The organism is Wolbachia endosymbiont (group A) of Myopa testacea (assembly GCF_964027115.1).
In the GTDB taxonomy this organism is placed as follows: Bacteria; Pseudomonadota; Alphaproteobacteria; order Rickettsiales; family Anaplasmataceae; genus Wolbachia.
Genome location: NZ_OZ034729.1, coordinates 345,532 through 403,202 on the forward strand (window position 1 = coordinate 345,532; position 57,671 = coordinate 403,202).

Annotated in this window: 57 protein-coding genes, 3 tRNA genes and 3 pseudogenes (2 of these 63 only partly in view); 28 read left to right on the plus strand and 35 right to left on the minus strand. The window is 35.3% G+C overall.

Going from position 1 to position 57,671, the window contains the following annotated elements; genetic code table 11:
- Positions 1–509, minus strand: a pseudogene (locus tag AAGD91_RS01675) (ComEC/Rec2 family competence protein) (it extends 1,422 nt beyond the left edge of the window).
- Here AAGD91_RS01675 and AAGD91_RS06340 point away from each other — a divergent pair.
- Both AAGD91_RS06340 and AAGD91_RS01680 read left to right on the plus strand, forming a co-directional pair.
- Positions 502–639 (plus strand): hypothetical protein, encoded by a 138-nt coding sequence (locus tag AAGD91_RS06340; RefSeq protein ID WP_179945548.1) that lies wholly within the window; start codon positions 502–504, stop codon positions 637–639. The pseudogene AAGD91_RS01675 and the gene AAGD91_RS06340 sit on opposite strands and share 8 nt — an antisense overlap.
- A gap of 190 nt (positions 640–829) precedes the next feature.
- A tRNA-Met gene (locus AAGD91_RS01680) sits at positions 830–906 on the plus strand.
- A 647-nt stretch (positions 907–1,553) separates the two neighbouring features.
- Here the strand turns inward: AAGD91_RS01680 and AAGD91_RS01685 are convergent.
- Positions 1,554–2,564 carry a site-specific DNA-methyltransferase gene (locus tag AAGD91_RS01685; protein WP_341821268.1) on the minus strand — a complete coding sequence of 337 codons (1,011 nt, stop codon included), beginning with the start codon at positions 2,562–2,564 and terminating at the stop codon, positions 1,554–1,556.
- A 67-nt stretch (positions 2,565–2,631) separates the two neighbouring features.
- Here AAGD91_RS01685 and AAGD91_RS01690 point away from each other — a divergent pair, with 67 nt between their 5' ends.
- Positions 2,632–3,351: a helix-turn-helix domain-containing protein gene (locus AAGD91_RS01690; protein ID WP_264328888.1), complete on the plus strand. Its 720-nt coding sequence runs from the start codon at positions 2,632–2,634 to the stop codon at positions 3,349–3,351.
- A 408-nt stretch (positions 3,352–3,759) separates the two neighbouring features.
- Here the strand turns inward: AAGD91_RS01690 and pdxH are convergent, their stop codons facing one another.
- Genes pdxH through AAGD91_RS01705 form a run of 3 tightly spaced genes read right to left on the minus strand, consistent with a single transcriptional unit; the run spans position 3,760 to position 5,294 of the window.
- Entirely contained in the window at positions 3,760–4,353 is a 594-nt protein-coding gene (gene pdxH / locus AAGD91_RS01695) for a pyridoxamine 5'-phosphate oxidase (protein ID WP_341821271.1), read from the minus strand.
- A gap of 16 nt (positions 4,354–4,369) precedes the next feature.
- Positions 4,370–5,185: a bifunctional DNA-formamidopyrimidine glycosylase/DNA-(apurinic or apyrimidinic site) lyase gene (mutM, locus tag AAGD91_RS01700; protein WP_341821272.1), complete on the minus strand. Its 816-nt coding sequence runs from the start codon at positions 5,183–5,185 to the stop codon at positions 4,370–4,372.
- On the minus strand, positions 5,151–5,294 hold the full coding sequence (locus AAGD91_RS01705) for a hypothetical protein (RefSeq protein WP_265033862.1): 144 nt from the start codon (positions 5,292–5,294) through the stop codon (positions 5,151–5,153). The genes mutM and AAGD91_RS01705 overlap by 35 nt, the downstream gene beginning before the upstream one ends.
- A 19-nt stretch (positions 5,295–5,313) precedes the next feature.
- On the opposite strand from AAGD91_RS01705, the gene AAGD91_RS01710 reads away from it, so the two are divergent.
- A tRNA-Thr gene (locus AAGD91_RS01710) sits at positions 5,314–5,386 on the plus strand.
- Positions 5,387–5,439: 53 nt separating this feature from the next.
- Here the strand turns inward: AAGD91_RS01710 and AAGD91_RS01715 are convergent.
- On the minus strand, positions 5,440–6,966 hold the full coding sequence (locus tag AAGD91_RS01715) for an acyl-CoA carboxylase subunit beta (RefSeq protein WP_341821273.1): 1,527 nt from the start codon (positions 6,964–6,966) through the stop codon (positions 5,440–5,442).
- A 122-nt stretch (positions 6,967–7,088) separates the two neighbouring features.
- Positions 7,089–7,889, minus strand: a complete 801-nt coding sequence (locus AAGD91_RS01720; protein ID WP_341821274.1) for a hypothetical protein — start codon at positions 7,887–7,889, stop codon at positions 7,089–7,091.
- A gap of 433 nt (positions 7,890–8,322) precedes the next feature.
- On the opposite strand from AAGD91_RS01720, the gene der reads away from it, so the two are divergent.
- The 8 genes from der to AAGD91_RS01760 all read left to right on the plus strand — a co-directional run bounded on the left by der (position 8,323) and on the right by AAGD91_RS01760 (position 16,817).
- Positions 8,323–9,648: a ribosome biogenesis GTPase Der gene (gene der, locus AAGD91_RS01725; RefSeq protein WP_341821275.1), complete on the plus strand. Its 1,326-nt coding sequence runs from the start codon at positions 8,323–8,325 to the stop codon at positions 9,646–9,648.
- Positions 9,645–10,175, plus strand: coding sequence for a disulfide bond formation protein B (locus AAGD91_RS01730; RefSeq protein ID WP_341821276.1), 531 nt, complete (start codon positions 9,645–9,647; stop codon positions 10,173–10,175). The genes der and AAGD91_RS01730 overlap by 4 nt, the downstream gene beginning before the upstream one ends.
- On the plus strand, positions 10,150–10,692 hold the full coding sequence (locus AAGD91_RS01735; RefSeq protein ID WP_164224959.1) for a demethoxyubiquinone hydroxylase family protein: 543 nt from the start codon (positions 10,150–10,152) through the stop codon (positions 10,690–10,692). The genes AAGD91_RS01730 and AAGD91_RS01735 overlap by 26 nt, the downstream gene beginning before the upstream one ends.
- A 195-nt stretch (positions 10,693–10,887) precedes the next feature.
- Positions 10,888–12,546, plus strand: coding sequence for a hypothetical protein (locus AAGD91_RS01740; protein WP_341821277.1), 1,659 nt, complete (start codon positions 10,888–10,890; stop codon positions 12,544–12,546).
- Complete coding sequence (locus tag AAGD91_RS01745; protein ID WP_341821279.1) at positions 12,501–13,784, plus strand: hypothetical protein; 1,284 nt, start codon at positions 12,501–12,503, stop codon at positions 13,782–13,784. Before AAGD91_RS01740 ends, AAGD91_RS01745 begins: the two co-directional genes overlap by 46 nt.
- Before the next feature lie 4 nt (positions 13,785–13,788).
- Positions 13,789–15,111 (plus strand): hypothetical protein, encoded by a 1,323-nt coding sequence (locus AAGD91_RS01750; RefSeq protein ID WP_341821280.1) that lies wholly within the window; start codon positions 13,789–13,791, stop codon positions 15,109–15,111.
- A gap of 122 nt (positions 15,112–15,233) precedes the next feature.
- Positions 15,234–16,214: a phospho-N-acetylmuramoyl-pentapeptide-transferase gene (mraY, locus tag AAGD91_RS01755; RefSeq protein WP_341821281.1), complete on the plus strand. Its 981-nt coding sequence runs from the start codon at positions 15,234–15,236 to the stop codon at positions 16,212–16,214.
- Between the two features lie 6 nt (positions 16,215–16,220).
- Positions 16,221–16,817 (plus strand): ribonuclease HII, encoded by a 597-nt coding sequence (locus AAGD91_RS01760; protein ID WP_341821282.1) that lies wholly within the window; start codon positions 16,221–16,223, stop codon positions 16,815–16,817.
- Between the two features lie 14 nt (positions 16,818–16,831).
- On the opposite strand, the gene virB9 is transcribed toward AAGD91_RS01760, so the two are convergent.
- The 3 genes from virB9 to AAGD91_RS01775 form a co-directional block, all read right to left on the minus strand.
- A complete protein-coding gene (gene virB9, locus AAGD91_RS01765; protein ID WP_265033733.1) occupies positions 16,832–17,617 on the minus strand; it encodes a P-type conjugative transfer protein VirB9 in 786 nt (261 codons plus the stop codon).
- Positions 17,618–17,804: 187 nt separating this feature from the next.
- Positions 17,805–18,260 carry an outer membrane lipid asymmetry maintenance protein MlaD gene (locus AAGD91_RS01770; protein ID WP_341821283.1) on the minus strand — a complete coding sequence of 152 codons (456 nt, stop codon included), beginning with the start codon at positions 18,258–18,260 and terminating at the stop codon, positions 17,805–17,807.
- A gap of 2 nt (positions 18,261–18,262) precedes the next feature.
- Positions 18,263–18,577, minus strand: a complete 315-nt coding sequence (locus AAGD91_RS01775) for an NADH-ubiquinone oxidoreductase subunit NDUFA12 family protein (protein WP_064125427.1) — start codon at positions 18,575–18,577, stop codon at positions 18,263–18,265.
- Positions 18,578–18,641: 64 nt separating this feature from the next.
- On the opposite strand from AAGD91_RS01775, the gene AAGD91_RS01780 reads away from it, so the two are divergent.
- The 3 genes from AAGD91_RS01780 to purF are packed head-to-tail and all read left to right on the plus strand — an operon-like array spanning position 18,642 to position 22,668.
- Positions 18,642–20,108 (plus strand): proton-conducting transporter membrane subunit, encoded by a 1,467-nt coding sequence (locus AAGD91_RS01780; RefSeq protein ID WP_341821284.1) that lies wholly within the window; start codon positions 18,642–18,644, stop codon positions 20,106–20,108.
- A 45-nt stretch (positions 20,109–20,153) separates the two neighbouring features.
- Complete coding sequence (gene rodA, locus AAGD91_RS01785; RefSeq protein ID WP_341821286.1) at positions 20,154–21,257, plus strand: rod shape-determining protein RodA; 1,104 nt, start codon at positions 20,154–20,156, stop codon at positions 21,255–21,257.
- 25 nt (positions 21,258–21,282) lie between these two features.
- Complete coding sequence (gene purF / locus AAGD91_RS01790) at positions 21,283–22,668, plus strand: amidophosphoribosyltransferase (protein ID WP_341821287.1); 1,386 nt, start codon at positions 21,283–21,285, stop codon at positions 22,666–22,668.
- A 19-nt stretch (positions 22,669–22,687) separates the two neighbouring features.
- On the opposite strand, the gene AAGD91_RS01795 is transcribed toward purF, so the two are convergent.
- The 7 genes from AAGD91_RS01795 to smpB all read right to left on the minus strand — a co-directional run bounded on the left by AAGD91_RS01795 (position 22,688) and on the right by smpB (position 28,238).
- A complete protein-coding gene (locus AAGD91_RS01795) occupies positions 22,688–23,197 on the minus strand; it encodes a DNA-3-methyladenine glycosylase (protein ID WP_341821289.1) in 510 nt (169 codons plus the stop codon).
- 56 nt (positions 23,198–23,253) lie between these two features.
- A complete protein-coding gene (locus tag AAGD91_RS01800; protein ID WP_341821290.1) occupies positions 23,254–23,826 on the minus strand; it encodes a hypothetical protein in 573 nt (190 codons plus the stop codon).
- A 24-nt stretch (positions 23,827–23,850) separates the two neighbouring features.
- Entirely contained in the window at positions 23,851–24,282 is a 432-nt protein-coding gene (locus tag AAGD91_RS01805; RefSeq protein WP_341821291.1) for a hypothetical protein, read from the minus strand.
- A gap of 90 nt (positions 24,283–24,372) precedes the next feature.
- On the minus strand, positions 24,373–25,347 hold the full coding sequence (gene ruvB / locus AAGD91_RS01810) for a Holliday junction branch migration DNA helicase RuvB (RefSeq protein ID WP_341821292.1): 975 nt from the start codon (positions 25,345–25,347) through the stop codon (positions 24,373–24,375).
- The gene (ruvA, locus tag AAGD91_RS01815) at positions 25,344–25,925 is read right to left on the minus strand and encodes a Holliday junction branch migration protein RuvA (protein WP_341821293.1); all 582 of its coding nucleotides are present in this window, start codon (positions 25,923–25,925) and stop codon (positions 25,344–25,346) included. The genes ruvB and ruvA overlap by 4 nt, the downstream gene beginning before the upstream one ends.
- 1,065 nt (positions 25,926–26,990) lie before the next feature.
- On the minus strand, positions 26,991–27,782 hold the full coding sequence (gene lgt, locus AAGD91_RS01820) for a prolipoprotein diacylglyceryl transferase (RefSeq protein ID WP_341821294.1): 792 nt from the start codon (positions 27,780–27,782) through the stop codon (positions 26,991–26,993).
- A gap of 6 nt (positions 27,783–27,788) precedes the next feature.
- Positions 27,789–28,238 (minus strand): SsrA-binding protein SmpB, encoded by a 450-nt coding sequence (gene smpB, locus AAGD91_RS01825; RefSeq protein WP_341821295.1) that lies wholly within the window; start codon positions 28,236–28,238, stop codon positions 27,789–27,791.
- Between the two features lie 98 nt (positions 28,239–28,336).
- Here smpB and AAGD91_RS01830 point away from each other — a divergent pair, with 98 nt between their 5' ends.
- The gene (locus tag AAGD91_RS01830) at positions 28,337–28,858 is read left to right on the plus strand and encodes a Na+/H+ antiporter subunit E (RefSeq protein WP_341821297.1); all 522 of its coding nucleotides are present in this window, start codon (positions 28,337–28,339) and stop codon (positions 28,856–28,858) included.
- On the opposite strand, the gene AAGD91_RS01835 is transcribed toward AAGD91_RS01830, so the two are convergent.
- Complete coding sequence (locus AAGD91_RS01835) at positions 28,851–29,267, minus strand: hypothetical protein (protein ID WP_253309572.1); 417 nt, start codon at positions 29,265–29,267, stop codon at positions 28,851–28,853. The genes AAGD91_RS01830 and AAGD91_RS01835 overlap by 8 nt on opposite strands.
- 385 nt (positions 29,268–29,652) lie before the next feature.
- On the opposite strand from AAGD91_RS01835, the pseudogene AAGD91_RS01840 reads away from it, so the two are divergent.
- Positions 29,653–31,095 (plus strand): annotated as a pseudogene (locus AAGD91_RS01840) (IS4 family transposase).
- Between the two features lie 49 nt (positions 31,096–31,144).
- Here AAGD91_RS01840 and AAGD91_RS01845 read toward each other — a convergent pair.
- Entirely contained in the window at positions 31,145–31,324 is a 180-nt protein-coding gene (locus AAGD91_RS01845) for a hypothetical protein (RefSeq protein WP_341821488.1), read from the minus strand.
- A gap of 84 nt (positions 31,325–31,408) precedes the next feature.
- Entirely contained in the window at positions 31,409–32,395 is a 987-nt protein-coding gene (gene ltrA / locus AAGD91_RS01850) for a group II intron reverse transcriptase/maturase (protein WP_341821298.1), read from the minus strand.
- 725 nt (positions 32,396–33,120) lie between these two features.
- On the opposite strand from ltrA, the gene purN reads away from it, so the two are divergent.
- A complete protein-coding gene (gene purN / locus AAGD91_RS01855; protein WP_187297655.1) occupies positions 33,121–33,687 on the plus strand; it encodes a phosphoribosylglycinamide formyltransferase in 567 nt (188 codons plus the stop codon).
- A gap of 2 nt (positions 33,688–33,689) precedes the next feature.
- Here purN and AAGD91_RS01860 read toward each other — a convergent pair whose 3' ends face one another.
- From AAGD91_RS01860 to ribF, 4 genes are read right to left on the minus strand one after another with little or no spacing between them, the layout of a single operon-like run.
- Complete coding sequence (locus AAGD91_RS01860) at positions 33,690–35,000, minus strand: pitrilysin family protein (protein WP_341821299.1); 1,311 nt, start codon at positions 34,998–35,000, stop codon at positions 33,690–33,692.
- Positions 34,987–36,327: a pitrilysin family protein gene (locus AAGD91_RS01865; RefSeq protein WP_341821300.1), complete on the minus strand. Its 1,341-nt coding sequence runs from the start codon at positions 36,325–36,327 to the stop codon at positions 34,987–34,989. Before AAGD91_RS01865 ends, AAGD91_RS01860 begins: the two co-directional genes overlap by 14 nt.
- A gap of 29 nt (positions 36,328–36,356) precedes the next feature.
- Positions 36,357–36,833 (minus strand): signal peptidase II, encoded by a 477-nt coding sequence (gene lspA / locus AAGD91_RS01870; protein WP_341821301.1) that lies wholly within the window; start codon positions 36,831–36,833, stop codon positions 36,357–36,359.
- On the minus strand, positions 36,830–37,762 hold the full coding sequence (ribF, locus tag AAGD91_RS01875) for a riboflavin biosynthesis protein RibF (protein ID WP_341821302.1): 933 nt from the start codon (positions 37,760–37,762) through the stop codon (positions 36,830–36,832). The genes lspA and ribF overlap by 4 nt, the downstream gene beginning before the upstream one ends.
- Before the next feature lie 68 nt (positions 37,763–37,830).
- On the opposite strand from ribF, the gene grxC reads away from it, so the two are divergent.
- Together grxC and AAGD91_RS01885 are read left to right on the plus strand one after the other, a co-directional pair.
- Positions 37,831–38,181, plus strand: a complete 351-nt coding sequence (gene grxC, locus AAGD91_RS01880; RefSeq protein WP_341821303.1) for a glutaredoxin 3 — start codon at positions 37,831–37,833, stop codon at positions 38,179–38,181.
- 115 nt (positions 38,182–38,296) lie between these two features.
- The gene (locus AAGD91_RS01885) at positions 38,297–39,169 is read left to right on the plus strand and encodes a hypothetical protein (RefSeq protein WP_341821304.1); all 873 of its coding nucleotides are present in this window, start codon (positions 38,297–38,299) and stop codon (positions 39,167–39,169) included.
- 811 nt (positions 39,170–39,980) lie between these two features.
- Here AAGD91_RS01885 and AAGD91_RS01890 read toward each other — a convergent pair.
- From AAGD91_RS01890 to rsfS, 4 genes are all read right to left on the minus strand, one after another.
- A complete protein-coding gene (locus AAGD91_RS01890; protein WP_341821305.1) occupies positions 39,981–40,448 on the minus strand; it encodes an SWIM zinc finger domain-containing protein in 468 nt (155 codons plus the stop codon).
- A 68-nt stretch (positions 40,449–40,516) separates the two neighbouring features.
- Entirely contained in the window at positions 40,517–41,767 is a 1,251-nt protein-coding gene (gene tyrS, locus AAGD91_RS01895) for a tyrosine--tRNA ligase (RefSeq protein ID WP_341821306.1), read from the minus strand.
- 1 nt (position 41,768) lies between these two features.
- Positions 41,769–42,023, minus strand: a complete 255-nt coding sequence (locus tag AAGD91_RS06345; protein ID WP_410540651.1) for a hypothetical protein — start codon at positions 42,021–42,023, stop codon at positions 41,769–41,771.
- Positions 42,014–42,340 carry a ribosome silencing factor gene (gene rsfS, locus AAGD91_RS01905; protein ID WP_253309997.1) on the minus strand — a complete coding sequence of 109 codons (327 nt, stop codon included), beginning with the start codon at positions 42,338–42,340 and terminating at the stop codon, positions 42,014–42,016. The genes AAGD91_RS06345 and rsfS overlap by 10 nt, the downstream gene beginning before the upstream one ends.
- A gap of 181 nt (positions 42,341–42,521) precedes the next feature.
- On the opposite strand from rsfS, the gene AAGD91_RS01910 reads away from it, so the two are divergent.
- The 3 genes from AAGD91_RS01910 to AAGD91_RS01920 are packed head-to-tail and all read left to right on the plus strand — an operon-like array spanning position 42,522 to position 44,426.
- Positions 42,522–43,139 (plus strand): AAA family ATPase, encoded by a 618-nt coding sequence (locus tag AAGD91_RS01910; protein WP_341821307.1) that lies wholly within the window; start codon positions 42,522–42,524, stop codon positions 43,137–43,139.
- Positions 43,132–43,620, plus strand: coding sequence for an RNA pyrophosphohydrolase (locus AAGD91_RS01915; protein ID WP_341821309.1), 489 nt, complete (start codon positions 43,132–43,134; stop codon positions 43,618–43,620). The genes AAGD91_RS01910 and AAGD91_RS01915 overlap by 8 nt, the downstream gene beginning before the upstream one ends.
- On the plus strand, positions 43,617–44,426 hold the full coding sequence (locus AAGD91_RS01920) for a TatD family hydrolase (RefSeq protein ID WP_341821310.1): 810 nt from the start codon (positions 43,617–43,619) through the stop codon (positions 44,424–44,426). The genes AAGD91_RS01915 and AAGD91_RS01920 overlap by 4 nt, the downstream gene beginning before the upstream one ends.
- Here AAGD91_RS01920 and mdh read toward each other — a convergent pair.
- The 6 genes from mdh to AAGD91_RS01950 are packed head-to-tail and all read right to left on the minus strand — an operon-like array spanning position 44,401 to position 48,151.
- On the minus strand, positions 44,401–45,363 hold the full coding sequence (mdh, locus tag AAGD91_RS01925; protein WP_341821312.1) for a malate dehydrogenase: 963 nt from the start codon (positions 45,361–45,363) through the stop codon (positions 44,401–44,403). The two genes, AAGD91_RS01920 and mdh, sit on opposite strands and share 26 nt — an antisense overlap.
- Positions 45,364–45,366: 3 nt before the next feature.
- Positions 45,367–45,939: an NADH-quinone oxidoreductase subunit C gene (locus AAGD91_RS01930; protein WP_341821313.1), complete on the minus strand. Its 573-nt coding sequence runs from the start codon at positions 45,937–45,939 to the stop codon at positions 45,367–45,369.
- The gene (locus tag AAGD91_RS01935) at positions 45,932–46,447 is read right to left on the minus strand and encodes a NuoB/complex I 20 kDa subunit family protein (RefSeq protein ID WP_164224545.1); all 516 of its coding nucleotides are present in this window, start codon (positions 46,445–46,447) and stop codon (positions 45,932–45,934) included. Before AAGD91_RS01935 ends, AAGD91_RS01930 begins: the two co-directional genes overlap by 8 nt.
- A 3-nt stretch (positions 46,448–46,450) precedes the next feature.
- Positions 46,451–46,804 (minus strand): NADH-quinone oxidoreductase subunit A, encoded by a 354-nt coding sequence (locus AAGD91_RS01940; protein WP_006279576.1) that lies wholly within the window; start codon positions 46,802–46,804, stop codon positions 46,451–46,453.
- An 18-nt stretch (positions 46,805–46,822) separates the two neighbouring features.
- Positions 46,823–47,191, minus strand: a complete 369-nt coding sequence (locus tag AAGD91_RS01945; RefSeq protein WP_164224547.1) for an HIT domain-containing protein — start codon at positions 47,189–47,191, stop codon at positions 46,823–46,825.
- A gap of 3 nt (positions 47,192–47,194) precedes the next feature.
- Complete coding sequence (locus tag AAGD91_RS01950) at positions 47,195–48,151, minus strand: hypothetical protein (RefSeq protein WP_341821314.1); 957 nt, start codon at positions 48,149–48,151, stop codon at positions 47,195–47,197.
- A 179-nt stretch (positions 48,152–48,330) separates the two neighbouring features.
- Here AAGD91_RS01950 and AAGD91_RS01955 point away from each other — a divergent pair, with 179 nt between their 5' ends.
- Positions 48,331–49,707, plus strand: a complete 1,377-nt coding sequence (locus AAGD91_RS01955; RefSeq protein WP_341821315.1) for a UDP-N-acetylmuramoyl-tripeptide--D-alanyl-D-alanine ligase — start codon at positions 48,331–48,333, stop codon at positions 49,705–49,707.
- A 50-nt stretch (positions 49,708–49,757) separates the two neighbouring features.
- Positions 49,758–50,708 (plus strand): complex I NDUFA9 subunit family protein, encoded by a 951-nt coding sequence (locus AAGD91_RS01960; RefSeq protein WP_341821316.1) that lies wholly within the window; start codon positions 49,758–49,760, stop codon positions 50,706–50,708.
- Between the two features lie 8 nt (positions 50,709–50,716).
- On the opposite strand, the gene AAGD91_RS01965 is transcribed toward AAGD91_RS01960, so the two are convergent.
- Positions 50,717–50,790, minus strand: a tRNA-Arg gene (locus AAGD91_RS01965).
- A gap of 836 nt (positions 50,791–51,626) precedes the next feature.
- On the opposite strand from AAGD91_RS01965, the pseudogene AAGD91_RS01970 reads away from it, so the two are divergent.
- The 3 genes and pseudogenes from AAGD91_RS01970 to AAGD91_RS01980 form a co-directional block, all read left to right on the plus strand.
- Positions 51,627–51,782: pseudogene (locus AAGD91_RS01970) on the plus strand (transposase); the annotation flags it as partial.
- 119 nt (positions 51,783–51,901) lie between these two features.
- On the plus strand, positions 51,902–54,565 hold the full coding sequence (locus AAGD91_RS01975) for an ATP-dependent Clp protease ATP-binding subunit (protein ID WP_341821489.1): 2,664 nt from the start codon (positions 51,902–51,904) through the stop codon (positions 54,563–54,565).
- Positions 54,566–54,592: 27 nt separating this feature from the next.
- Positions 54,593–57,671: the 5' portion of an NAD-glutamate dehydrogenase gene (locus AAGD91_RS01980; RefSeq protein ID WP_341821317.1), read on the plus strand. 1,628 nt of this gene lie beyond the right edge of the window; only the first 3,079 of its 4,707 coding nucleotides appear in the window; its start codon is at positions 54,593–54,595; the stop codon falls past the right edge of the window.

Consider the following 57,671-nt stretch of genomic DNA (forward strand, 5'->3'; position numbering starts at 1 on the left):
TATTCTTGAAATTTCCTTGCTTCAGCCTTTTTGTGCAAAGCTATTTTGCTTGTTGCAAAACCTGTTGCACTTATTTTCTGATAATATGCTATTCTTGCAAAATCATATGCATGCTCCGAGGGCGCAATCTTTAGAGGGAAGAGTTTTGCTGATAATTTTACTTGATCGCCTATTTTAATGCCTTTTTCCACTTTGGTTCTAACTGATATTCTGATGTTATCTAGAGCTCTATCCGGTGTCATTCCAGCGCGTAACGCTGGAATCCATATCTTTTTTTTCTGGATCCCAGTATCAAGTACTGGGATGACAAAAGGGGGTGCTGGGATGACAGGAGAGGATTTTGAGATAGTAGAGGGTTTTGTAACAGAAAGTAGAAATTGTTTGTATGAGCCCCTGTCATTAATGTCCTTCACTGTGGCAATTATATCTTTTACGTATCTCTCTTTATCAAGAATGTGAGTATCAACTAAAGCTGTTCTTAATTTACTAGCTGTAAATCCTATGAGCACTGCAATTAAAGCAATGCATAGTATTGTGTACCTTTTGTGCAGTATCGCAATCAGAGTTAGTGTAGGTGGAAGCAAAAGAAAAATAGATATAGTGAAAATGCAGCTTGGTTCGAAACTTAGGGAAAAATAGGTTAAAATCCCTACACACTGACACACAGGAAACCACAGTATCAAGTTATATTTTTCATTACGTAGGTTATGACGTATATAGCTAACTATTATGTCAAAAAAAGTTAATAAATATACTAATATACGACCCATAGCGGATTTTATCCTTGTATATCCTATAATTGCAAGTATAATAGCTAAATAAACAACGACGCGGGATGGAGCAGCTCGGTAGCTCGTCAGGCTCATAACCTGAAGGCCGTAGGTTCAAATCCTACTCCCGCAACCATTTTCCAACTGTGCGAATATTGTGGTTTCAGGCAGCTCATACAAACCAAAACTTACTTGACAAATTCCGCCAACCCCATTACTATGACAATAAGGTTATTTTTCGACTCAAAACTTGTTTTTGATCCGCGCGGGTTCAATAACAAAAATTCAGTAAAAAACTTAAAGTATTTATTGGCGGATTATATAAAATTATAGCGGCTGCATGTCTTTTAAATTTTTTCTACATTCAGCCAAATTGCGCTTATTTTAAGCGTTAGCACATTATTACAGCGCCACTTACAGTAATAGAGAGTCAAAACCAGCTACTCGGAGGTTTCTTTGCCTTTTTTTTTACTTAGTAAATTTCTTAACGTTTATAATTTAGATTAGTTGCAGCTTAAAAGCAGCTGAATCGCGTTTATTAAGCGTTTAGGATAAAAAAACGCCATATTTGAAAGTATAATGTAAGTAACTAGCCAACCCCAGGGCTTCTTTTGCCTTTTTTTCGCTTGGTAAATTTCTTAACGTTTGTAGCTAACATGAACAAACATTTAAGAGTAACTTCTGCTAGTAACACTAATGTGGAAAGTGTTGAGGATAGGCAACAAAAATGCTTATATAAAAAATTATTGCTAAAAACGGGAAAACCATGAACAAAGAGCATAACTAAACTACTAATGACTGCTGAGTGAACTTAAGATCCAATATAGACTGCTTAGCCTTTAACACTTGCTCTTCACCATGAACAATGCGTTGATAAATAGTTTCTTTTGAGCATTCTTTTTTTAAGAACCTAAAAGCAGATGCAGCAAGATATTCTCTATTTTCTTCAAATGCTAACCAGTAACGGTCTTCTTGCTCACATACAAAACCTGTTGTGTTAGAGCCAGCAAAAATATCTAAAACAATATCTCCTGGTTGTGTTAAAAACCGAATAAAAAATTGAGGTAATTTAGCAGGGAATCGAGCTGGATGCTCTTTTACACCTAGTTCTTTACATGCAGCAAGATACTGGCTGTTAGATTCTGAATTGGGAATCTGCAAAAGATTTGATGGAATAGCTCCTCCATTATCTTTACCAAAGCTACTACCAATATTATGTCCTGATGGTCGTTCTTTTGGAGTATAATAAGCCTTTGGGTTCTCGATAAGTTTTTTCATGCGGCCACTGTATTCCACTAGCACCTTTGTGACATCTGCTTTAGGCCACTCAGTTTTGCTGAACCACCATACTGTATTAACAGAATCTTTTGCTCTGATTTTTCTCTTATTTACCCATTCAATTGGACTTGGCAATTTAGAAGGATTATACCAATAGAAATCTTCTGCAAGGAAGAAGCCTATGTCATCACAGAAATTTATAAGCACTCTAAAATTATATAAACTTCTGGATGGCACGCCTTTTTCATAAGCCCCACCTAGATCAAGTACAAAACTGCCTGTATCTTTGAGTTTGCTATGTACTAATTTTGCAAATTGACTAAGCCATGCAACATATTCGGCTTGGGATTCATTTCCGTATTCTTTTTTTCTTTGCAAAGCAAACGGTGGACTGGTGATTACGAGATCTAAGCTATTATCTGGTAATTGCGGCAATAGGTTAAGAGAGTCTCCACAATATGCAGCTCCCCTATCTGTAGTATATGTGGGTTTATTATTAAATTTAAATTTTTCCAATATATGTGCCATATGAAAGATACTTATAGTCTGTAGACTTATAATTGTCAACTATTATCTTACAAAGATGACAAAAATAAAAAAACAATCTTTGCGGTTACTTCTTTCCCAGAATATACGAAAGATAAGAAATATAAAAGGGCTTTCCCAAGAAACTCTTGCTGATTTATGTGAATTACACAGAACATATATAGGCTCCGTTGAACGTGGTGAGAGAAATATCTCTATAGATAATGTTGAGCGCATAGCAGATGCCCTTGGGGTTGAACCTACTGCACTTCTAAATCAGGATCAAGATAGAAAATGTCTGAAAGATATATTTCCTCATATACGGAAGTATCAGGAGTTTGCTGTTAAGTACGGTATAAATGATATCTTTCAGGATAACGGCGGGAAAATCCTACAAGTCTTATTACTAACTGGACTCACTATTCTTCCAGCACGCGAGGGAAATGATGCCATTGATGAGTATGGTAATGAATATGAGCTTAAATCAGTAAATGCTCTTCTTACAAAAAGCTTTTCTACTCATCATCATATGAATCCTACAATAATTGCAAAATACCGAAAGGTGGATTGGGTATTTGCTATTTATGAAGGAATAGAGCTAAAAGAAATATATAAATTGACGCCGCAAGACCTTGAACCATATTATATTACATGGGAAAAGAAATGGCATGATACTGGTGGTAAAGACATCAATAATCCCAAAATTCCTTTAAAATACGTCAGAGATAAAGGTAAGCTTCTTTATCATTGTGATGAAAGAGTATGTGACCGCCACTAACTTCCTCCATCCCAGGTTGATTTTAAATTGTCCGGAATGCTGTATTATTTAAAATCCTAACATTTAACTCTTTTTTTGATAAACTTGTTTATTTGCTGTTTATTAAAATTTTCACTTCAAAATTTAACCTCACCAAAAGTATAAGAAGCCTGTCCAATGAAAAATTTGCAGTCCTTAACCTTCTATAGCTAACCCAAGAAAGGTTTCCCTACGTCATACCGCCGCGGCGCTAACAAGTAGCGGAATGACGAATTTATTGTTTTTCAAATTGTAGGTAAACCTAAGCCACTTTAGCTATAAAATTATAAGTTATTTGCTCTTTTTTAACCTTAATCCAGAATTCGGATTAGTAGGGTGTCATCCAATTCTCAGTGGTAAATTAAGAAGGGTCTGCAATAACGAATGTAGCTAGGGAGATAATTGCTCTATTTTCCAATCGCTTCCCTCAACAAGAGTATATCTAAACCTAGTGTGTCTCCTATATTCACCTTCTTGCCAAAATTCAATTACTTTTGGGATTACGCAAAATCCCACCCAAAAGTCAGGACGAGAAACTTGTGTATTGTAAAATTCTTTCTCCTTCAATTTTATAGCTTGCTCAAAATCTTGCCAATCTTTCAGAATGCTCGATTGTTTTGAGCACCATGCGCTAATTTGACTATCGCGCGCTCGAGAAGAGAAGTATTTGTCAGTTCTTTCATCGTTTAGAAGTTTAACATCTCCTTCAATTCGAACTTGCCTAGCAAATTCTATCCAGTGAAACACTAATGCAGCTTTAGGGTTCTCGGTCAATTCTTTTCCTTTTCTACTATTTATGTTAGTGAAGAACACAAAATCTTCTTTGCTGTATTCCTTTAGTAATACTACTCTTGCAGATGGAATGCAGTCTTTGCTACAAGTTGCTAGCGTCATTGCAGTTGGTTGTTTACACGGAGAATTAAGTACTTCTTCATACCACTTTGAAAACAAGTTAATCGGATCTTTTTCAGGTAAAAATGTCATATTCAAAAATAAAATCTTAATTCTGACATACGTTGCAGAAATAAGTGCTACGGCCATTTTGTCGTATAAGTGTTATGATATTGTTGCAGATTTTGCAAGGTTTTTGAACTTTACCATATACGTAAAAGTTATTTTGAAAGTATCCAGCAGATCCAGATGGCTGTGCATAATCTTTCAGTGTTGAACCGCCTGCAGCAATTGCATCACTCAGAGTATTTTTTATTTCAGCAGCAAGTTTTTCGCACTCTCTATAGGTCAAGCCTTTTGCTGACCTGAGTGGTGATATGCGAGCTCTAAACAAGCTCTCAGAAGCATATATATTGCCTACGCCAACTATTAATTTATTGTCCATTAATGCTGATTTGATATTCACTTTTTTGTTTTTCAGCAACTCCTGTAAATAGTCTCCACTGAATTCATCCGTGAGGGGCTCTATTCCAAAACCATTAAAAAAATTTATTTCTTGTTCTTTGCTTAAAATAATAACTAATCCAAATCTTCTTGGATCATTAAAGATTATTGAAGTATTATCGGAAAATAAAAATACCACGTGATCGTGCTTATTCCGCACTTGATCATGGTCAGCATATATAAGCTTTCCGCTCATGCCAAGATGTATGATTACAGCCATACTACCATCTGTATTCCAGATCGTATACTTACCTCTACGCTTGATGTTGCGTATGACTTTGCCCTTTAGCATATCATCAATATTTTTTGTTATTGGGGCACGTAAATTCCAATTATTAACTATAACATTACTAATTTGCTTGTTTTTAATTTTATCAAGCAAAAAGTTAGAGATTATTTCTACTTCTGGTAGTTCTGGCATCTTGTCTACTCTGTTGCTGCTTTTTTCTTTTCAAAATATTTTGCTTTAAAGCTTTCGCTAATCTTTTTTTCTCCTCTTCTTTTTCCTTATTCCTTTTTGTATTATTCATTATCATAATATATAAACTTGCCGTTGTAGCTCAGGTGGTAGAGTACGTCATTGGTAATGACGAGGTCCCAAGTTCGAGTCTTGGTAACGGCACACTGATTACACTTATAATATTGCATAACTTGCAAGCAAGGCCTAAAAGAAAGTTACAGAGGTAAGTTGTCATGCTTTTTCCATATCCTTTCTACTTTCTTGTTTTTGAGTAGCTCTAATGCTTTGTGAAAGTGATGCCTTGTTTTACTTGGCACTATAATGTCATCAATGTATCCATGTGATGCAGCAAAAAATGGATTAGCAAATTTCTCTTTATATTCTTTGATTAACGTTTGCTGGTCTTTTTCATGCCTAAATATAATTTCAACTGCACTTTCAGGGCCCATTACAGCTATTTCAGCAGTTGGCCAAGCATAATTTATGTCACCTTTTAAATGTTTCGAGTTCATAACGATATATGCACCACCATACGCTTTTCTAGTGATAAGGCTAATTTTCGGCACGGTCGCTTCAGCGTAAGCGTAAAGCAACTTTGCTCCGTGTTGTATTATATTATTGTATTCTTGATTTGTACCAGGTAAAAACCCCGGAACATCAATAAGTGTGATGATAGGAATGTTAAATGCGTCACAGAATCTTACAAACCTTGCAGCTTTTCTTGAAGAATCAATATCCAAACATCCTGCAAGGTGCATAGGTTGATTTGCAACAATACCGACAGTATTTCCTCCAATTCTACTAAAGCCAATTATGATATTACGAGCAAAATCAGGTTTTAGTTCAAAGAATTTCCTTTCATCACAAACTTTTTCAATAAGTTCATACATATCATAAGGAGTGTTAGGATTGGTAGGAACTAGAGTGTTTAAGGATTCATCAATCTCATTAACATCATTACAGGTTGGTACAGATTTCGGTGGTTCTTGATTATTTGCTGGTAAAAAGGTAATGAATTCACGCATTTTGAGTAGCATCTCAACATCATTATTGAATGCAAAATCTGCCACTCCTGTTTTGCTTGTATGAATTTTTGCTCCACCGAGGTCTTCGAATCTTACATCTTCATAGGTAACCTTTTTTACTACATCTGGTCCGGTTATAAACATGTATGAACTATTCTTTACCATGAAAGTAAAGTCAGTTAATGCTGGAGAATAAACAGCCCCTCCTGCACATGGACCCATAATTAAAGAGATTTGTGGTATAACGCCCGATGCATTTACGTTTCTTTGGAAAATTTCTCCATAACCAGCAAGGGAATTTACTCCTTCTTGAATTCTAGCTCCACCAGAGTCATTTAGTCCGATAATTGGAACCCTGGCATTAATTGCCATATCCATAATTTTGCATATTTTTTTTGCATGTGACGCACCAAGTGACCCACCAAAGACAGTAAAATCTTGCGAGTAAACGAAAACTTTTCTGCCATAAATAGTACCATGACCAATCACTACTCCATCACCTAAAAAATTAGCATTTTGCATGCCAAAATCAGTTGCGTGATGCTTCACAAATTTATCGTATTCTTCGAACGAATTTTCATCAAGCAATATACTGAGCCTTTCTCTAGCAGTTAATTTCCCTTTTTCGTGTTGTTTATTGATTCTGTTAGAACCGCCTCCTTTTTCAGCTTCTAGTGCTTTGGTTTTTAGATTTTCTAGTATTTCAAAGTCTTGCATACAATAAAGTAGTTTTCAAATTAGTTGTAGACTTTATTAAGTTTACAAACCCTATTAACTATACACATACACTATTGCTATATGCAACAGTGTATGTACATGTTAACCATTAAAACTTTAACCTAAAGATGATGATTACAGTGAGCGCACTTGAATGCACTAACTTCTTCCAGAACACTAAATGGCTCACTTTGTTTTCCGTTTTTCTCTTCGACAAAACTTTTGGCTCTACCAATGATCTTTTCTATACGTGGTTGCTTTTTTAGAGTTTCATAATGTTTTAAGAAAACTTCACAACTTTTATCATCCATATGCACCATTATTGTGCCAAAATTTAATGCGTTGTTTTCAGGTTCATGAGCTTTTTTAGAGAACAAAGACATCTCGAGCTTCTCATTACCAAGTTTAAAAGTCATTTTTATTCTACCTTTCATATCATGATATTGCCCATTTCGTGTCCGAATTATATTATCTCCTTCTCCCATTCGCAATGCACCATATTCTAAATCCTTAAATTCCGGAGAATTCATAAACTTTGCAGGAGTGATCACACTTTCTTCTGGACATTTTACACAATAAAATTTATTATCTCTTTCTACTACAATTCCTTCTTTTTTGTCATTTTCAATACTGTCACACACAGCTTTCTCTAGGCTCAATAAGTAGCTGTTACGCTTTTCTTCTAGAGCCGAATCTATTGGTATATTGTTGCAACACAAGTCCAAGATTTCTTTACTCACATACGTGCCTGTTGAAATTAAATCAGTTATCTTTGAGCAAAGAGAATCCAACTTTTCTTTTTTACTATTTTCAAGGCTTAAATTTTGTCTTTTGATTAGGTCTATATTTTTTATCAAGTGCCCTATCAGTGATATTTCTTTTGCTGCTCGTTCTTTTTCTTCATTAGATAGTATACCATGCACCAAACCATACCAAACATAATTTGGTCCTGATATGCAAGCTTTACAGTTTCTAGTAATTCGTCAACCATTTTCCCGTAGTCTGACTATCAGAAAGCACTTTATATTTTTCTTCTATATCTTCTACTTGCTTTAGGATCTTTTTCCGCTTCTCTCTCTCAATTTGTTTATATAATGTCCTACTTAATAGGAATTCATCCGTCTTTTCTGGACGCTTTTATATCTTTATATGAACGCTTTTGTGACCCTTGTTGTTCTAATTTTCCATTACCTACACTTTCTATTTGCTCTAGCCCTAACATAACTCCTCCATTTTACATAATAAAGTTAAGATAAAATATCTTGACTTGAGAATATTGATATAACCTACAAAGTCAATAGTTAAATTGCAAGATTTCGGTTATAATTTACTGTGTATAGAAGGTGCTCTTAAATTATGCTAAAAATCGCTATAGTAGGCCTACCAAATGCTGGTAAATCAACTCTTTTTAATAGATTGGTGGGAAGAAAAGCAGCGGTGGTCAGCAATATTCCAGGGGTTACACGAGATAGAAGAGAAGGAATAGGCAGAATTAGCGATTTAGAGTTTAAAGTTATAGATACAGGAGGATGGAACGACCAAACTAGTTTTTCACTACAAGTTATTGAGCAAATAGAGTTTTCTTTATTGAGTGCAGATATAATTTTCTTTCTTGTTGACGCAAAAGTGCAAAATGAGCAAAACAAAGAATTTGCAAAGTGGCTGAAGAGAAAAATAAATAAACCTGTGATACTGATAGCAAATAAATGCGAGAGTCATAAGTCTGAAAATGTTGATTATTTGCAGTTTTTTGATTTTCTTGGCCCAGTGTATATCTCTGCCGAACATAATCTTGGCATGGTTGATCTTTATGATGCATTAGCTGATGTTATTGAAAATTTGAACGAAAACACTGATCTATTGGGCAGTGAGTCCAGTAAACTTAGAATTGCAATCATCGGTCGCCCAAATGTCGGAAAATCAACTTTTTTAAACAGCCTACTTACAGAAAACAGAGTAATAGTGAATTCAGAGCCAGGCACCACACGTGATTCTGTAGATATTGTATATGATCATAATGGGGAGCTAATTACTCTCATTGATACTGCAGGAATCCGCAGAAAGGCGAATGTTATAGATGACTTAGAATCAAGATTTGTTGAAAAAAGCTTAGAATCAATCAAGCGCTCTCATGTGGTAGTTTTAATGCTAGACTCCCTAGTTGGTATTGAGCAGCAGGATTTATCAATTGGTGAAGCTGCAATTAAGGGAGGGAAAGGGATTATTGTTGTTTTAAATAAGTGGGATTTAATAGGTAAGGATGACAGAAGTAAGTTAATAAAATTTGTCAAACAACAGGAAGTGACTCGGTTATTCTTGGAAGTGCCAACTGTAACAATTTCTGCATTGAAAGGCATGCGCTGCGGCGATGTGATAGATAAGTGTCTTGAAGTGAGTGAATCTTTGAACAAGAAAGTCAGCACTGCAAAACTGAATAAGTGGCTAATTGATGCTTTAGATAGGCACTCTCACCCGCTTGTAAAAGGTAAAGCAGTTAAAATGAAGTATATCGCTCAAATTGGTACTAAACCTCCAGCTTTTTCTTTAATATGTAACATACCTGAAAGTGTTGATGAAAGTTACAAGCGCTATTTAATTAATGACCTTAGAAAAAATTTCTTTGCTGAAGGTGTACCAGTCAGATTACTTTTGAAAAAAAGTAAAAATCCCTATGCAAAATGAATACTCTGCTTTATACTTTCAGGGGTCTTTATAATAATTTACTTAAAGTCGTGTGTAATAACTCCAGAATTCCTACAATCTTTCTGCTATCAAGTGCTTTTGCTCTAATTTTTGCATATGTGCTAGAATGTTTTTTCAACATGCTGCCATGCAAGTTATGTACATACGAGCGGGTAGTTTACTATGTTGCAGGGTTACTTGCAGTAGTATGCATGCTTAAAGACAACAAAATTCTAATCTATGCAATGTTTTGCAGCTACCTCATAGGTGCAGTAATATCTTTTTATCATGTAGGTCTTGAACTCCACTTATTTCATGATGTTTTAGGTTGTACAGAGCAAGCAAGTGGTAACGTTAGTATAGAAGAGCTCAGAAATAATCTACTAAATCCTAATTACTCTCCATCTTGTGACAGACCTCATTACGTTCTAGGTGTTTCCTTAGCAACATGGAATTTAATTTATCTCATAGCAGCTCTGTTCGTATCAGGTAAGGTGTATTGTGGAGAAAGAAAGAAATCTAAATAATTTAAGGTGCAGCAACAATCAGTTCTTGCAACAGGCAATTAGAGTAAATCATGCTGGGGAATATGGAGCTATTTGCATTTATTCTGGTCAAAAATTTATTCTTAAAAAATCTTCTATAATCAATGAAATAATTGAAATGGAAGAGCAGGAAAAAAAGCATTTTCACTATTTTAATGAGAAAATCAAAGAGCAAAAAGTTCGTCCTACTGTTTTGTTGCCAGTTTGGCGTGTTTTAGGAGTGTCACTTGGCGTTGCAACTGCCATTATGGGCAAAAAAGCTGCTATGGCTTGCACTGCTGCAGTTGAAGAAGTTATAGGGGAGCACTACAAAGAGCAAGTTTCACATTTAGAAGATGGGGAATTAAGAGAAACTATAAGTAAATTCCGCGATGAGGAGCTAGAACACAGAGATATTGCAATTCAGCACAATGCTGAAAGCGCATTTGGCTACAACATTTTATCTTCATTCATAAAAACAGGCTGCAAAACTGCTATTTACTTGTCCAAGTTAATTTAACTAAGCAGCTTTCTTAAAGTGTTTTTAATGTTATGATGACAACAGAAACCAGGAAGAAATTCAAGTGTAACAATTATTTTATAACTATATTTACATATCACCATTATTAATCAATAATTAGTGTTTGTAAATTAACTGTGTCTAAAACATAGACCACAAAGGAAGGGAAAATGCGTTTTAAACTAGAAAAGGAAGATGCCCCAGGGTAAAGACTGTAGTAACGCACCTCGTTATGTGATAACTACTAAAGTAAGAGTAAATAGCGAAACAACAGTTAGTCTACCTACTACATCTTACGTTATTATTGATGAGCCTATAGATCAGCGCCTTATTGTGATTGACCATAGCTGTAGAACACAAAAGGTGCTGAATGGTTTATCTCAAGGACTACAACTAAAGCTAGAAAAAGTAGGAGATGACAACAAGTTAGCTTTGGTTACTGACTCAGGTGAATATTACTATTATTACCATGATGGCAATATTATTAGTATAGCTACTATTGATTTTACACCTCAATCCCGCAAGAATGGTGAATATGTTCATGTATATGATTATGATACACGTTCTATAAAATTTAAACCACTTGAAAGTAGTAAGGTTTTAATAGATCCAAAAGATGTAATAAGTAGTAAAAATATGAGTCTTATTGGCAGTAGACTTGATATACGAATTGGAGACAATGTTTTTAAAGAATCACAATCTGAATACAAATTTTATAAGAGCGTTGAAATACATAACTCCACTGGTAGTAAGGTTGGTATGTTGAATAATGTTGTTCCAATATTCGATTGGAGAAGTGATGATTTCAAATTATTTCCTTTTCATGAAATAAAGAGATTGAATGTGAAAAATAGCTATTTCGCAACAGAAAAGTTAGGCAGCAATTATGTTGGTTGCATATCGGATGAAAATGGCGAATGCAAAAACTTCTATTCGTTAAACCCTAATTCTTTTGGGTATAAATACGATCATAACTTAGCTTTATATCCTTATTATTATAACTTAGAAAATTTTGGTAACTTTTTGGAGGTTGATGTGGTGAATACTAGAGAATTTGAAGACTTAAAAGCAGAAGTTCAATATTTAAAAGAGCAAATTGAGCAATTAAGACATAGAGAACAAGTAGAAGGAATGCCTAGACTTCCAGGTTTTCCAGGTCGAAAAGGTGAGCAAGGTCCTCAAGGTCCAAAGGGAGAAAAGGGAATGCCAGGGTTGAGTATAACGAGTCCAAAAGGAGATCGTGGAGAACCGGGATTGAAATGCTCAAAGGGGGATATAGGGCCACAAGGCCCAAGTGGAGCGAAGGGTGATCAAGGGCCTAAAGGCAAACAAGGTGATTTAGGGCTTAAAGGGCCACAAGGCCCAAGTGGAGCAAAGGGAGAGAAAGGTAATGAAGGTAGTAGTGGTCCTAAAGGGCTGAGAGGTTGGAAAGGTGAATCTGGTTTGCAAGGTAAAGAAGGAGCGCAAGGTAAAGCTGGTAAAGATGGAACCCCGGGTTCTAAAGGAGCAGATGGAGCTCCTGGTCTTAGAGGTCCAGTAGGTCCAAGAGGCTTTAATGGTACGCAAGGTGTACAAGGAGAAAAAGGTGATTTTGGTCTCAAGGGAGATAGAGGTGAAATTGGAGCACCAGGAATGGATGGATTACCAGGTCTACAAGGCTTTAATGGCACGCAAGGAGAAAAAGGTGCTCAAGGTCTAGTAGGTCCTAAAGGTGATAAAGGAGATTCAGGTCCAGTAGGTCCTCAAGGAGTAGATGGTGCTCCAGGTATGTCTGGTAATAAAGGGGGGATGCTGGTCCAAAAGGCGATATGGGTGATAAAGGAGATACCGGAGCGCCGGGTACGGCTGGATTAAAAGGTGACAAAGGAGTAGATGGATTACCAGGGATGCCTGGAATAAAAGGTGATCAGGGAGACATAGGTCCAAAAGGCGATATGGGTGATAAAGGAGATACCGGAGTGCCAGGTACAGATGGATTAAAAGGTGACAAAGGAGTAGATGGATTACCAGGGATGCCTGGAATAAAAGGTGATTTTGGTCTCAAGGGAGATAGAGGTGAAATTGGAGCACCAGGAATGGATGGATTGCCAGGTCTACAAGGCTTTAATGGCACGCAAGGAGAAAAAGGTGCTCAAGGTCTAGTAGGTCCTAAAGGCAACACAGGAGCGCCTGGTCCTAAAGGCTCAAAGGGAGAAGATGGAATAGGTGCTGCAGTTGCTGATCAGTTTCTGCTCAAGACGAATCAAACAAAAATTGAAATTCAGAATGCTCAGAAAGCAGCAGAGGTAGCTAAAACCGCTTCTGAAAAATCTGCCAAAGAAGCTCAAGACGCTGAAGGTAATGTTACAAAACTACATGATAAAACAGTGAATTTAACAAAAAGAGCTGAAACTTTTAAGAATAAAGTAGTGCAATTGCAACGAGACACAAAGGCTTTGCATCAAGACACAAAGGAATTCTACAGTAAAGCAAAAGATATCTTTTGTAAAACAAACCCTACAGATCAGGTTTGTACTGCACGTAGAAAGAAGAGGGAAATTAAAAATTCAGACAATCTGCCAGTGACAAGTGGAGCAGGTAGACCAACTTCATTTATATCTCAAGTAATAAATTTCTTTTATCCTTTTGTAAAACAAGATGAATATAAAATAGAGAATAAAATACAAGAGCTTAATCAAGTGGCAAAAGTAATGGATGCAGCAGATATTGCTATAAAATTTGAAAAAGTATTAGAAGAAACAGCTTCAAAATGCGGCATTCCAAAGAAAAGCCTAAATTTTGATCCAGTAAAACTACAGTCAACCATTCTAGATAGGTCATTATTTAATGATGAAAGTCGTAACGAGCTGTTAAAACTCTTATATTTATCTGCAAAAAAATCATGTCCAAATTACAAACAAACTGATAGATTTTTGACTACTTTTAAAGATCTTATGGAAAGAATATTAGAAAACAATGAGCAACAAAGGGGGGTTGTTAATATTGAGAAAACAGCAACAGATAACGAGCAGCCAAGGAGTTTTATGAGCGATGTCACTCCTTCAAGTAGTTTCAAGGCGATTGATCTGAAGGCTGTTAATTGTTTAAGGTAATAGTATGGGAAATACATTTAGAATAGATAATAAAGATCCGCTCTATAAGAAGCTGATCAAACTTCCTACTGCATATTACAGGTTAGAGATTAATAACAACAAGTATACTATCCATTCACACATTGGTACGGCTGAGTTGGGTGATACTATTAATGATGTAAAGTTACAGAGGCAGGGTGATGAAATAGTTTTATGTACAGAAGACTCAGCTCTGAAACTAAATGGAGGAAACTTTGTTATAGAACAAGAAGCTATCATAGGTGAAAATCAGGAGAATATTATAAAACGGCTTCAATCAGGAGAAGAAGCATTAATTTCACGCAAGAACATAAAAGGTAGTGAAAATTTCGCTATTGATTTTATAATTAGTAATGACGATGGAACTGAGTTAAATGGAATGCTAAGCTTCATCAATTTTAATGATGAAAATGATCCAGTACTACAGAAGATCAAAGGAGAAAATGGTGGACTTTATTTTACAATAAAAGATGACAATATCTATATATCAGACAAAAATGGAAAGTGTCTTCCAGTGTGTGAAGATAGCAGCTGCTATAAGTATCAATACACAAAAGATGAATGTGGTGTATTAACAATAAGTGATGTATCAACAATAATAGGCAATTTAACCGAGACTAACAACGAAAAGCAGAAATTCACTTTGCAAAAAGGGGAAGAGTTATCGGATAACATCTATGAAGCAAATGTTGCCTTGAATGATAAGCCCATAGCTACTTTACCAAAAATAGGTTACTACATGCTCGATGATCAATTGATTATGCGTAATCATGTTACACAAGAGAAGGTAGTTATCCCAAGAGATTTTCACTATTTAAAAGTTATTAAATTTAATGATGATGATTATAAATTAACGTTTTGTAATTTTTTAGGTAATGAATTCTTTGAATACAAAAAATACGATCCCCAGTATTCGAACGTTTCAGATGAATATAAATTCATCAGTTTAAATTGTGTAAAAAAAGAATACAATCCAAATCTCAGCGAGTTATTTAGTCATCGACCATCGTTTTTTATTACAGAAGAATCTCCTGAACCAGGCTCTCCAGGTCACTATTCAGTTGCCGTGTTCGAATTCATAAGTGGTAAAAAAGGTAGGAAAATGGCTACATTAATTGATGAATTTGGCTCTTTCAATAAAGAGGGTAAGTTTCAGTATTGTGATTACCATACAAAAGCAGAGTATGGTGTTTATGATTCTTCTGAGATTAATCTAAAAGAAATGTATACATGGACAGATGCAAATAGCGAATTTTGTTTTGCAGAAGATGACAATATAACTCTTCATACTATTCCAGAGTTATTGTAATTATACGCACCAAATTAGGAAAGAATGAAGTGAAAAGGAATAATATGGTCAGGCTATAGGATGACAGAAGTTGGCTTTATTAGCTATAGGTGGTATGATACTTAGTCAATTTAAGTAAGCAGATGATCTTAGCTACAAAAGTATTTTTTACCTCATTTGTTTTTGGGTTTATTCTTTTTCCCTATTTTATAAAGCTTCTAAAAAAAATAAGTAAAGATGGGCAACCAATTAGATCATGTGGACCAGAAAGTCATTTAATAACAAAAAAGAATGTACCACCTATGGGCGGAATAATAATACTGATTTCTTCTTTATTACCAATTTTACTCTGGGCTCAGTTAATACTAGAAATTTTGCTGCTGATATTGATAACTCTATTTTTTGCTCTACTTGGATTTATTGATGATTATTTAAAATTGAAGACAAATCACTATCGAGGTTTAAGTGCAAAAACCAAAATACTTATCCAGTTTATTGTAACTCTGGTTAGTATGTCTATACTTAAGCTATACTCTGCTGAAGGTTTTACAAAAACGTCTCTATTTAAAGGAGTAATAATCGACTTTGGCTATCTATATGTTCCGTTTGCTGCGTTTGTAATTGTCGGCTCTGCTAATGCTGTGAATCTCACAGATGGTTTGGATGGCCTTGCTGCAACTCAAGTCATCACTTCCTTTGCTTTTTTGGGGCTAATTGCATATATAACTCAAGCAGATATGAATATTACTTTATTCTGCATTGCATTTATAGGAGCTATTTTAAGTTTCTTGTGGTTTAACACACATCCAGCAAAAATATTTATGGGTGATGTTGGTAGCTTGTCGGTAGGCGCAGCTTTAGGGTTAACTAGTGTCCTAATTAAAAGAGAAATGCTTTTTGCCGTTATTGGAATAATCTTTGTAATAGAGACTCTATCTGTGATTATTCAGATATCATATTTTAAATATACAAAGTTTAAGTATGGAGAAGGAAAAAGAGTTTTTCTTATGGCACCAATACATCATCACTTTGAGAAGAAGGGATGGTCAGAAAATGTAATCGTTATGAAATTTTGGATAATTTCTATTATCTGTTCAGTTTTTACTATAACTTTCTTACTATAAAAACCTATGAAATACCCAGACTTTACATTAGAAAATAAATTATCAGGAGTGATAGCAGGAGTGGATGAAGTTGGAAGAGGTCCGCTAGCTGGTCCAGTAATATCCGCAGCCGTAGTGTTTATTGATAGAAATACAATTATTGATGGAATCAACGACTCGAAAAAGTTGACTCCTCAATGTAGGCAAGTCCTATATGAAAAAATAACATCCGTTGCAAAATTTGGTATAGGAATGGCAAGCGTAGAAGAAATAAATTCATACAATATCTTGCAAGCAACAAAACTTTCAATGAAACGTGCGTTGATAGACCTGGACCTAGAATTAGATTATGTGCTAATTGATGGTAATCAACCACCTGAAGTGAAATGGCAAGTGAAATCCATAGTAAATGGTGATAATTTGAGTACATCAATTGCAGCAGCTTCAATCGTTGCAAAAGTTACGAGAGATCGGCTTATGCAAGAATTGCACAATAAGCATCCTGAATATAATTGGTATAAAAATAAAGGATATGGGACAAAAGAGCACCTTAACGCTATTGGCCTTTATGGAATTACAGAACATCATAGAAAAAACTTTGCACCCATATCTCGGGCATTATAGCCTTTAGATAGTAATCACTTACCTTTTTTGAAAGGCATGTTTTCATTAAATAGGCAAACTGTACTTGATCCATTCCTTAAGGTAAACACTGAACTCACCCTTTCGATTATCAGGTAGTTGTCAGCTGTACGGAAGTTTACTAAAGACTCATACCCTGCAGAATCAACCATAAAAACTGCCGGGAAATCAGAGTTTGTTTTATTGAATTGTAAATATGTAAATTTTCCGTCATCAAAAACCTTAATTGGTATTATTGACTGACTGCCTTTAACGTGCGAGATGGAATAATTAAAATTTAAGCCCTTCTTTACAACTTCAATGTCGTTTATATCAGGAATAATGGTATGACTAGCTTGTTCGAAGATATCGCCGTTATTTGTTGTGTAAATCTCATCACTGCTAAATAATGGATAAAGAAACCTTACTTCATATGCTAATTTTGGATCATCTAGTCCAGTTGCTTCTTCAGCATGAAGTTCAAAGTAATAAACTCTTTTATTGGTAATTATAGTTGCGTTAGTATCGGCAATATCATCTATAGGCTTAATAAACAATCTGTTACCTTGAGGAAGGAGTTGCCAACCAGTTGAATCACCCATTGAAAGGTTTTGTATTACCTCCCCTGGTTCAAACAATATGCTGGATTGATAACCATAAAAACCCGTATACTTATGTATAGCTTGTGGGTTATAATTTATTACCTTTATGTGATTATCTCCAGCTATTGAACGTGGCTCCTGTTTTGCAAGTGCATCACTACCACAAAAAAACAACAGTACGGCAAACAGTAAACCAATCATAATATCAAAATAAATTAACCTTCATTTTATCATTGATAGACATGCACTGCAACTGTTAAGCTGTACTATAAACCCCAATTATAGGTTAGCAAGGGGTAGAAAAGACAAGAAATAAGGCAAACTCCTTAAATACTTTAGAACTACAGGAGGCTTCACCTGAACGGATATACTTGGAATCCTGCCATTTTCACTTCGTAAACATACCAAGAATTCTGTCCATTATTCCACCCATATTTGCTTCAGCTTGAGTATACTCTATTTTACCACTGTGCAAGATTAGTTTAATATCTGATCCAGGTGATATATTAACAAATTTACTGCCAACAACTCCACTGCTAGTGATCAGAGCTGAGCTATCAACTGGCAACTTTATATCTCGGCTTACGCACATATCGATTCGTGCTATGTAGGTAGCTTTGTCAAGTGAAACACCAGTTATGCTTCCAACGTCCACACCAGAGATCTTGACACTATCACCAACTCCTATACCGTTAGCGTTAGCAAAAAGACCATATATTTTATAGCAATCCTTATAGTTTTTCTTTATGTAAGATAGCTTATCAATAGCAAAGAAAATCAGAAAAATAGTGAAAACCAATACAAATAATCCAGCGGTTATTTCAAGTATATTTGACCTTCGCATCTTTAGTTATCAGGACTCCAGCTTTTATAGTAATTTTTCACTTTTTGGTTTGGATAGTATGCATCTTTTGTACCCGTTAAATTAGGAGTATGTTTTACTTTTCTTTTTTTATTATTAACTGGTACTACATTATCAGTATAGTGAAGCCATATATGCCATTCCGGAGGCACTGTTGTAGGCTCAGAAACACTGCTATACATAATCCACCTTTTCCCTTTACTTGATTCATAGTAAGAATTTCCATTTTCATCTCTTCCTACAAATTTATCTTCTCTTCGTAATAGGCGTTTTATTGCGTTACAAATTTTAGATAACATAAGAGTATTAAAACAAAAAGTATTATATATACTAATACTTTAACGATATATTAACAACAATTTAATGCAATTACCAATTTTACAAGTTATTATACCAATAATTGCATCAATGTTTTGCTTTCTTACCAAGAAACACAAGGTATCTTGGTTTATTTCTTTTATTGCAACAACAATCACTCTTATCATTTCATCAATACTACTCATAAAAACATATAGAGGCGAGATTATAACTTATCACCTTGGAAATTGGGCTCCTCCGCATGGAATAGAGTTAAGAATCGACGTGTTAAACTCCTTGATTCTAACTTTGGTGAATTTTATAGCGCTGATTAGCGTGCTTTATAGCTTTTATATTAACGAAAAAGAAATTAGCAAAAACAAAATCACTGGTTTTTACTCTCTATTTCTACTGTGCTTAAGCGGACTGCTCGGGATTCTAGTAACAAACGACATATTCAATCTTTATGTTTTTTTGGAAATTTCATCTCTTTCTTCTTATGTATTAGTTTCAATGGGAAGGGATAAAAAAGCCTTGTTTGCAGCATTTGAATATCTAATTAGTGGCACTATAGGGGCAACGTTTTACTTGTTTGGTGTTGGGCTTTTGTACTCCATGACAGGAACGCTCAATATGTCTGACATGGCTGAAAGAATAGTTCCATTATACGATAACAACATCATAAAACTTGGCACATTGTTCATTTTTGTTGGTCTCTCAATTAAAATGGCACTGTTTCCATTAAGCAGGTGGCTGATTAATGCATATAGTGAGGCGCCAAGTTTCATTAGCATATTCTTTTCAGGCACAGTGACAAAAGTGATGATATATGTTTTCATTAGGATCTTCTATACTGTTTTCCATCAGAATTTCTTCTTATTTAAACCATCACTAAGCAACGTGATAATTATCCTCGCACTTTGCGCTGTTATATTTGGGTCAATATCTGCAATAACTGCAAAAGATATAAGAAGACTGCTTGCTAATTCTAGTGTCAGCCAAATTGGTTATATAATTTTAGCACTGAGTTTTAACTCAAAAACAGGTGTATTTGCAGCAATTCTTCACATAGTAAACCACAGCATAATAAAAACATCTTTATTCATGGCTGCAGGATGTATTTCTTACAAATTTGATACAACAAAAATAGAGAATTTATCGGGACTCAAGAAATCAATGCCTTATACAGCACTTGCGTTTACTCTACTTAGTTTAGCATTAGTCGGTGTGCCGCTAACAAATGGCTTTGTAAGCAAATGGTATATAATGAAAGCAGTTATAGAATCTCGCGCGTGGATTTCCCTGATAGCTTTTGCTGCCGGTTCTTTTCTTGCACTAATATACATGTGGAAGATGGTAGAAAAAATGTATTTTGAAAATAGTGCAGCATCAAGCGCTGGAATGACACCGGACAAAATTAATGATGTGCCATTTCCTATGCTTTTCTGTCTATTGTTTATGGCAGCTTTAACAATAGTAACTGGAATATATAGCACTCCAATTCGGTTAGTAGTTGAGAAGTTGGTTTTTTGATTTTTATCTTTGTTTCATATTTTACTATACTTTAAGATTATAAGTGTGGATAGGCTGAAGAAGATTCATTGGTTATTAGTCATTAACGTGATAGTGCTGTTTTGCGTTGGCATTGCTGTTCAATACTCTTCTGCTGGAGGAAAGTGGGTACCATTTGCAATTCACCAAATAGTCATATTTTCCTTCTTTTTCCTACTCGCTATAGCTATGTCATTCATAGAGCTAGATTTTTATTTGAAGCACGCCTACTTTTTTTATATAGCAGCAGCGATTTCGCTATTAGCAGTAAATTTTTTTGGCTCGCACATAATGGGTGCGACGAGGTGGATAAGAATTGGGTCAATTAGTTTGCAACCATCAGAATTTGCAAAAGTAGGCTTAATACTTGCGCTTGCTCGTTATTTTGATAAGCAAAGTGTGTATAAAATGATGGAATTTAAAAGATTGCTTAAGGCGGTAATAATTATTTTCTTGCCTGTATTCTTGGTGTTAAAGCAACCTAATTTAGGCACAGCTGTGATAATGTTGTTTATAGGAGCATCAATTATATTCACAGCAGTAATAAAAAGAGCTCATTTAGTAATTTGTGGGACGCTTGGCATTTTTGCAGTACCGGCTATTTGGCCTTTTTTACGTCCTTATCACAAGCAAAGGATATTGTCATTTTTGGATTCATCAGTGGATCCACTTGGAATAGGTTATAATGCGCAGCAATCTCAGATAGCTATTGGTTCAGGAGGTTTGCTTGGTAAGGGCTTTGTTAACGGAAGTCAAACTCAACTTGGATTTTTGCCGGAGAAACGTACGGATTTTGCTTTTGCAGTGCTGAGTGAGGAGTGGGGCTTTTTAGGTAGCATGGCTTTAATTTTGCTTTATACCTCATTACTTGGCATAATTTTCTCTATCGCTTATAGGTCGAAAAATTATTTTTCTAAGTTAGTATCTATCGGGATTTTTGCTTTTTTTGGCGCTCATTTTTTTATAAACATTGGAATGTCAATAGGCCTCTTGCCTGTGATAGGCGATCCACTGCCATTTCTTTCCTATGGAGGAAGTACAACTGCTGCAAGCTTGATATGCATAGGATTATTGCTGGCAATAAAAGCAGATGAACAACAAAATGCTTGTATTTTACCTATGCTAAAGTAAAATTAAACTTTACTTAATAGTTTTTATGCTAGATGAAATGCGTGAGGAATGTGGAGTATTTGGTATAAGCTGCAATAAAGATGCTGCATTTAACTCTATACTTGCTCTCCACGCTTTGCAGCATAGAGGTCAAGAGTCTTTTGGCGTAGTAACCAGTAACAACGATAAGCTGCACTCTTATCACTTTCAAGGTCAAGTGAGCAGCGTATTTGATGATATAGATGCAATAAAGAAATCCTTACCTGGAGATTGTGCAATAGGTCACGTTCGATACTCAACAAGTGGTAGTAAATTTGGAGTGCAGCCCATGTTTGGCAAAAGTGGCAAATTTGGGGATTTTACCATAGCACATAATGGTAATTTAATTAATATTTCTCCGATACGCGAACAATTAATTAAACAAGAGTGCGTTTTTCAGTCAGATATTGATACAGAAGTAGTAGTGCATCTGACAGCAAGCGGTGAAAAAGATAGCTTTTTAGAGAGTTTTATATATGCATTAAAGCAAATACAAGGTGCTTATTCTTTTGTGGCAATCAATCAAGAAGTAGTTATTGGAGTACGTGATCCATCTGGAATCAGGCCTCTTGTTTTAGGAAAGTTAAACGGTTCTTACGTTCTTGCATCTGAAACTTGTGCTCTTGATATAATAAATGCAGAGTTTGTTAGAGAAATAGAACCAGGCGAATTAGTTACCATCAGTTCGGATAGTAAGCTAGCCTCAATGTTTCCTTTCCCACAGCAAAAATCAAGTTTTTGTATTTTTGAATACGTTTACTTTTCGAGACCAGACAGCATAATGGAGAATAGGTCCATATATGATACAAGAAAAGAAATAGGAAGAACACTTGCGAAGGAAAGTCCACCAAAAAACAATATGGATATGATTGTACCAATACCTGATTCTGGAATACCTGCAGCTATTGGATATGCAAAGCATTCAGGATTACCTATGGAACTGGGGATAATTCGTAATCATTACATAGGAAGAACTTTTATACAACCAACCGCTGAAGTACGTAAAGTTAGAATAAAATTAAAATTCAATGCTAATAAGCACACTTTGAAAGGTAAAAACATAATTTTAATAGATGATAGTATAGTGCGTGGTAGTACGCTCAGAAATATAATAGTTATGCTAAAGGATACAGGAGTAAAAGAGATTCACCTCAAAATTTCAAGCCCACCAATTAAGCATTCTTGTTTTTATGGAATAGATACGCCAGAGTGCAAAGATTTAATTGCTGCAAATAAATCTGTAGAGGAAATTAAGGAAGTTATAGGAGTAGATAGCCTAGCCTTCTTGAGTATTGATGGACTATATCAGGCTGTTAAAGGAGAGGTGCGTAACAATGCTACACCACAATATTGCGATGCTTGTTTCACTGGTGATTATCCGATTGGCAAATAGTCTACGCAAGATCTTAAGTTTAGAAAATCTTAAACCGCCAAAATTTCTCTTGGCCTTTACTAATTCCGATTCTCGGAGTGCACACATAATCCGGGTTGAGATGAGATTCATAAACACAAAATTTGTGGCTTATAGTAAGGTCCAGTTTATTGTGTTCTTTTGTAATGTTTAATCTTTTGCACAATATTCCTGGTCCGCCTAAGTTTGCTTCAAGCGGTTCAATGAGCTTTAATCCCCGTATTAACACTGCTGCTGGGAACCCTTCTGCTTCTGTTACAATATTTAAACAGTAATACATTCCATATATAAAATACACGTATGAAAACCCCGGCATACCAAACATTACTGAGGTTCGTTTAGTATAGCCTCTTGCTGCGTGACAAGCTGGGTCATTCATTCCTATATAGGCTTCAACTTCGGTTATTATTCCACTAAAGTTAGAAAATTTGAGGACTTTTCCCAATAACTCTCCAGCTACAGTTAAGGTCGGCCGCTCGTAGAAATTTCTTGGTAGTATTATGTTGCTCATTATAAGAGTATAAGTTACTTGCAAATGCAAGCAACTTATACTGAATTTTCACTACTTTACCTATTTTGAGCAGCAGAAGCTTGATGCTTTTGTGGTGCGACGCTCAAGTCTTCTACATTTGTTGAAGGCTGCTCCAAAAATTTTACTTCTTCAGAGCTTTGTTGTAATTGTGTTTGTGGCAATTGTGATGCTAATGCTTCATGTAAAGACTTTGGTTCACGTCTCTTGCCTACTTTTACTTCTTTGTTTGCACGTAACTGTTCTTCAGTAACACCGTTGCTTTCAAGGAGCTTTACACTATTCTTATCATCAATATTAATTTTAATTTTACATTCTTTTCCATCAACATAACACTTTAAAGTCATTTCATATAATCCACTAATTATTTCATAAACTCTTTCCCCTTTATCATTAATATAGCAACATGCCCCTCTCTTTTTTTCCTGATTAGAATGACAAAATGTAATTGTTTTTACATTGTACTTTTTACATATATTACCACTCAGAAGTTTAGCTATATCTACTACTTCTTTACTAACATTCAACACAACTCTCACGGAAGGGTAAACAACATTCCCTTCCCTTTTGCCTTCTTTTATCATTATGGACCCTATGGTATTATTTTTCATACCTTCAGATATCTCTGATTTAATTTAGTCAGCAATTTTGCCTACAATCTCTTTGCCGTGATACTGAGATTCTCCTTTCTTTGGAGAAAAAGGTTTTTGGTTTGTGGTATTGGTAGAAGGGTTGTTCTGTAATGCAAAGAACTTATTCCATTCTTCATCGCTTTCTAACTCGACATATTTACGCTTATTCTTGTCTGGTGTTGATTTAGGTATATCCTGAGTGCTCAAATCGCTAGGAAGTCCTTTTGTTTTATCAGAATTACCGCTCTCCTTTGCTTTATTACTTAGAAGGGTAAGATGCTCTTCTGGCTTTTTCTTATTCGGTTTTAAAGTTGTATCATCAGAAGGAAGTTCCTCCACTATAGGCACATGAGGACTTTTAACTTTATCCTTATTGCGAAAAACTGGAATGCTTTCCCAGAGCTTTTTCCAGAGTTCTGTAATCTTGCCTAACATATACCCTCCATTATCGTTAACACATAATGCTAGCGTACGAGCATTATATCAATTGGTCAATATATAATTACAGCAACAAAATTTTTTATATTAAAGGCTCAAATATTCCTTTGCTTGATCGGTTAGAACGCGCCCTCTTGGTGTGCGCTTTACAAAACTAATTTTGATTAAATAAGGTTCTACTGTTTCTTCAATATTGCCAACATCCTCGGATAGCGCAATAGATATAGTGTCAATTCCAACAGGTCCTGAGGTGTTGAATAAAAATCTTAGATAATGCATATCAAGTTTATTGAGTCCCATTTTGTCTACACCCAATTTTAGCAATACAGAATCAGCGACTTCATAAGTGATTTTCTTATCATCTTTCACTTCAACAAAATCCCTTATTCTTCTGAGTAACCTCAAAGCAATTCTTGGAGTGCCACGTGCACGGCAGGCAATTTCCCGTGCTGCATTTTCTTCAATTTCAGTAGAAAGAACTCTTGCGCCTCTTTTTATAATATTAACCAGTTCTTCAAAAGAATAAAACTCAAGATGCAAGGGAATGCCAAAACGATCTCTGAGTGGCGCAGAAAGTAATCCAAGCCGTGTAGTTGCTCCGATTAACGTAAATGGTGGTAGATCTATCCTTAAAGTGCGAGTAGATGGACCTTCACCTACTAATATGTCCAAGCAAAAATCTTCCATAGCAGTATATAAAACTTCTTCGATGCTGCGATTTAATCTATGGATTTCGTCGATAAATAGAACATCTTTTGCATTTAAAGTGGTAAGCACTGCAGCCAAGTCCCCAACTTTACTAAGTAAAGGACCAGAAGTTGCGCGGAAGCTGACCCTTAATTCTTTAGAAACAATTTGTGCTAAAGTTGTTTTGCCAAGTCCTGGGGGACCATACAATAAAACGTGATCTAAAGCTTCAGTTCTCGTCTTTGCAGCATTTATAAACACTTTTAAATTTTGTATTAAGTCTTTTTGTCCGACAAAATCATCAAGTTGCTCAGGCCTGATGTTGATATTGCGCGCATCTTCAGTATATTCTTTACCGCACGATATTGATTTCATAATGTTGAGAGCTCCTTAAGCGCCATGCGAATAATATCCTTGGTTTCCAGATTTGACGATTCGTCTTGTATTTTTTTTATCGTATCATAAGCTTTCATTTTTTCATACCCAAGATTGATCAATGCTGAAAGGGCATCTTCATTGATTGGATGAAAATTATTGTTATTTATTTCTAATTTACTCACTTTGCCACTTAATTCAGTGATGATTCGATTTATGAGTTTCAGGCCAAGTCCACTCATCTTGAGTGCTACTTTATCTTCATTCATAATTGCCAAAAACAGCTGTTCTGGAGTTAATTTACTCAAAATTGACATTGCAGTTTTATAGCTAACACCGCTTACTTTAACAAGCAATCTCAAGCACTGCTGTTCTTCTTTGCTTATAAAACCATATAGCTGAGCGACATTTTCTCTGTTATTTGCATAGGTTTCGATAAGTAATTTAACTCTACTTCCGATGGAACATGCATTTAAAGTTTTGGCTGAGAGATACACCATATAGCCAATATCATTCACATTCAGGATTATGTGATCACTGCGCACTTCATCAACTATTCCGCTTAGATTTCCTATCATTTTTAGCACTGTATAGGGTTCAGTTTAAATACTCCTGGATCTTAGGTCAAGCAAACGAACATTATAACAGAGAGCCAAGTAGCTCATAGAAACGAAAAACTTCCTTATACTCACACCCTGGCACCACCGTTTGAAAGCACAGTTCAATGAATTTTAGAAAGTTTATTTTGTCCATGATATAATGTTGAAAGATGTCATCCGAGTAGCTTGACTACTTGGATCCAGGAAACTTAATTGCAAGTAATGCATTGGGTTTGGTAAGTATAAAAGTGTTGTGTTATGGCTAACGCTGGCTAGGTTTTCCTGCATCATACCGCCGCGGTATCTCTAGATCCCGCTAACAAGTAGCGGGATGACGATTGTCAAGGTGTCATCCGAGTAGTTTGACTACTTGGATCCAGGAAACTTAACTTTAAATAAGTGGCTGCATAATAAAGACTAGATTCCAGCGTCACGCGCTGGAATGACACCATTTTCGGTCTCTTAAATTGCTTTAGCTACAAACATTAAGAAATTTACCAAACGAAAAAAAAGGCAAAAGAAGCCCTGGTCATTGTCTATTTTCTGTATTGGCGTTTTTTAAAGTCTTAAACACTGCAATTTAGCTGCTTTTAAGTGCAACTAACCTTAGTTCAAATGTTTAAGAAATTTACTAAGCAGAAAAAAAGGCAAAAGAAATCCCGTGTTAGCTAGTTGTCACTCTCTAATCCTGCAAATTGGCGTACTATACTGTCTTAAAGGACTTATAAGCGCGTTTCAGCTTGTGTAGGTAAAAACCTAGAAATGTTGTGAAGACATAGGGTGCACATAGTGCAAAAAATTAAAAATAAGACGCCAACTACGTTGTTTTCTTGCTGTTTAATCTGCACAGATGAAGATAACTGAATACCTTCAGTTTCATGATAAGGGGGCTGGCGGAGTTTGTCAAGCAAGTTTTATGGCCTAGCGTCACGCGCTGGAATGACACCGGATCTCACATTCATTCTACTGCAACGCAGAAAATTCGTACAATTGTGCATGATGTAGGGTTTCTGGCTACATTTTTCTATTAAACTCACCTTTCCTCTATGTAACAGATTTCGTATTAAATTTTAAATTTAATGCGCCTAGATATACAAGCATTCCTAGCAAAACCATAGGTATAGAAAGCAACTGCCCCATAGTTAAATCAAGCCACAAATAGCCAATTTGATAGTCTGGTTCGCGAAAAAACTCAACGAAAAAACGTGCTATTCCATACCACATAACTGCAATACCAGTTAACGCACCGTGATACAGTCTTATTCTAGTCAAGAAAAACAGTGAATTTGCAACTGCAAAAAGTAGCAGTCCTTCAAAAAGTGCCTCATAAAGCTGGCTTGGATGACGCAGCAAATTATCACCACTTTCTGGAAATACCATACCCCATGGCATAGTTGTAACTCTGCCAAATAACTCTCCGTTTATAAAATTGCCTATGCGACCTAAAAATAAACCTATGGGAACTCCGCAAGAAACTAGGTCCAGTGGATAAAATATAGGAATGTTATGTCTTTTACACGAAATTATTACTGCAAGCAAAACTCCTATAGCACCACCATGAAATGACATTCCTCCTTCCCAGGTCTTCAATATCTCGATAGGGTTGCCTATATAAAGAACTGGATCATATATCAATACGTAGCCAAGTCTACCTCCAAGGATAATGCCTACAATAGTGGCTGTTAATAACGAATCGTAAAAATTCTTAGTAAATATTTTTTGGTCGTCTAGCTTGTGTAAATACCAATATGCAGACACTATACCCAAAACGTAAGCTAAGGAATACCAATATATAGAAACAGGACCGATGCTGAAAATTACTGGATTTAAAAACATATTTTGCTATAAATTATTCTTAGACAATCTACTTTTTTCACGATCCCACTCTCTCTGTTTTACGGTTGCTCTCTTATCGTAGAGTTTTTTTCCTTTTACAATGGCAATTTTAGTTTTTGCAAATCCTTTATCATTAAAATAGATCGAAAGCGGCACAACAGTTATCCCAGCGGTTTTGATTTGACCAATTAGTTTGTTTATCTCTTTTTTATGTAAAAGCAGTTTACGTTCCCTTTTTGGTTTATGATTTTTTTGGTTTGCAGCTTTATATTCTGCAATATGCATATTGTGCAGCCATATTTCGCTATTCTTTTCGATAACGTAGGCGTCGGAAATATTTACTTTTCTTTCTCTGAGCGATTTAACTTCACTGCTTAATAAGACCACACCCGCTTCAAATTCTTCTAAGATGAAATATTCAAACCTTGCTTTCCTATTTTCTGCAATAACTTCCATATCTAAAGATATCTTTAAGCTTCAATATATTACAGAGTTTTTGACTTAATTCATAATATATCTTTCCTTAAAAAATCATTTAAGTTATACTCCAAACCATGAACCTTAGGCAAAAAATCAAGTTTTTTTCTCTATCATTTGTAATTTTATTTTCTCTATGGACTGTATTGTCTGGTTATTTTGAGCCATTTTTTATTTTTTGTGGAGTGTTTTCCTCTATATTCACATTATTTATCTTTAGAAGGTTGATAAACGCTGAAAGAGCTCTTAGCCAGATTTTAAATGGTACGAGTAGACTGTCGTTTTATAAGTTAGTAAGTTATATACCATGGTTAATGTACCAAATCATTTTATCAAGTGTTTATGTAACAAAAAAGGTGCTACGACTCAAATCTAAGCTTGAGCCAATCATTATCCTAAGAAAATGCGAAGGGCATAATGATGAAAGCATTGCGTTATTTGCCAATTCGGTTACAATCACTCCTGGAACTTTAACTATCAATGTTGAAAGTAAGCAGAAAACATATTTCTCTACCATGTATCTGATAGATAAAGATCTTGAAAGCGGCATTTCTGAAATAGAAAATAAAATCTTAAAAATACTACGTTCAGTTAAGTAATTGCTTTAAATAAGTTAACAGCATCCTTATATTCCCTTACAAGACTTTCAAGCATCTCTTTTGGAAGGCTATTGTTAACAATAGAACATAAATAATTATGTAAATCTTCTAACCTTAGTATGTTATTTCTCTTCTTGCTATTGAATTTATACGGGAAAATACCTTCCATAACTTCAATAGTAGTAGCCTTGTTTAAAAATACATTTTCGCTTGTCACGCTTATTCTTGCTAAAACAGTGTTAATTTCAGGTTCGTCATTTGTATAAAAATCTGATAGCTGAGTTATTCTAATAACGTATAAAGTTACTATTTTTGATAAGCAATTATCAGCATATTCACAATTTTTTATTACCTCCCACTGAGTAACCTGAGATTTACCTATTTTTGCATTGTTCGGTAATTTACTCATCCAACTTTCTCCATTTAATCCAGTAGATAGATTATACTAATACTTTGTTAAATAAATGGTAACGCAATAATAAAAATATATATTCATAATGGCATGTTATGTAAAATAGTACGATATCCAGACATTAAAGTTGATTTAGGCTGGTTTATATTGGGCACCTCTTATTTCTGCATTACCTAAGCAAGCTAAGCTGTAAAATGACAGTTTGACATCAGCTCATAACAGGAGCACTCTGAAATATAGGGAGAGTAGACCAGCGGACTTTCCCCGCCAGTCTCTCACAGAACCTTACTATTACCCATAAATCTAAAAATGGAGAAAAAGCTGCTATTTTACTAATTCAACTTTCTATTATAAATAGATCTATGGTCTAAAAATGGAATATATGATGAAAAGAACTATAAATACCTCAACTGGCGAATGGGCAGAAAGTGAATTTGGAATTGTTAATTTTGGTGATATAAGATTAAGTAAAAGGCTTCTAAAAATAGTTAATAGTTTTGCTGAATCGCCTGAGCGTTCAATAAATCAAGTTTGTGAAGAGTGGCATCAAAGTAAAGCAGCTTATAGATTTTTCCAAAACGATGCCGTTTCTGAAAGAAAGATATTAGACAGTCATATAATTAAAACTGTTGAAAGAGCTAAAGAATACTCAACTATCTTAGCTATCCAGGACACGAGTTATATTTCATATAAAAATCATAAAAAGACCGAAGGGTTAGGGATTATAGCAGCAAGATTAACATCTAAAACAACTAATTTTAAAACCCATGATGCATACAACGTTTGCAGTTACAACAGAAGGACTACCTATAGGATTATTGGATCAAAAAATTAGTACTAGACCTTCCTTAGCTGAAGACCTAAAGGAGTTGAAAAGAAGAAGCCATAATACTGCTCTTCCCATAGAAGAGAAAGAAAGCATACGGTAGATAGCATCACTTAAAGACTCTACTAAACATCCTGGATTAAAGGATGTTAAGGTAGTTACCGTTTGTGATAGAGAAGCAGATATTTATGATTTATTTGAAGTTGCTTCCACTAATCAATCTCTTTTTGTAGTAAGAGGAAATCAAAACAGAACAGTAAACAAGAAGTCGACTTATTCTGAAAAAGGTGGTGAAAGATTGTGGGATTTGATGAATCGCATGTCTTGTCAAGGAGAAATTCAAGTCTGCTCGCGATAACAAACCTCAAAGAACAACAGTTTTAGAAGTAAGGTTTAGTAACTTTGTGATGAATGCATCAAAAAACAACGCTAGACGTAAAACCCAAAAACTTCCTAATTTAAATTTAAATGCTGTCTATGTTATAGAAAAATATCCCCCATTTGGCAAAGAGCCCATGAACTGGATTTTGTTAACAAATATAAATATTAATAATTTTGAAGAAGCAGTAGAAAAAATACAATGGTATTGCTTAAGATGGAGAATAGAGGTTTTTCATAAAATTTTGAAATCCGGTCTTAAAGTTGAAGAATGTAGGCTCCAAACAGCAGATAGATTGATCCGCTTTCTTACAATTGTGAGTATAATTGCATGGAGAATATTTTTTATCACATTGGTAGCTAGCGAATCTTTCTTGCACTGTCATACTGACTGATGACGAATGGAAGGTTTTATATACCAAAATGCTTAAGACAAAAAACTATCCTGAGACTCCACCACCTATAAGAGAAATTGTGAGGTGGGTGGCCAAGTTAGGAGGGTTTTTAGCTCGCAAAAATGACTTAGAACCAGGCCCTATAGCTTTGTGGAAGGGATGGAAACGTCTCTTTGATTTAGCAGAAGGATGGAGACTTGCTCATGAATTCTATACTTGTGGGTAATAGTAAGTCGCAGAACTGTGCATGAACCTCTCGACTCACACAGCTCCCATTATTCAGCCTTTTGTCCCAAACCTAATGTCCAGTGGTAGAAAGTGTCTGGTCCTTCTTTTCTCATTTTTCCTAGAAGTTGCCTTGCTAGTCTTCCATGAGTTTGAAGTTTCTTGTACTTTCTTCTTGCCCACTTTTCAAGTTGCCGCTCTATGTTCTTCAGAGGTTTGTATATCTCTATCCTGTAAAACCTGCCATAGTACTGATACTAGCCTCTGACTATTGGATTCACTTTTTTTGATATACTTTCCAATGTTGTGAATGTTTATTCGTGTATTTTCCATGACCTTATGGTTTGGCTGATCTTTTTCTTGGCTTTGTTGCTAACTGCAGGTAGGAATGAAGCCCTATAACCCCTAGTACTCTTCCTTGTTAGTCTAGGTCTATAAGTATAGCCTAGAAAGTCAAAGCTTTGTATGGGAAATTCGTCTTTCCTACAGTGGTCCTTACAGTACACAATTTGTGTCTTTTCTGGATGCAATTTTAGCTTATACTCTGCCAACCTCTCTTCAATCTTATCTTTCATAAACTCTGCCTGTCTTTGAGTTTTGCAGTGCACTATCGCATCATCTACATATCTCTCAAACGGTATTGTTGGGTAATTTTGTTTCATCCATTCATCAAACGCATGATGCATAAATATGTTTGAAATTATTGGGCTGATCGAACCTCCTTGCGGAACTCCTTTCTCCCTAGCTACCCTACTGCCATCTGCTTGCTGAATAGGGGCTTTTATCCACCTTTCAACGTACAGTATGACCCATTTGCAGTCTGTATGTTTCTTGATTGCTTGTAATGCTAACTCGTGGTCCAGGTTGTCGAAAAATCTAGATATATCAAGATCTATCGTCCAATCGTACCTCCAGCATCTTTTGCGTGCTGTATCTACTGCATCCAGCGCTGATTTATTTGGTCTATAACCATATGAATCCTCGTGGGATTTTGGCTCTACTAGCGGTTCAAGATACATAGAAGCAGCCGTTTGCCCTATCCTATCGAATACTGAAGGAACACCTAAAATTCTTTGTCCTCCTCCCGTATCTTTCGGTATTGCTACAGCTTTTACTGGCTCGGGAAAATAACTTCCGGATGACATCCGATTCCATAGTTTGTATAGATTGTCTTTTAGATTTTCTTCAAACTTTGTTATCGTAACCTCATCTACACCTGCCGCACCTTTATTTTTGGATACTTGTTTATAAGCTTTCCAAATCAGTTGCTTTGGTATATCAAAAGACTTTGTTTTATTCATTAACTCCTCCCATTACGGTTGACAAAACAATTAAAACTAAATCCCTTCGCTTCATTTCCATTACAGAGACTTCTTCACTACTACGCGCCCCTGTTTTTCGCATCAGTACTCTCACCTTTGGAGTTTAGCTCCTTGGATTTCTCCCTTATCATCGAAACGATAGGTTCCCGCAGTTCCACGCAATAGCCCAAAATAGATTCACGCCACCTCTATGCCGGACACCACCTATCCGGTAAACAAGCTCCCGATAGATTTATCCCAGGTTAGGTTAGACCCCTGGTTTTGACGTCGTCTAGTTCCTTTCGACACTTTATCAGTGGTTCATTTGCATTCGTCTCTCTATTTCACACATGACGCATAATTGCGCCTTTTCCATAACGCTTACTACCTTGGCTCTTTACCAAAGCAGTTTATGGTTGTTTGAAGCCCGCTCTTGTAAACCGGCTCCGAGGGGCACACCCTCATCTATTGCGTAGCTTTTGCACTTAGTTTGCTCTTACTTGAACATTCTTTGTGTCTCTACGGCACACCTAACCCAAGAAAGGTTTTCCCACGTCATACCGCGAATGAATCGCGGTATCTCAACATAGATTCCGCTAACGAGTAGCGGAATGACGAATTTGTTGTTTTTCAAATCGTTGGTAAACCTAAGTCACTTTAGCTATAGATTTACTTTTTGAGTTATTTTGTTAACATTAATTATTACACCAAATCAATTGCACAAAATGAAAAAGGTGAAACTTGGGATACTAATTTCAGGCAGGGGATCAAATATGCAGGCCTTGATAGAGGCATGTCAAAATCGTAATTTTCCTGCAGAAGTTGTGTGCGCTATCACAAATAATAGCGAAGCTGCTGGCCTAAAAATAGCAGAACAAGCAGGAGTGCCAGCGTTTATTGTTAGAGATAAACCACTTGATGCTGATAAAATTCACGAAATATTTGTTCAACATAAGGTTGATTTAATTTGCCTTGCAGGGTTTATGAGAATCCTGCAAGCTAATTTTCTCAGTAAATGGAATAACAAGGTGATAAATATTCATCCCTCTCTACTTCCGTCCTTTAAGGGCCTAAATGCTCAAGAGCAAGCTCTAAAAGCAGGAGTAAAAATCGCAGGCTGTACTGTACATTACGTCACTCCTGAAATTGATGCTGGAGCCATAATTGCTCAAGTTGCTGTGCCAGTGTTACCAGCTGATGATATTCAAAGCCTCTCAGAACGCATTCTAGCTGAGGAGCATAAGTGTTATGTAGAAGCAGTAAGATCAATAGCAGAAAATATTAATTATTGACCTTAAGTGTTTCTCCCAACTTCAACAAAAAATAAATTTTCGGGTTCCAGTAAAGAGCTTGCCAGTTCGTTTACTTTCTCTAATTTAACGTCATTAATATAGCTCACAAAATCATTTATATGGTTAATATCGCGGTTGTTTGTCTGAATATTATTTAGTTTTGCAACTATGTTGTTATTATTAAACATAGAGAAAACATAGGAATTTACCATACTAATTTTTGTATCCCGAAACAACTGCTCATCAATTCCTTCCTTTTTTATCCTGCTAAATGTATCTTTTACTGCTGATATAGCTTTGCCAGTAGTAGAACTATCAGTATTAATACTTCCAGCTATAACGTTCCCATGTTTATTGGAAATAATATTTGCATAAACACCATAAGTAATACCCAAATTTTGTCTCAATTCTTTCATTAATATTGAATTTAGCCCCATGCCGCCAAGTGCATTAATTAAGACGCTTGCGTTATAATAATTAGGATCTTCATAAGCTATACCTTTTTGAGCAAAAAATATTACACTCTGTGGTATATCCATAAAAATATTCTTACTTTCTGCAGAACCAAAATCATTTTTCACAGGTATTTTTCTAATTTTTGATCTTTTTGACGGCAATTTAGATAAATATTTATCTAGTAGTGCACTAATTTCTTCCTTTGTTGCACAACCAGCAACACTGATAACTATGTTATCTTTAGCAAAATTACGCTTTATGTATGTTAAAACATCGTCCCTAGTAATGCTCATTATAGTGTCAAGAGTACCGTACACACTTTTTGAGTAAGGGTGTTTTTTAAACAATAACGTATTCAATTCTTCTCCAGCAATAAAAAAAGGATTTTTTTCAAGATTATTAAAATCAACTTTGGCTTTCTCGAAAACTCTATTCAACCCTTCAGAGTCAACTTTAGGACGTATTATAGCGTCGCTTAGTAACGAAATTGCATCCTCTAGATTCTCAGACAAAGTATTTAATGAAACCCTAAATGCTTCTAAACCAGCAATAAAATTTAAACTAATCGCTTTATCTTCTAGCCTTTTTGCAAAATCTTTGGCATCATTTTTTCCTGCCCCTTCTTGAATTATAAGAGAAGTAAACCAATCTAGTCCCTGTTTTTCCGAATTTTCATACACATAACCTGCATCTTTGAATGAGATATTTATCGAAACTTTTGGTAAGTCATAGTTTTCAACAAATAGAAACTTAAATCCTTTACGGGTAGTGACCTCCTCTATATTTAGGTTACCACTTGCCTGTAAATTAAAGCCTAGACAGAAAAAAAATAGAAGTACAAATTTACTTATTCTCATTATCATCTCCTTTTGGCAACAAACGACCAATGAACTTATTAGCAGAAAAAATAGCACGGATTTTATTATTTACATCCTCTAAATTGACATCATTAATCTTGCTATATGAAATATCTATTTCATCAAGTGGAACACCAAGTGCAAGGCGTGGCACATAAAACATTGCTATATGAGTTAAGTCAGATAGATCATCAAACTGTGCTACTTTGTATCTATACTTCGAGCTTTGCAATTCCTCATCCGTTATTCCTTTAGACATGAAGTTATTAATAGCATTGTCTAACTCTCTTTCAACAATATCTAAATTAACTCCGCTTTTTGGAATTATTTTAATATCAATGTAGCCATCACTAAAAGTTAAACTATTGTAATAAGCAGATACTGATACTGCCACATCTTTATCTAAAACCAAATCTTTATACAGTTTGCTGGATTTGCCGCCACCTAAAATGTCAACCGCTAAATGAGCAGCAGAGGTTTCACTTGTGTGCTTAAATAAAGAAACACGATAACGAAAATATAAAACTGGTTCTTTTACTTCAGTGCTCTCTAAAATCACCGATAAACCTGCATTATGCACTGGATCCTGATTTGGGTAATGTCTCATTACAGGCTTAGCTTTAATTTCGCCATATTTTTCTTCTGCTAGCTTCACTACTTCATCAAATTCCACATCACCCACAATCAGTAATATTGCATTGCCGGGGTGATAATAGTTATCATGAAACCTCGTTATGTCATCCTGATTGTAAGTTGTGATATCGCTCTCCCAGCCAATAACAGACCTGCCATAGCCAGTACGGTAAAATGCACTATCCATTTCTTCCCACAACAAGCTGTTAGGATGATTATCAAATCTCATCTTCCTCTCTTCCAGTACAATGTTTTTTTCTCTTTCTATTTTATCTTGGGTAACATTAAAATTGCCCATTCTGTCTGCTTCAACTTCCATTGCCAGTGGTAAGTCATTTTTAAGGACTAATTCGTAGTAACAGGTATATTCCTTAGTAGTAAACGCATTAAACTGGGCCCCAATGCTACTCATAGTGGCTTCTATATCTGTGAACTTCCCTGTAGTTTCAAACATTAAATGTTCAAAGTAGTGAGCCAATCCTGCTTTGCCAATTGGATCATCCATTCCCCCAACTTTGTATATTACTGCATGTAAAATGGCTGGAATCCGATGATTAGGAACAACATAGACATCTAGTCCGTTACTGAGTTTAGCATGTTTTATGTCGTGCTCTATGCTTAAAGCCTTCAAAGAAATTGGGTAAGTAAAAAAGAGTGCAGGTAGTATAAGAAAACTAAAAAACTTATGAAGCATTATTTCGACCTAATATAAAAACAATTATTTTATTCTTCATTTTGTTTAGAAATAAACATATCGTATATATACCACTTATATAACAATGTAAACATTCCACAAACTATAGATAAATCCGCTAAATTAAAAGCTGGCCAATACCAATCATCAATATGAAAATATATGAAATCATATACAGCTCCCCAATAAATCCTATCAACTACGTTTCCGATTGCTCCACCAATCATCAGAGAAAACCCAAGGTAAGTTGACTTATCATCAGACTTGTATATCAAGTATGCAAGTATACCAATTATTAGTATTGAAAATGCTGAAAAAAAGAAACCGCCATGCGGTAAAGCGCTACACATTCCAAAACTAATGCCTGAATTCCAAACTTCAACTAGCTTTATAAAGCTAGCGATCTCAATTGATTCTCCCTCATCAATCAATAAGTTTATGTACAATTTGCTCGTTTGGTCAATCAATACTATAATTAATATAACAATTAAGCATAACTTTTTCATAAATTTGCCTTTAACCTATAAATTTTAAGTATATCATAATTTATCTGTCTTGTTAACTCCTCAATACTATGGAATTTTTTTTCTGACCTTATGAATTTTAAAAGTTGTATATTAACTTTATGATTATATACGTCTTCATCAAAATCGAATATGTGCATTTCTATTATAGGCTTTTTCAGATCCTTAAATGTAGGTCTCATACCAATATTGACTACTCCATATAACCAGTTTGGGTTATTATAAGAAAACATCACTTTAGCGTAATATGTACCAAATTTTGGTTTTATCATGCAATCTTCTATAGGAATATTTATGGTTGGGAATCCTATTTCTCTACCTCTACACGCACCCTTTGTCACAACACCAGAAACTTGATAAGGTCTACCAAGTAATTTATTAGCAATGTCTATTTCACCTTTCTGTACATACTCTCTGATTGAAGAAGAAGAGCAAATTTTGCCGTCAATTATTAATGGCTCTAATTTAGTCAAAGAGTATCCATATGTTTCAGAATATTTCTCTAGAGTTAATATATCACCCAATCGTTTATGACCAAAAGTGCAATTTTCTCCAACAATTATGTGTTTAGCGCCATATTTATCTATTAAAATCTCACTGATAAAGTCATCGCAGCTAACCTCAGAAAAACCTCTACTAAAATTAATAATATACAAGTAATCTATACCATAGCTGCTGATTAGTTCCTTTTTTTGTTCTTGGTCTATTAACCTAAAATTGTTTCTACCAAATAAAACAGTTGATGGGTGAGGCTCAAAAGTTAAAACTGCAGAGGGTAATCCTCTTTCTTGTGCTACCTTCTTTATAGTGGAAATTGCAAATTCATGTCCTAAATGAATGCCATCGAAATTTCCGAAGGTTAGTGCTATATTATTTTCTATCCCTTGCTCACAATTATAAATAATTTTCATACAATTTGATGTTTTTACATGTTTCTTATATATAATAACTATATTTTAGCAAGCTACGGAGATAAATTGTGAAAAATACTAAAGGAAAAGTTATAATATATGTAAAGCATCACTGCCCATTCTGCAAAAAAGCAAAAGAGTTACTGGATAAAAAAGGTATGAAATATGAAGAAATCGATGTGCTCAAAAACTCAGATCTATTTAACGACATAAAATCAAAGTATAACGTTAGAACAGTTCCACAGATCTTTATTAACGATAAGCACATGGGGGGGTGTGACAAATTGATGGATCTTGAAAAAGAAGGAAAGTTGGATGATATGCTAAATAATAATGACAATCACACTGATGTCACAACCTACACAAACAGCAATGATGAATGTGGAGAGTGTATTATACCACATGATGATTTTATGTAACTTTTTATCTTGTTTTGTCGTGTAATACGTAAATGAAAACTAGTATGCTCACTTTAAACAATTCTTAATGAATTAAAAATACAATTCATTTAGTGAGTTTTTTTAGTGGGAAAAAATGACAAAAAATATTTCAATTATTAGCAGAAACTTAATTAGTATCGAATTAGTTAACAAACAAGATTTAGAGAATTTCATCAAGATTTTCACAGTGCTTGATAAACATATAGCAGCTAAACCACTTTTTACAGAAGAAGTGAGAATAGAGTATAAACAGCACAACGGCAAAGAAGTTGTTGAATTGCTAAAAGATACAGACTTTACATATCATGAGGTTGAAAATGTATTGAACCACCTGAGTAAACATGGAATGAAGGTGCCTAGCAGTGTTATAGCACACACCCTTTTTGCTGCATACAATCACGCACTTGAATCTAAGAATGTAGCATTTTCTTTTTCTGAAGGCTCTCCACAATTTAACATCAGAGTGAGTAAGAACACCTTCATAATAACTCCTATGAGTGAAGAGAATTTGGAATTGAATTCACAAAGTAGCAAGACATTAATAGAGTCGTTACAGAGCGAAAAAAATATTTATGATTGTATAGTAGAAGAAAATACCATTAAAGTTATAGTGCATTCTGAAATACATCAAGCTATAAATTTGATTATAAAATCACTGATAAAGTCTCGCCTTTTAACAAAAGAGGAAGAAGGAAAATTCAAAGAGAAATTGAGACAACTTGCTTTTAAGGATCGAGCTTTTGTTGAATATTCCAGTATCAAAACCATCAGTAGGTATCCACATAATCATCCTCTGAGAAAGCATGAAAGTATTACTAAGGATATAGAAAATATTTTATGTGATTTCATAGCAAATGAGAACAGCGAGTTTGCTATAGAGCGGTTAAATAAGCTGAGCTCAGCAGTTTCTCCGGATACTCCAAGAATCATCACTAAAACTATAGATAAACTTGTTAAATTTCATTAAGGTATACGGGAGCCAATAGACTTCTTGTATTACCTTCTGTCATCCAAGTAGCCAAGCTACTTGGTTCTTTTTTTGGGTTCCAGCACTATGTACATAGCTGTACAAACATTGTAGCCGTTATTCAAGTAGCCCGCAGAAACGAAAAAACTTCCTTAATAAACTCCGCCAGCCCCCTTATTATGACAATAAGGGTATTTATGACTCAAAACTTGTTTTTGACCTGCAGGCTCAATGACAAAATTCAGTAAAAAACTTAGGGTATTTTTTGGCGGATTACATAAAATTATAGCGGCTGCATGTCTTTTAAATTTTTTCTACATTCAGCCAAACTGCGCTTAAACTAAGCGTCAGCACATTATTACAGCGCCAATTTAAAGTATTAGAGAGTCAAAACTCGCACCACGGGAGTTCTTTGCCTTTTTTTTCATTTGGTAAATTTCTTAATGTTTGTAGCTAAAGCAATTTGAGATACCGAAAATGGTGTCATTCCAGCGCGTGACGCTGGAATCTAGTCTTTATTATGCAGCCACTTATTTAAAGTTAAGTTTTCTGGATCCAAGTAGTCAGGGCACTGGGATGACAGCTACCCTGACAACCGTCATCCCGCTACGTGTTAGCGGATGAGATACCGCGGCGGTATGACGGTTAAGTATCCCGCTACTTGTTAACGGCTGAGATACCGTGACGGTATGACGGTTCGCGGCGGCATGACGATAACCTCGTCATTCTCCTACTCGTTAGCGCCGCGGCGGTATGATGTCTTCCTTGGATCAGCTATAGATTACCTGATCTCACCATCTTTCCAATCACTTTATACATAATTCTCGGATTTTGAAAACTTACTTTGAGTGAATTGCTCATATTCTTTATCCTCTAGTTCTTCAAAAATCTCAGGATAATGTTCACTGGAACGAGTAATTATTGAAATTAGCTCTTGCTTTGTTTTTTTAAGTAAAAACCTTTCAAAGAGAGTCTGTTCATCTGGGCGCGCAGACGACCGATACTCCTCTTTGTCAAGATCAATCAAAGCAAAAACTGTTGCAGCCATATGCTTACATGGACCAAAGTAACAGAATGCAGGGCAGGAACATGTTCCACTGAAAAGAGGACCATCGTGCTTTAGTGTTACTCGATATACATTTGATCCAACTACCTTTGATTTAGCTTGAGATTCATTAACAGATATAATCTGTACCTTTCCTTTGTTAAAATAATCTCTTCCGCTAGAGAGGTAGGGTTCTTTGATAAGATCTGTGATATCTTTATAATACAGTCTCATTTTTACCTCCTTATTTCATATATAAAGCCCTCAATTTTCTAATATATCCTTTCTTCCATAAAAATTTATTAACCCACCACGACTTTTATATAGCGTTTTTTTCCTGCAGATAATTTTATAAATGGCTGACCTTTAAAGCTCTCGAAATTTATTATATAGTTAACGTCATTTATAATATTATCATTAACTTTGCACCCGTTACCCTGTATTAAACGCTTTGCTGCGCCTTTTGAAGGTTCAAAACCGGTGTCACGCAGTAGGTTTACTAAGGATATGCCGCTTGCAACTTGTGCTTTTTTTATGATGTAATCAGGAAGTAGTGAGCTATCTTCATTCTCAAAAGCAGAGACTGCAGCAGATAGTGCAAGTTCCGCTTCTTTGTCACCATGACATATTTTTGTCACCTCTGTTGCTAAAACTTTTTTTGCTTCATTTATTTCCTGATCTTTTAAGGATTCTAACTTTTTAATCTCATCAATTGACACATCAGTGAGCAATCTCAAAAAACGTCCAACATCTTGATCATCAACGTTGCGAAAATATTGCCAGTAGTAGTAAGGCTTTAGCATATTATCATCAAGCAACACTGCTCCACTTTCAGTTTTGCCCATTTTTACCCCTTGAGCATTCAATAAAAGAGGGGCAGTAAGGCCAAACAGCTCAGGTAAATTCAACTTTTTTCCAAGCTCAATTCCGTTTACTATATTTCCCCACTGGTCTGACCCTCCAATCTGCAGACGACAGCCATGCTTTTTATTCAACTCAACAAAATCATAAGCCTGCAATAGCATGTAATTAAATTCCAGAAAGCTTAAGGTTTGCTCTCTATCCAGCCTGGTTTTCACACTATCAAAACTTAGCATACGATTTACAGAAAAATAAGCTCCTATATCACGCAAAAAATCTATGTATTTTATGTTATCCAACCAATCTGCGTTATTTACTATCATTGCACCAGTCTTGCTGTCATTAAAAGACACCATTTTCTCTAATATTCTCCTTATGCTGGATGTATTTTGATTGATGTTCTCTACGGGCAAGATGCTTCTTGCTTTATCTTTGAAGGATGGGTCACCAATTTTTGTTGTGCCACCTCCAAGTAAGACTATCGGCTTATAACCAAATTTCTGCAGGTGACGGAGCATCATAATCTGAATTAGGTGACCAGCATGAAGACTTGGTGCTGTGCAATCAAACCCAATGTATGCGACTATGTGATTATTTTCGGATAATAGCTGATCTAACCCTTCAATATTTGTACATTGGTATAGGTACCCTCTTTCTTGGATAAAATTTAAAAACTCGGACTTGTGTTTCATTTTATAAACCCCAGTCTATCCTGTCATTAATGCCGAAGGTAACCCTAATAGGGAAAGATGTCATCCCAGTGCCCAGACACTGGGATCCAGAAAACTTAATTATAAACAAGCACACTATACAACGTTTTCGATGAAATTGCATGAAAAACTGGATTCCAGTGTCAAGCACTGGAATGACACCACCTGTGCAGGAGTTGCCTTCAAAATTACAACGTTTGTGCAGTTGTGCACCAGCTATCCAGGCAATCAGTTCCATAACTCTTCTATTTTATAATACTCCCTTACTTCTGACCTGAATATGTGAACCATTATGCCTTGAAAATTCAAAATCACCCAATTGCCTTCATCCATACCTTCTACATCTATTTTATCATGTCGCTCGAGACTTTTTATTACGTGTTCAGCTAACGCTTTCACATGGCGACTTGAATCACCAGATGCAATAATCATATATTTTGCAATAATGGTTCTATTCTGCACATCGAGAGTAACTATATCGTGACCTTTATTTTGATCTATTATACTTACAATCATGCTTTTTATTGATTCTGTATCACTGGATACATTAGTCATCATCTTAAATTATTTAATTTAGTTATAATTATACACTCAAAATCTCTAAATATGAACTATTTTCAACGCGACTGTTCGTTAAAAAGGTATTACCTGCATCTATTTTATCATCATGTTTTTAGCATGTACAATGTATATACTTTTATATATAATTGAAAATAGCTTTCTACTAGTATTCATTATGGACAAGATTCTCATCTACTTAATCGGCTTTTCAGGCAGTGGTAAGTTTACTACTGCAAAGGAACTGTGTAAAATCATTGATGCAGTAATAGTAAGCAATAATCTATTCAATAATATTATATTTGATATTGTTAAATTGCAGGATGCTGAAGTTCCAGATGAACTATGGGAAAAAATTTTTGCAGTTAGGGAAAATGTATTAGCAATACTAGAAAAACACTACATAAAATCAAAACATTATATATTTACAAATGAATTGATAGAGGGTGACCCCTATGATCAGAGAATATACAACTCTGTGGTAAATTTAAGTAAAAAAATGGATATGGAAATTCTTCCTGTAGTGTTACATTGTAATGACGAAGAACTAGCAAGGCGTATTCACTCAAAGGAGAGATGCCGGAAAAATAAAATTATTGATTCGGATTTTGTTATGAAAAGAATTGAAGGGAAAAGGCTATTTATACCGGAAGGTACACTTGAAATTGATAACTCAAACTTAAGTGCAAAGGAAGTTGCAAAGAAAATTGTTGAAGAGATGAAGGAAGAAAAAAATGGAAAATTAATTAAAACTTCTGTAACAAATCATTTAAAAACAGAGCGTACTCGTGGTTGAGCAGAAAGATAAGTATCGTCCTTGTGTTGGCATAATGCTATTTAACAGACAAGGACATGCCTTTATTGGAAAACGCTTTGATAGCGACTCTTACTGGCAGATGCCACAAGGAGGTGTTGATGATGGTGAGGAACTGGAACAAGCAGCGTTACGTGAGTTGCTAGAGGAAGTTGGTACTAATAAAGTAAAGGTTATAACTAAAAGAAAGGATTGGATATACTACAACTTGCCTGAAGAAGTTATACCAAAGTGCTGGAATGGGAAATATTCTGGTCAAAAGCAAAGGTGGTTCTTAATGAAATTTTATGGAGATGATAAGGATATTGATATTAATTATACTGATCATCCAGAGTTCAAAGAGTGGCGTTGGCAAAGTATAGATGATTTAGTAGCCAATGCTATATCATTTAAAAAAGAAGTTTATAAGACAGTGATAGAAGAGTTTTCTTCTATAATAAAAGCCTCAACAATAAGCTCATGATAGTAGATTCTCATTGCCACTTGATTTATTTTTCCGATGATGAAATACCAAAAGTAATTTCAAGGGCAGAGCAAAATGGTGTAAAAATTTTGCATAACATATGCGTAAGCATTGATGATATCCCTAAATTATTAAAAATTTCTTCATCCTACGATCAAGTCCACTTCTCTGTTGGTATACATCCACTTGATGCTGCTATAGAAAACGGTGAGTGTATACATGCTGATGAATTAGTTGAATTTACTAAGAATCAAAAGGTAATTAGTATCGGTGAAACCGGGTTAGATTTTTATAAATCTGACAACAAAGACAATCAGAAAAAAAGTTTTGCATCACACATAGAAGCAGCAAGAATAACAGGGTTACCTTTAGTTATTCACACTAGGAGTGCTGATAGTGAGATGATCGATATGTTAAAGTCAGAAATGAAAACCTGTGCTTTTAGTGGAGTAATGCACTGCTTTGCTTCCTCTAAAGAGCTTGCTTATCAATCTATAGATTTAGGGTTATATATTTCATTTTCTGGAATCATTACTTTTAAAAATGCGAGCTTACTCAGAGGAATTGCACAAGGTGTACCACGCGAACGTGTTTTGGTTGAAACTGATGCACCGTATCTATCACCTGAGCCTTACAGAGGAAAAAAGAACGAACCAGCAATGGTAAAATATGTTGTGAATTGTTTGGCAGAGTTATGGAATGAGTCACCCGACAAAGTAGCAGAAATAACCACAAGCAACTTTTTTAGGCTGTTTACGAAACTTGAGCTACAAGGAAATTCTATAAAACCATTGATTTGCTTATGAGCCTAAATAGTTCTTTCACTGCATTCACAGATTTATCGAACATTTCTCGTTCACTATTATCCATCTTAACTTCTAGGACCTTTTCAACTCCATTTTTTCCAATAATTACAGGAACACCAATAAACAAATCTTTTACACCATATTCACCATTAAGGTAAGCAGCACATGGTAATATACGCCTTTTATCTTTTAAATATGACTGTAACATGCATATAGCTGAAGATGCAGGAGCGTAGTATGCAGATCCAGACTTAAGCAGATCAACTATTTCTTTACCGCCATTGCGAGTGCGTTCAACTATTTCATCAACTTTTTTCTGCGTAATGAGACCCATATCGATAACTTGGGTAAGTGGAATGCCAGCGATAGAAGTGCAATTAATGAGTGGTACCATAGTGTCACCATGTCCTCCAAGCACAAAAGCAGATATATCTTCAACTGAAATATTTAATTCACTTGCAAGAAAATAACGGAAACGGGAAGAATCAAGCACTCCTGCCATTCCAACAACCATATTAGCTGGAAGGTTTGAAAATTTATGTACCACTGAAACCATGGCATCCAAAGGGTTGGTAACCACTATTACAAACGCATTTTGAGAATACTTCTTAATATTTTCACCAACCTCCTTCATTACTTTAGCATTGGTTTGCAGGAGGTCATCCCTGCTCATTCCAGGTTTTCTAGCAATGCCTGCTGTTATGATGATTGCATCAGAATTTTCTATATCTTTGTATTGATTAGTTCCAGTTAAACCAGAATTAAATCCATCAATAGGGGATGATTCTGCTATGTCGAGTGCTTTACCTTGCGGTATTCCATCACTAATATCAAGTAAAACAACATTGCCGAGTTCCCTTAGTACAATCATATGGGCAAGAGTTCCACCGATATTTCCTGCACCGATTAAAGATATTTTTTTTCTTTGTACTGTCATTTTCTACTCCTTTGTATTTACTTTTATGGTTTTACCTTCCCAAGGCGATAGGCTATCAAGCATACGAAAATCTTGCGATAAATCTATAGGATTATATACAACCTTTTTTGCCTCTATATCGTATCTTACTTCCTCATAACCAGTGAGAGGGAAATCTTTTAACATTGGATGACCTTTGAATCCATAGTCTGTTAGAATCCTACGCAAATCAGGGTGATCAGAGAATTCTATTCCATACATATCAAACACTTCACGCTCAAACCACGAAGCTGTGCTAAATACCTTTGCTATGCTTGGAGGCATATCGCCCTCACATAATTGAAGTTTTATGTGTACTCTAATATTATGCACAATGCTGAGTAAATTGTACACTAACTCAAAGCGCTTTTCTCGATCTGGATAGTCAACCCCAAAAATATCAACTAATAGTTCAAACCTACACTTTTCATCATCACGTAGAAAGGATAGGTGCTTTTCAAATTCATCTAAAGTTGAATATATTACAATAATACCATCATCTTTTTGAATGCACTCACACTTGGTCTTTTTTTGTATATGCCTTGCAGTTTTATCCATGCTTTATATTCTGAGTTCGTTTTATTTTGTTTTGTAGGCATAGCATTCCATATAGCAACGCCTCAGCGGTTGGTGGGCATCCAGGGACATACACGTCAACTGGCACAATTCTATCACAGCCTCGGACTACTGAATAAGAGTAATGGTAATAACCACCACCATTTGCACAACTTCCCATAGAAATAACATACTTCGGGTCTGCCATTTGATCATAAACCTTGCGCAATGCTGCTGCCATTTTATTAGTTAGTGTGCCAGCGACAATCATCACATCTGATTGACGTGGGCTTGCACGAAACATTATGCCATATCTATCAAGATCATAACGGCTGGATGCAGTATGCATCATCTCAACTGCGCAACATGCAAGACCAAATGTCATTGGCCACAATGAACCAGACCTTGCCCAATTCATTACATAATCTATTAAATCACCAAATTTAGTAACAAGAAACCCTTCTTTTTTATAACGACCCCAGTCGTCATTAGATAGAATTTGATTTGTCATAAACTACTCCCACTCTAATGCACCTTTACACCATTCATAGATAAAACCTATAGTGAGTATTGCAAGAAATACCATCATAGACCAAAATCCACCATAGCTTATCTTAGATAAAGAAACAGCCCAAGGAAAAAGAAAAGCGATTTCTAAGTCAAATATTATAAATAATATTGAAACTAGGTAAAATTTAATGTCAAAATTTTTTCTTGCACTGGATAGTGGATTGAAGCCACACTCATATGTGGAAAGTTTTTCACCATCTGGCTTACTCACTGCAAGAAACATAGGCAATATACCTAAAGCAAAAGATACTACAATTGATACGCAGATAAAGATTACTATGGTTAGATATTCGCTCATTTAACAAAACATATAACACTATGAGTTTACATGCTTTCCTAACTTTTTACCACCTAAAATATGCACGTGAAAGTGTGGTACAACCTGCTCTCCATTTTCACCGTAGTTAGTGACTAATCTATATCCTGTTTTTTCTAAATTATATTTATGTGCTATTTCTCTGACAATTTTGAAAAAACTTACTATCTCCTCTTCAGAAGCTTTTAGAATAAAATCATCGTATGAAATATATTGATTTTTTGGTATAACTAAAATGTGAACTGGTGCGTCAGGGTACTTATCACGAAAAGCTAGTACATTTTCATTTTCATGTACCTTCTCACAAGGTAACTCACCTCTTAATATTTGAGCAAAGATGTTATTGCTATCATAAACTTCATTGCTCATATTTTAAGAGCGACCTTTTCCTCTTCCTTTATTTCTTTCTACATCAGGCGTAGATAGTGGTTTTATTACTTCACCAGAGGCATCTTCAAAATTCAAAAAAGCACTTCCCAATCCTTCTGCTTGCTTTTTGATATCTCGTTCTGATAACTGCATATTTTTTATAGGAAAAATAGCTTCTTTACTTTTACCAAAAGGAAACTCGTTAGGATTAGTAATGTTAAAAGATTTTACTAATTCATCTATACTTGTAACAGTTTCTGAAGACTGCCCTGGTGACTTTCCAGTTTGTGCTGGCCCTAGAGTTTTTGATGGTTTGTTCTGGTTATCATATTCTCGATACAATTTTTCTGCAATACCATTCAGCAATTTTAAGTCTGTATGAATTTTAAATTCTCCACCAGTAATTCCTGCCAGCTTCTTAAGGTCTTCGTCAACTTTATTAGCAATTCCTTTAAGAACAAGCTCTTTTATTTCTTTCTCGCTCTTGCCTTTATTATCAGGATTAGTTTTAATAGTGTTAGCTATTTCCTCAACGTTAATTTCAATTATAATTTTGTTTTCTTCTCTAAAAATAGTTACATTTGGCAGGTTTTTCTTTATTTGACCTAATTGTTCATCGTTCAAATAAGGTATATCTTCCGTCAGAGTCCTTGATGCTAAAAATTTTACTTTCCCATCCTTACAGCTTATTATTTCTACACCAAGATCTTTACTAGCTTGTGTGGTTTCTATAGGTGGATCATACTCTTCAAGTGAGTTGCCAATAATAGAACGCCCGCCATTTTTTATGTCGTGCCGCATTTTATCCCAGGACTTAAACCAATTCTTTGGCCATATAGGGTATACTGTACCCTTGACTAGGACTTTTACACCTCTACCCAGAAAATTTCTTACTCCCGAAGCTGCATTACCAACTTTAGCTAGTATAGAAGTAGATTTTTCATTTTTTCCTGTTAACATACATACCTCCAAGGTACTTTCTACAACATAGCTAATTATAGACGAAAAAATTTAAATTTCTATATCCATTATAAGATAGAATTATAGGAATTGCAACCATTATTTGTACATTATCTAAAACATGTAGTATTTTCGCTACTTTTATTGTTCAATTTATTATAAAGAATACTCTCTAAATTATGTTTAAATGGAACACAAATAATATCATTGATGCAACTGGCGGAAGAGGCGTAAATGGTTGTAATTGGACACATAGCTCAAATATTTCAACGGACACAAGAAGCATAAAAAAAGGTGATTTATTTATTGCACTCAAGGGAAAGAATTTTGATGGCCATAATTTTTTGCATGAAGCGTTTTTAAAAGGGGCTGCCGCTGCAATAGTAAGTGAGGGTAAATATAAAAATTTCCCTCTCATTATTGTACAAGATACCCTGAAAGCTTTGCACGATATGGCATTATACTATATTAGAAATATTCTTGTTGATGCTAAAGTTATTGCAATTACAGGCAGTGTCGGGAAAACCACTACAAAGGATATGCTGCACACTGTTTTATCGCAATATGGAGTGTCCCATGCAAACAAAGGTAACTTAAATAATAATATAGGATTGCCTTTGACAATTCTAAAAGCTCCAAAAAACTGCCAGTACTTAATCCTTGAAATGGGAATGAATAAAGCTGGTGAAATAAAAGAATTGTCAAAGATTAGTAATCCAAATATTGCAGTTATTACCAACATCGAACCTGCACATACTGAAAATTTTTCATCACTATTTGACGTTGCACAAGCGAAGTTAGAAATTCTATATGGTATGAAAAGTAATGGTACTTTGGTCTTAAACAGAGATAATAAATATTATGATTATCTCTCATCACATGCCAATAGAAATGTAATAAGCTTCGGTAAAGATAAAAATGCTGAAGTTTGTTTGTTGGACCTAATAAGAAATGATGACGGGCTAAATTTAAAAATCAGGCTGAGTGATAATCAAACTATAAACTGTAATTTACGTATGCAAGGTGAGCATTTTGCTTATTCGCTACTTGTTGTTACAGCAGTTGTGCAGAGCCTCGGACTTGATTTATCAAAATTACCACTTGCACTTAAGAATTTTAGTGTAACGAAAGGTAGAGGCAATATTCATAAGGTCAAATACAATAAAAAATATATACATTTAATTGATGACTCCTATAACGCCAGCCCTGCTTCGATGAAAACTGCAATAAAAACTTTGAGTACATATTCTAATCAGAGAAAAGTAGCTTTGCTTGGTGATATGTTGGAACTTGGTGATAAAAGCATAGAATTTCATACAGATTTGGTTAAGATTGTCATAGAAAATAATATAGATAAAATTTATACAGTTGGTAAATTTATGTTAGAATTGCATGAGCTTTTGCCAGATAATATAAGAGGCGCGCATTTTAATGATTCTAATCAATTGAAAAGTGATTTAGCTAACATTATTCAGAATAATGACGCAATTCTAGTTAAAGGCTCACGAAGAATGAAAATGGATCTTATTGTACGGGAATTCATAATAGAATATTAAGCAAAATCATTGTATTAATTTACAGTAACAAATTATTAGGAACTTTAATCGTGACAAAACGTGTAATTATTTTTGGTGGAACGGGGTTTATAGGGAAACACATCGTAAGACGCTTGGCAGCAGAAGGATATTTAATAAAGATATTCACTCGTAATCAGGAAAAAGCTGCTTGTTTAAAATTGTGTAGCAATTTGGGACAAATATCAATATTTAAAGGCGATTTTTTTGATGAAAAATCAGTTCTAGAGGGTATGGAAGAATGTGATGTAGCCATAAACTTAGTGGGGATATTATATGAAGCAAAAAAGCAAGATTTTTACGCTGTTCACGTTAAAATAGCTGAAAGGATAGCAAAAGCTGCAAAAATGAAAAATGTACCTATGATGATACATTTTTCCGCTATGGGAATAGAAAATAGCAAGTTGTCAAAATATGCCAAAAGTAAATTGGAAGGTGAAAAAGCTGTAACTTCAGCATTTCAAGAAGCAATAATAATTAGGCCAAGCCTTGTATTTGGTAAAGAAGATAACTTCTTTAATAAATTTGCAAGATTAGCAACTGTTCTTCCTTTTTTGCCGCTAATTGGCAATGGAACGACTAAATTTCAGCCAATATGTGTAACAGACTTAGCTGAAGTGGTATATCGTATTATCAGTTTTAATAAGCAAGACAAGAAAATTTATAACATGGGTGGACCAAAGGTTTACTCTTTCAAAAGCTTATTGAAGTTTATTCTGAATGTTACTAACAGAAAGTGTTTGTTGATCAATGTATCTTTTCCAATGGCAAAGTTAATAGCTTTCTTTTTAGAAAATAAAATTATTTCTATGCTGCTAAAACCAATAACCGGAGATACGAACCCTGTGCTTACTCAAGATCAGGTGAAAGTTATGATGAATAGCTCAATCGAAAAGTCAGCTGACCTTGAAACAATGAAGGTTCGACCATTAGCAATTGAAAATGTGGTGCCAGAATACTTGAAGATTTATAGAAAGTATTGATAGAAGAGTGTGCCCGGTAGGATTCGAACCTACGACCCACAGCTTAGAAGGCTGTTGCTCTATCCAGCTGAGCTACGGGCACACAATATATATAAAATGCTTCTTAGTACAAGTGAAGTCAAGTATTTCGTGTGAATATGATGTTTGTGGTAATATCTTATAACACCTTGTCATTGCAGTTGTGTGTCACGCGCTGCCGAAATTGGATGCGAGAAGTCCATTTATTTTAGAAAATATTATATAGAAAGTTGCTTGACAAACTCCGCCAGCCCCCTTATTATGACAATAAGGGTATTTGTGACTCAAAACTTGTTTTTGACCTGCAGGCTCAATGACAAAATTCAGTAAAAAACTCAGGGTATTTATTGGCGGATTACATAAAATTATAGCGGCTGCATGTCTTTTTTATTTTTTCTACATTCAGCCAAATCGCGCTTATTTTAAGGGTTAGCACATTATTACAGCGCCAGTTTAAATTATTATAGGGTCAAAACTCGCACCACGGGGCTTCTTTTGCCTTTTTTTCATTTGGTAAATTTCTTAAATATCTTCTTAAATTTTATAGCTAATCAGTACTGGGATGACAAGAAAGGAGCACTGGAATGATACTATTATAGAGTGAAATGAGATCCCAGTGTCACGCACTGGGATGACATTATAGGAGCACTGGGATGACATCATAGGGGCGCTGGAATGACACCCTGACAATCGTCATCCCGCTACTTGTTAGCGGGATCTAGAGATACCGCGGTGGTATGACGGTCTGCGGCAGTATGACGTAGGACTGCTGTCATTCCAGTGCTTGACACTGGAATCCAGCTTCTATGCAACCTCATCAAAAACATTCATTTAGTATAAGATCAGCTACTTTCCATGCTAGTTTACTTATAAACAAGCAAACTTTTCTGGATACCAGTGACCTTTGTTGTATTGCCAAAGAGATGGGTCGTTGAGCGCTCTTTTGCTTGGTTGGAAAAGTGTAGGCGGTTGTGGAAAAATTGCGAACGTAAACTCAATACCAGCTTGCAAATGATTGTCCTTTCCTTCATTTCTCTCCTATTACGAAGATTTTAAACAGGTTCTTAAGAAAGTTTTAAATTTTTGCAGACCATACCTAACAATAAGCAACTTTAGGTTTAAATTTATGAAATTAGTTGTTATATACATCAGCAAATACGAATTTAACTGGTGTTATGGACTTAAATAAATTTACTGAAAAAGCAAAAAGTCTAATTCAAAGTGCTCAGATGAAAGCGTTGGGAGCTGGGCATCAGATTTTTATGCCTGAGCATTTACTCAAAGTGATGCTTGAGGATGAATTAGGTTTAGTTCAGGATTTGATAAACGCTTGTGGTGGAAATGTGCAAAGTATTTCTGATGCTGTGGATAGCGCAATAAAAAAGTTGCCAGTAATTGAAGGTCCAGGAAGTGGGGGCCTTCAACTTTCAAGAGAAATAGCAAAAGTTTTTGAAGATTCAATTGGTATTGCTCAGAGGAATAAAGATTCGTTTGTTGCCGTTGAGCGTTTACTGCAGGGCCTCACTGCACAAAAAGATGATACTGTAGGCAAAATTCTTGCAGAGAATGGTGTTACACCGCAAAAATTAAATTCAGTTGTTACAGACATGAGGAAAGGTAGCAGTTCAGACTCGCCAAATAGTGAGGAAAAATTGAACGCTGCTAAGAGATATACAAAGGATATTACAGAGCTTGCTATGCAAGGAAAGCTTGATCCTGTAATTGGTCGTGATGAAGAGATCAGAAGAACTATGCAGGTATCACTGAGGCGGACAAAAAATAATCCAGTGCTGATAGGTGAACCTGGTGTTGGAAAAACTGCAATAGTCGAGGGGCTTGCAAACAGAATTGTTGCAAACGATGTGCCACTTGGTTTGCGTGATGCAAAGGTTTTAGCTTTGGATCTTGGTGCATTAATCGCTGGAACGAAGTTTAGAGGAGAATTTGAAGAAAGGTTAAAAGCAGTGATTAATGAAATTTCAAAAACAGAGGGAAAAGTTATCTTGTTTATAGATGAGCTTCATACTTTAGTTGGAGCCGGAGCAATAAGTGGTGCAATGGATGCCTCGAATCTGCTGAAGCCTGCTCTTGCGCGTGGAGAAATTCGCTGTATAGGAGCCACAACTTTAGATGAATATCGTGAACATATAGAAAAAGATCCTGCACTTGCACGGCGTTTCCAGCCTGTGTTTATCTCTCAACCAACTGAAACTGATACCATTTCAATACTCAGGGGTTTGAAGGAAAGATATGAAGTGCATCATGGTATAAGAATTACAGACGGTGCAATAATTGCTGCTGCAACGTTGTCCAATAGATATATAACAGATAGGTTTTTACCTGATAAAGCAATTGATTTGATTGATGAAGCAGCAAGTAGGGTGAGAATTGAAATGGATAGCAAGCCTGAAGTTATTGATGAACTTGAGAGAAAGGTTATACAGCTAAAGATTGAAGCAGAAGCTCTAAAAAAAGAAAATGATGAAAATTCTAAACAGCGTTTAAAAAAGATAAATGAAGAGATCGAAAATCTAAACAGTAAATTTGCTGACTTGAACAGCAAATGGCAGATGGAAAAGAATAAAATAGCTAGAATACAAGAAACAGTTGAAAAATTAGATAACGCCAGAAAAGAGCTGGAATTGGCTCAGCGGAGTGGAAATTTAGGAAAAGCAGGAGAGCTGATGTATGGTGTGATCCCTCAGCTTGAGAATGAATTAAAAAATCAGGAAAAGGTTACTGATAGTTTCTTAAAGAAAGAAGTGAATGGAGATGATATTGCAAACATTGTTTCAAAGTGGACAGGAATTCCAGTTGATAACATGATGCACAGCGAAAAGGAAAAACTTCTTAACATGGAGAATGAAATAGGAAGAAGAGTAATAGGGCAAAAAGGCGCGATAGAAGCAATAAGTAATGCAGTTAGGCGCTCTCGCTCTGGTGTGCAAGATACTAATCGACCTTTCGGTTCATTTTTATTCTTAGGCCCAACCGGGGTTGGAAAAACAGAACTGGCAAAAGCCCTTGCTGAATTTCTGTTTGACGATCAATCAGCGCTTTTGCGTTTTGATATGTCAGAATATATGGAAAAACATTCTGTTTCAAAGCTAATTGGCGCGCCTCCAGGGTATGTTGGCTATGAGCAAGGTGGCAGATTAACCGAAGCAGTAAGAAGAAGGCCATATCAGGTTATTCTGTTTGATGAAATAGAGAAGGCAAATCCAGATATATTTAATCTATTGCTGCAAATCTTGGATGAGGGTAGACTCACTGATAGTCATGGCAAATTAGTTGATTTTCGCAACACCATACTGATCTTAACTTCTAACCTTGGTGCAGAGATAATGCTTAAGGGAGTTACAGAAAATGAGACTCTACCTCCTGTCATTCAAGTAGCTGACACTGTGATCCAGATGCAGATTCCAGCGTCACGCGCTGGAATGACATCGGAAGGAGGAGTTGCTAACTCTGTAAAAAGCGAAGTGATGCAAATAGTTAAATCAGCATTTCGTCCAGAATTTTTAAACAGGCTGGATGAAATTATTATATTCCACAGTTTAACTAGAGATGACATCTATAAAATTATAGATGTTCAATTTTCTTATTTACAAAAAACACTTGCTAAGCGTAAACTGAGTATAAGTTTGTCGCAGGAAGCTAAAGAACTAATAGCACAAACTGGCTATGACCTTGAATATGGAGCAAGGCCCCTAAAAAGGGTTATACAAGAGTGTATTCAAAATAATTTAGCTAAATTAGTTTTATCAGGGGAAGTAGTAGAAAATGATGAGCTAATAGTGTACGCTCTTGATAATGAAATCTTAGTTAAAAAGGTTTAAGCTCACTGTGTATTTTTGTTAAAAAAAATGTGTATAGATCATAATGTTGACACTGAGTCTTTATTTGAGTTAGTTGATCAAGAAAATCAGCAAGATAAAAAAAAAATTAAAAAATTTATTAAGTATTTTTATAGTTTTGTTTATAAAAGCGACCTAAAAGCCAACGATAAGTTTTTGCTATATATTGTAAACGATGCTTACAATTTTGTTTCTCAAAAAGAGAAAGATGAAAGTAAGTTAGTAGTAAGCAATATAGATGATATACCAGGAATAGAAGGCGATTTTACCACGATTAAGATAACAAACGATGATATGCCATTTTTGGTTGATTCTGTTATTGCAACTATTAAATCGCACAATTTAACCATATGCTATTACAGCAACAGCATAATTAACATTAAAAGAAAAGATGGCCTAATAGATGAGATTTACTCCTTGGAAGAAAGCAATGGAGTCAAAGAATCAGTTATATATGTAATTATCAAAGGTATAAGTGACAGTTTTGTTGATACATTAAAAGAATCTCTACAAAAAACGCTGAAAGCAGTTAATTGCGTTGTGAAAGATTGGCACTTAATGCTCAAGAAACTTGATGAAGCAAAAAGTCTTCTTTTTGCCATCGAGCAGCCAGCGTCGAACGCTGGAGTGACACCAGGAAAAGATTTCTTAGATTGGCTAAAAAACAATAATTTTGTATTTCTAGGTTATCAAGAATATATTGCTGGTAAAGATGAAAAACTCGTCTGTGATAGCAAAAAGGACCTTGGCCTGATAAGAGTAGGTCAAAGTACGTTGATTCCTTCTGCAAACCTTGATTCCCTATACATATTGAGATCAGATCTAATCTCAATAGTCCATCGGCGTACATACATGAATTGTATAGGAGTAAAAGAATTTGATGACCAGGGTAATGTAGTAAAGGAACGGCGTTTTTTCGGGCTATTTACTTCTGTAGCGGAGGTCCAAGATATTCAAACTATTCCAATAATAAGAGATAAAGTTAAAGTTATAGAAAAAAATGCAGGGTTTGTAACCGGGGGCCACAATAACAAAGCTTTAATTTCTATTTTACAAGCATTCTCTTGTGATGAATTATTCCAATCAAATGAAGACGAATTGTTTAAAATTTGCATTTCGATCATGTCTCTTGCGATTAGGCCAAGGGTCAGATTATTTTTAAGAAGAGTAAGGGATTTTATTAGTTGCATAGTGCTGATACCAATGCGTTATGCTAGCGCTAGGCTAATGTTCAAGATACGTGACATATTGAAGGATGAGACAAGTGCAGAAAGTTCAGATATTTATAACAATCACATTATCAATGAATATGATTTGATGAAATTGGATGTAGTGCTAAAGACCAAAAATGTTAGTGTTCCTGATGACGAAGTTTTGCGTATCGAAAACAAATTAAGGAACATTACGGAAAAGTGGGAAGATCGTTTTATAGACAATTTATATAATACTTTTAGTACTGTTGAGGATATATTCATCCGTTATTGCAAGGCATTTCCAATAAGCTATCAAGAGAGTTTCGAATCTCATGACGCATATTACGATATGAAAAAATTGGAGATAGTGAGGAAAAAAGGAGTTAGCGAGGTCGATTTAAGACTTACTTGTGATAATCTTAATTATCAATTAAAGGTTTACACTTCGAGCAATGGAGGTCTTGAATTATCGAAGATATTAAGAATTACTAAGAATTTGGGAGCTAAGATTCTATCTCATAATGGCTATTACATAGAAATTAACGGCGGAATATGGATACACCATTTTGTGTTGTCAAGAGTCGATGAATTAATAGACAATATTACTCTAAAAGAGCAATTTGAAATAACACTTACGAAAGTGTTTAGAAAGGAAATTAAAAATGATTATTTCAATAGTTTGGTCATTATTGCTGGACTGGAGTGGAAAGAAGTGCTTCTGGTTAGAGCGTTAAGTGCTTACCTAAAGCAGACATCATTTAACTACAATCCAGAATATATCCAAAAGGTAGTCTCAGAGTATCCAAAAATAGTAAAGTATTTGATACAACTATTTCATGCAAGATTTGATCCTAGCATAGACATTGATAGAGCAGAAACCACGGACATTTTCATAGAAAAAATTGAGGAACTTCTAAAAGAGATCAGCAATGTTTCACATGATTACGTTTTGCGCTCGATATTTAACTTGATAATGGCTATTTTAAGGACCAGTTATTATCAAGACGATAAACCATATTTATCTACAAAATTTGACTCAAATAAAATAAATGGTTTGCCTGATCCTCGTCCATATCGTGAATTGTATATTTATTCAAATCTTTTTGAGGGAATACATCTAAGAGGAGGGAAATTGGCCCGTGGTGGCTTAAGGTGGTCGGATAGGACGGAAGATTTTCGCACTGAAGTTTTGGGGCTCATGAAAGCTCAGATGACAAAAAATGCGGTTATTGTACCTGTTGGCGCAAAGGGTGGGTTTGTAATTAAGCAAGTTTATAAAGACAAAGATATTTTAAGAGAGAAAGGTGTTGAATGCTATAAGAGTTTTATCAGGGGAATGCTTGACATTACTGATAATGTAGTTAATGGCAAAATAATTCCACCAGAGAATGTGATTAGGTATGATGAGGATGATTCATACTTGGTAGTTGCAGCAGATAAAGGCACTGCTTCTTTTTCTGACTATGCAAACCAAATAGCCTCTGAATACAATTTTTGGCTTGGCGATGCATTTGCATCTGGTGGATCAGCAGGTTATGATCACAAAAAAATGGGTATTACAGCCAGAGGTGCATGGATTGCAGCGCAGAGGCATTTTTGGAAAATGAATAAGGATATTTACCAAGATGCAACTGTTATTGGAATTGGAGATATGGCTGGCGATCTATTTGGAAACGGTATGCTGCTTTCAAAAAATATACATTTAATCGGCGCATTTAACCATATGCATATTTTTATTGATCCAAATCCTAGTGCGGAAAAGAGTTTCACAGAGCGTAAACGTCTCTTTGAGTTACCATTTTCAACTTGGATGGATTATAACAAAGATTTGATTTCTAAGGGTGGAGGAGTATTTGAGCGTAGCAGCAAGCAAGTAAACATTTCTCAAGAAATAA

Excerpts from the sequence above, each read along its gene's own strand:
- AAGD91_RS06340 (WP_179945548.1), top strand. The coding sequence starts at position 502 with ATGAGCACTGCAATTAAAGCAATGCATAGTATTGTGTACCTTTTGTGC.
- AAGD91_RS01690 (WP_264328888.1), top strand. The coding sequence starts at position 2,632 with ATGACAAAAATAAAAAAACAATCTTTGCGGTTACTTCTTTCCCAGAAT.
- pdxH (WP_341821271.1), bottom strand. The coding sequence starts at position 4,353 with ATGACATTTTTACCTGAAAAAGATCCGATTAACTTGTTTTCAAAGTGG.
- mutM (WP_341821272.1), bottom strand. The coding sequence starts at position 5,185 with ATGCCAGAACTACCAGAAGTAGAAATAATCTCTAACTTTTTGCTTGAT.
- AAGD91_RS01705 (WP_265033862.1), bottom strand. The coding sequence starts at position 5,294 with ATGAATAATACAAAAAGGAATAAGGAAAAAGAAGAGGAGAAAAAAAGA.
- AAGD91_RS01715 (WP_341821273.1), bottom strand. The coding sequence starts at position 6,966 with ATGCAAGACTTTGAAATACTAGAAAATCTAAAAACCAAAGCACTAGAA.
- der (WP_341821275.1), top strand. The coding sequence starts at position 8,323 with ATGCTAAAAATCGCTATAGTAGGCCTACCAAATGCTGGTAAATCAACT.
- AAGD91_RS01730 (WP_341821276.1), top strand. The coding sequence starts at position 9,645 with ATGAATACTCTGCTTTATACTTTCAGGGGTCTTTATAATAATTTACTT.
- AAGD91_RS01740 (WP_341821277.1), top strand. The coding sequence starts at position 10,888 with ATGCCCCAGGGTAAAGACTGTAGTAACGCACCTCGTTATGTGATAACT.
- AAGD91_RS01745 (WP_341821279.1), top strand. The coding sequence starts at position 12,501 with ATGGGTGATAAAGGAGATACCGGAGCGCCGGGTACGGCTGGATTAAAA.
- AAGD91_RS01750 (WP_341821280.1), top strand. The coding sequence starts at position 13,789 with ATGGGAAATACATTTAGAATAGATAATAAAGATCCGCTCTATAAGAAG.
- mraY (WP_341821281.1), top strand. The coding sequence starts at position 15,234 with ATGATCTTAGCTACAAAAGTATTTTTTACCTCATTTGTTTTTGGGTTT.
- AAGD91_RS01760 (WP_341821282.1), top strand. The coding sequence starts at position 16,221 with ATGAAATACCCAGACTTTACATTAGAAAATAAATTATCAGGAGTGATA.
- virB9 (WP_265033733.1), bottom strand. The coding sequence starts at position 17,617 with ATGATTGGTTTACTGTTTGCCGTACTGTTGTTTTTTTGTGGTAGTGAT.
- AAGD91_RS01770 (WP_341821283.1), bottom strand. The coding sequence starts at position 18,260 with ATGCGAAGGTCAAATATACTTGAAATAACCGCTGGATTATTTGTATTG.
- AAGD91_RS01775 (WP_064125427.1), bottom strand. The coding sequence starts at position 18,577 with ATGTTATCTAAAATTTGTAACGCAATAAAACGCCTATTACGAAGAGAA.
- AAGD91_RS01780 (WP_341821284.1), top strand. The coding sequence starts at position 18,642 with ATGCAATTACCAATTTTACAAGTTATTATACCAATAATTGCATCAATG.
- purF (WP_341821287.1), top strand. The coding sequence starts at position 21,283 with ATGCTAGATGAAATGCGTGAGGAATGTGGAGTATTTGGTATAAGCTGC.
- AAGD91_RS01795 (WP_341821289.1), bottom strand. The coding sequence starts at position 23,197 with ATGAGCAACATAATACTACCAAGAAATTTCTACGAGCGGCCGACCTTA.
- AAGD91_RS01800 (WP_341821290.1), bottom strand. The coding sequence starts at position 23,826 with ATGAAAAATAATACCATAGGGTCCATAATGATAAAAGAAGGCAAAAGG.
- AAGD91_RS01805 (WP_341821291.1), bottom strand. The coding sequence starts at position 24,282 with ATGTTAGGCAAGATTACAGAACTCTGGAAAAAGCTCTGGGAAAGCATT.
- ruvB (WP_341821292.1), bottom strand. The coding sequence starts at position 25,347 with ATGAAATCAATATCGTGCGGTAAAGAATATACTGAAGATGCGCGCAAT.
- ruvA (WP_341821293.1), bottom strand. The coding sequence starts at position 25,925 with ATGATAGGAAATCTAAGCGGAATAGTTGATGAAGTGCGCAGTGATCAC.
- lgt (WP_341821294.1), bottom strand. The coding sequence starts at position 27,782 with ATGTTTTTAAATCCAGTAATTTTCAGCATCGGTCCTGTTTCTATATAT.
- smpB (WP_341821295.1), bottom strand. The coding sequence starts at position 28,238 with ATGGAAGTTATTGCAGAAAATAGGAAAGCAAGGTTTGAATATTTCATC.
- AAGD91_RS01830 (WP_341821297.1), top strand. The coding sequence starts at position 28,337 with ATGAACCTTAGGCAAAAAATCAAGTTTTTTTCTCTATCATTTGTAATT.
- AAGD91_RS01835 (WP_253309572.1), bottom strand. The coding sequence starts at position 29,267 with ATGAGTAAATTACCGAACAATGCAAAAATAGGTAAATCTCAGGTTACT.
- ltrA (WP_341821298.1), bottom strand. The coding sequence starts at position 32,395 with ATGAATAAAACAAAGTCTTTTGATATACCAAAGCAACTGATTTGGAAA.
- purN (WP_187297655.1), top strand. The coding sequence starts at position 33,121 with ATGAAAAAGGTGAAACTTGGGATACTAATTTCAGGCAGGGGATCAAAT.
- AAGD91_RS01860 (WP_341821299.1), bottom strand. The coding sequence starts at position 35,000 with ATGAGAATAAGTAAATTTGTACTTCTATTTTTTTTCTGTCTAGGCTTT.
- AAGD91_RS01865 (WP_341821300.1), bottom strand. The coding sequence starts at position 36,327 with ATGCTTCATAAGTTTTTTAGTTTTCTTATACTACCTGCACTCTTTTTT.
- lspA (WP_341821301.1), bottom strand. The coding sequence starts at position 36,833 with ATGAAAAAGTTATGCTTAATTGTTATATTAATTATAGTATTGATTGAC.
- ribF (WP_341821302.1), bottom strand. The coding sequence starts at position 37,762 with ATGAAAATTATTTATAATTGTGAGCAAGGGATAGAAAATAATATAGCA.
- AAGD91_RS01885 (WP_341821304.1), top strand. The coding sequence starts at position 38,297 with ATGACAAAAAATATTTCAATTATTAGCAGAAACTTAATTAGTATCGAA.
- AAGD91_RS01890 (WP_341821305.1), bottom strand. The coding sequence starts at position 40,448 with ATGAGACTGTATTATAAAGATATCACAGATCTTATCAAAGAACCCTAC.
- tyrS (WP_341821306.1), bottom strand. The coding sequence starts at position 41,767 with ATGAAACACAAGTCCGAGTTTTTAAATTTTATCCAAGAAAGAGGGTAC.
- AAGD91_RS06345 (WP_410540651.1), bottom strand. The coding sequence starts at position 42,023 with ATGGAACTGATTGCCTGGATAGCTGGTGCACAACTGCACAAACGTTGT.
- rsfS (WP_253309997.1), bottom strand. The coding sequence starts at position 42,340 with ATGACTAATGTATCCAGTGATACAGAATCAATAAAAAGCATGATTGTA.
- AAGD91_RS01910 (WP_341821307.1), top strand. The coding sequence starts at position 42,522 with ATGGACAAGATTCTCATCTACTTAATCGGCTTTTCAGGCAGTGGTAAG.
- AAGD91_RS01920 (WP_341821310.1), top strand. The coding sequence starts at position 43,617 with ATGATAGTAGATTCTCATTGCCACTTGATTTATTTTTCCGATGATGAA.
- mdh (WP_341821312.1), bottom strand. The coding sequence starts at position 45,363 with ATGACAGTACAAAGAAAAAAAATATCTTTAATCGGTGCAGGAAATATC.
- AAGD91_RS01930 (WP_341821313.1), bottom strand. The coding sequence starts at position 45,939 with ATGGATAAAACTGCAAGGCATATACAAAAAAAGACCAAGTGTGAGTGC.
- AAGD91_RS01935 (WP_164224545.1), bottom strand. The coding sequence starts at position 46,447 with ATGACAAATCAAATTCTATCTAATGACGACTGGGGTCGTTATAAAAAA.
- AAGD91_RS01940 (WP_006279576.1), bottom strand. The coding sequence starts at position 46,804 with ATGAGCGAATATCTAACCATAGTAATCTTTATCTGCGTATCAATTGTA.
- AAGD91_RS01945 (WP_164224547.1), bottom strand. The coding sequence starts at position 47,191 with ATGAGCAATGAAGTTTATGATAGCAATAACATCTTTGCTCAAATATTA.
- AAGD91_RS01950 (WP_341821314.1), bottom strand. The coding sequence starts at position 48,151 with ATGTTAACAGGAAAAAATGAAAAATCTACTTCTATACTAGCTAAAGTT.
- AAGD91_RS01955 (WP_341821315.1), top strand. The coding sequence starts at position 48,331 with ATGTTTAAATGGAACACAAATAATATCATTGATGCAACTGGCGGAAGA.
- AAGD91_RS01975 (WP_341821489.1), top strand. The coding sequence starts at position 51,902 with ATGGACTTAAATAAATTTACTGAAAAAGCAAAAAGTCTAATTCAAAGT.